Origin of the sequence: Flexibacter flexilis DSM 6793, assembly GCF_900112255.1 — a bacterium.
Classification (GTDB): Bacteria; Bacteroidota; Bacteroidia; order Cytophagales; family Flexibacteraceae; genus Flexibacter; species Flexibacter flexilis.
This window is the reverse complement of record NZ_FOLE01000006.1, coordinates 115344-173014: the sequence shown is the minus strand read 5'-3', so window position 1 is coordinate 173014 and position 57671 is coordinate 115344. Positions and strand designations below refer to the sequence as shown.

50 protein-coding genes, 4 tRNA genes and 1 other RNA gene (2 of these 55 cut by a window edge) are annotated in these 57671 nt (G+C 42.2%); 11 read left to right on the top strand and 44 right to left on the bottom strand.

Annotated elements, in window-relative coordinates; translation table 11 throughout:
• From pssA to BM090_RS11055, 16 genes are all read right to left on the bottom strand, one after another.
• A protein-coding gene (pssA, locus tag BM090_RS11130; RefSeq protein ID WP_091512545.1) for a CDP-diacylglycerol--serine O-phosphatidyltransferase crosses the window boundary here: on the bottom strand, positions 1-665 show its 5' portion. 31 nt of this gene lie to the left of the window's left edge; 665 of the gene's 696 nt are visible here — the first part of the coding sequence; the start codon lies at positions 663-665; its stop codon lies beyond the left edge, outside the window.
• 63 nt (positions 666-728) lie between these two features.
• Positions 729-1301, bottom strand: coding sequence for a lysophospholipid acyltransferase family protein (locus tag BM090_RS11125; protein ID WP_091512879.1), 573 nt, complete (start codon positions 1299-1301; stop codon positions 729-731).
• Between the two features lie 227 nt (positions 1302-1528).
• Positions 1529-1897, bottom strand: a transfer-messenger RNA (tmRNA) gene (gene ssrA / locus BM090_RS11120).
• Between the two features lie 99 nt (positions 1898-1996).
• Positions 1997-2371: a 50S ribosomal protein L7/L12 gene (gene rplL / locus BM090_RS11115; protein ID WP_091512542.1), complete on the bottom strand. Its 375-nt coding sequence runs from the start codon at positions 2369-2371 to the stop codon at positions 1997-1999.
• A 48-nt stretch (positions 2372-2419) separates the two neighbouring features.
• Positions 2420-2956: a 50S ribosomal protein L10 gene (gene rplJ / locus BM090_RS11110; RefSeq protein WP_091512538.1), complete on the bottom strand. Its 537-nt coding sequence runs from the start codon at positions 2954-2956 to the stop codon at positions 2420-2422.
• Between the two features lie 2 nt (positions 2957-2958).
• Entirely contained in the window at positions 2959-3657 is a 699-nt protein-coding gene (rplA, locus tag BM090_RS11105) for a 50S ribosomal protein L1 (protein WP_091512535.1), read from the bottom strand.
• Between the two features lie 63 nt (positions 3658-3720).
• A complete protein-coding gene (gene rplK, locus BM090_RS11100) occupies positions 3721-4164 on the bottom strand; it encodes a 50S ribosomal protein L11 (RefSeq protein ID WP_091512532.1) in 444 nt (147 codons plus the stop codon).
• A gap of 80 nt (positions 4165-4244) precedes the next feature.
• Complete coding sequence (nusG, locus tag BM090_RS11095) at positions 4245-4802, bottom strand: transcription termination/antitermination protein NusG (protein WP_091512528.1); 558 nt, start codon at positions 4800-4802, stop codon at positions 4245-4247.
• Positions 4803-4823: 21 nt separating this feature from the next.
• Positions 4824-5012 carry a preprotein translocase subunit SecE gene (gene secE / locus BM090_RS11090; RefSeq protein WP_091512525.1) on the bottom strand — a complete coding sequence of 63 codons (189 nt, stop codon included), beginning with the start codon at positions 5010-5012 and terminating at the stop codon, positions 4824-4826.
• 42 nt (positions 5013-5054) lie between these two features.
• Positions 5055-5125 (bottom strand) — tRNA-Trp (locus tag BM090_RS11085).
• Between the two features lie 103 nt (positions 5126-5228).
• Positions 5229-6416 (bottom strand): elongation factor Tu, encoded by a 1188-nt coding sequence (gene tuf, locus BM090_RS11080; RefSeq protein ID WP_091512522.1) that lies wholly within the window; start codon positions 6414-6416, stop codon positions 5229-5231.
• A 99-nt stretch (positions 6417-6515) separates the two neighbouring features.
• A tRNA-Thr gene (locus BM090_RS11075) sits at positions 6516-6587 on the bottom strand.
• A 31-nt stretch (positions 6588-6618) separates the two neighbouring features.
• A tRNA-Gly gene (locus BM090_RS11070) sits at positions 6619-6691 on the bottom strand.
• 15 nt (positions 6692-6706) lie between these two features.
• A tRNA-Tyr gene (locus tag BM090_RS11065) sits at positions 6707-6792 on the bottom strand.
• A 143-nt stretch (positions 6793-6935) separates the two neighbouring features.
• Positions 6936-7283, bottom strand: coding sequence for a heavy-metal-associated domain-containing protein (locus tag BM090_RS11060; RefSeq protein ID WP_221405385.1), 348 nt, complete (start codon positions 7281-7283; stop codon positions 6936-6938).
• A 70-nt stretch (positions 7284-7353) separates the two neighbouring features.
• Positions 7354-7743 carry a hypothetical protein gene (locus BM090_RS11055; RefSeq protein WP_091512516.1) on the bottom strand — a complete coding sequence of 130 codons (390 nt, stop codon included), beginning with the start codon at positions 7741-7743 and terminating at the stop codon, positions 7354-7356.
• A gap of 168 nt (positions 7744-7911) precedes the next feature.
• Between BM090_RS11055 and BM090_RS11050 the strand changes: the two genes are divergently transcribed.
• Positions 7912-10212: a peptidylprolyl isomerase gene (locus BM090_RS11050; protein WP_143083947.1), complete on the top strand. Its 2301-nt coding sequence runs from the start codon at positions 7912-7914 to the stop codon at positions 10210-10212.
• Between the two features lie 78 nt (positions 10213-10290).
• Here the strand turns inward: BM090_RS11050 and BM090_RS11045 are convergent, their stop codons facing one another.
• The 4 genes from BM090_RS11045 to BM090_RS18400 form a co-directional block, all read right to left on the bottom strand.
• Positions 10291-10899 (bottom strand): superoxide dismutase, encoded by a 609-nt coding sequence (locus BM090_RS11045; RefSeq protein WP_091512510.1) that lies wholly within the window; start codon positions 10897-10899, stop codon positions 10291-10293.
• A 133-nt stretch (positions 10900-11032) separates the two neighbouring features.
• Entirely contained in the window at positions 11033-12625 is a 1593-nt protein-coding gene (locus BM090_RS11040) for a tetratricopeptide repeat protein (protein ID WP_143083946.1), read from the bottom strand.
• A 189-nt stretch (positions 12626-12814) separates the two neighbouring features.
• Positions 12815-13756: a PstS family phosphate ABC transporter substrate-binding protein gene (locus BM090_RS11035; RefSeq protein WP_221405384.1), complete on the bottom strand. Its 942-nt coding sequence runs from the start codon at positions 13754-13756 to the stop codon at positions 12815-12817.
• A 328-nt stretch (positions 13757-14084) separates the two neighbouring features.
• Entirely contained in the window at positions 14085-14321 is a 237-nt protein-coding gene (locus tag BM090_RS18400; protein WP_177199912.1) for a hypothetical protein, read from the bottom strand.
• 1345 nt (positions 14322-15666) lie between these two features.
• Between BM090_RS18400 and BM090_RS11025 the strand changes: the two genes are divergently transcribed.
• Positions 15667-17046, top strand: coding sequence for an alpha-amylase family glycosyl hydrolase (locus tag BM090_RS11025; RefSeq protein WP_091512500.1), 1380 nt, complete (start codon positions 15667-15669; stop codon positions 17044-17046).
• Positions 17047-17222: 176 nt separating this feature from the next.
• Here the strand turns inward: BM090_RS11025 and thiL are convergent, their stop codons facing one another.
• A complete protein-coding gene (thiL, locus tag BM090_RS11020) occupies positions 17223-18260 on the bottom strand; it encodes a thiamine-phosphate kinase (protein WP_091512497.1) in 1038 nt (345 codons plus the stop codon).
• A 197-nt stretch (positions 18261-18457) separates the two neighbouring features.
• On the opposite strand from thiL, the gene hemH reads away from it, so the two are divergent.
• Together hemH and BM090_RS11010 are read left to right on the top strand one after the other, a co-directional pair.
• Complete coding sequence (hemH, locus tag BM090_RS11015) at positions 18458-19525, top strand: ferrochelatase (protein ID WP_091512493.1); 1068 nt, start codon at positions 18458-18460, stop codon at positions 19523-19525.
• A 75-nt stretch (positions 19526-19600) separates the two neighbouring features.
• Entirely contained in the window at positions 19601-21481 is a 1881-nt protein-coding gene (locus tag BM090_RS11010; protein WP_091512490.1) for a T9SS type A sorting domain-containing protein, read from the top strand.
• A 116-nt stretch (positions 21482-21597) separates the two neighbouring features.
• Here BM090_RS11010 and BM090_RS11005 read toward each other — a convergent pair whose 3' ends face one another.
• The 4 genes from BM090_RS11005 to BM090_RS10985 all read right to left on the bottom strand — a co-directional run bounded on the left by BM090_RS11005 (position 21598) and on the right by BM090_RS10985 (position 27804).
• Positions 21598-21786 (bottom strand): hypothetical protein, encoded by a 189-nt coding sequence (locus BM090_RS11005; RefSeq protein ID WP_091512487.1) that lies wholly within the window; start codon positions 21784-21786, stop codon positions 21598-21600.
• 50 nt (positions 21787-21836) lie between these two features.
• Positions 21837-25595, bottom strand: coding sequence for a sensor histidine kinase (locus BM090_RS11000; protein WP_177199911.1), 3759 nt, complete (start codon positions 25593-25595; stop codon positions 21837-21839).
• 346 nt (positions 25596-25941) lie between these two features.
• Positions 25942-26760: an orotidine-5'-phosphate decarboxylase gene (gene pyrF, locus BM090_RS10990; RefSeq protein WP_091512476.1), complete on the bottom strand. Its 819-nt coding sequence runs from the start codon at positions 26758-26760 to the stop codon at positions 25942-25944.
• A gap of 63 nt (positions 26761-26823) precedes the next feature.
• A complete protein-coding gene (locus BM090_RS10985) occupies positions 26824-27804 on the bottom strand; it encodes a hypothetical protein (protein ID WP_091512473.1) in 981 nt (326 codons plus the stop codon).
• 127 nt (positions 27805-27931) lie between these two features.
• Between BM090_RS10985 and rlmN the strand changes: the two genes are divergently transcribed.
• The 5 genes from rlmN (at position 27932) to BM090_RS10960 (ending at position 32832) form a co-directional block, all read left to right on the top strand.
• Complete coding sequence (gene rlmN / locus BM090_RS10980; protein WP_091512470.1) at positions 27932-29011, top strand: dual-specificity RNA methyltransferase RlmN; 1080 nt, start codon at positions 27932-27934, stop codon at positions 29009-29011.
• A 39-nt stretch (positions 29012-29050) separates the two neighbouring features.
• Positions 29051-30043: a tRNA (adenosine(37)-N6)-threonylcarbamoyltransferase complex transferase subunit TsaD gene (tsaD, locus tag BM090_RS10975; RefSeq protein WP_091512467.1), complete on the top strand. Its 993-nt coding sequence runs from the start codon at positions 29051-29053 to the stop codon at positions 30041-30043.
• Positions 30044-30245: 202 nt separating this feature from the next.
• Complete coding sequence (gene nth / locus BM090_RS10970; protein WP_091512464.1) at positions 30246-30902, top strand: endonuclease III; 657 nt, start codon at positions 30246-30248, stop codon at positions 30900-30902.
• Positions 30903-30906: 4 nt separating this feature from the next.
• Complete coding sequence (locus BM090_RS10965) at positions 30907-31674, top strand: YdcF family protein (RefSeq protein ID WP_091512462.1); 768 nt, start codon at positions 30907-30909, stop codon at positions 31672-31674.
• Between the two features lie 171 nt (positions 31675-31845).
• Complete coding sequence (locus tag BM090_RS10960; RefSeq protein WP_091512459.1) at positions 31846-32832, top strand: NAD-dependent epimerase/dehydratase family protein; 987 nt, start codon at positions 31846-31848, stop codon at positions 32830-32832.
• Between the two features lie 45 nt (positions 32833-32877).
• Here the strand turns inward: BM090_RS10960 and BM090_RS10955 are convergent, their stop codons facing one another.
• The 8 genes from BM090_RS10955 to BM090_RS10920 form a co-directional block, all read right to left on the bottom strand.
• Entirely contained in the window at positions 32878-33639 is a 762-nt protein-coding gene (locus tag BM090_RS10955) for an exodeoxyribonuclease III (RefSeq protein WP_091512456.1), read from the bottom strand.
• Positions 33620-33970 (bottom strand): hypothetical protein, encoded by a 351-nt coding sequence (locus BM090_RS10950; protein WP_091512453.1) that lies wholly within the window; start codon positions 33968-33970, stop codon positions 33620-33622. Before BM090_RS10950 ends, BM090_RS10955 begins: the two co-directional genes overlap by 20 nt.
• Before the next feature lie 142 nt (positions 33971-34112).
• Positions 34113-34358 carry a hypothetical protein gene (locus BM090_RS10945; RefSeq protein WP_091512449.1) on the bottom strand — a complete coding sequence of 82 codons (246 nt, stop codon included), beginning with the start codon at positions 34356-34358 and terminating at the stop codon, positions 34113-34115.
• A complete protein-coding gene (locus tag BM090_RS10940; RefSeq protein WP_091512446.1) occupies positions 34333-34935 on the bottom strand; it encodes an RNA polymerase sigma factor in 603 nt (200 codons plus the stop codon). The genes BM090_RS10945 and BM090_RS10940 overlap by 26 nt, the downstream gene beginning before the upstream one ends.
• 246 nt (positions 34936-35181) lie before the next feature.
• Complete coding sequence (locus tag BM090_RS10935) at positions 35182-36645, bottom strand: DUF349 domain-containing protein (RefSeq protein ID WP_091512442.1); 1464 nt, start codon at positions 36643-36645, stop codon at positions 35182-35184.
• A 215-nt stretch (positions 36646-36860) separates the two neighbouring features.
• Positions 36861-37907, bottom strand: a complete 1047-nt coding sequence (locus BM090_RS10930; RefSeq protein WP_091512439.1) for a C40 family peptidase — start codon at positions 37905-37907, stop codon at positions 36861-36863.
• Positions 37908-38013: 106 nt separating this feature from the next.
• Positions 38014-40119, bottom strand: coding sequence for a peptidylprolyl isomerase (locus BM090_RS10925; RefSeq protein ID WP_091512436.1), 2106 nt, complete (start codon positions 40117-40119; stop codon positions 38014-38016).
• A 204-nt stretch (positions 40120-40323) separates the two neighbouring features.
• Entirely contained in the window at positions 40324-40890 is a 567-nt protein-coding gene (locus BM090_RS10920) for an NUDIX domain-containing protein (RefSeq protein WP_245756717.1), read from the bottom strand.
• A gap of 285 nt (positions 40891-41175) precedes the next feature.
• On the opposite strand from BM090_RS10920, the gene BM090_RS10910 reads away from it, so the two are divergent.
• Positions 41176-44613 (top strand): hypothetical protein, encoded by a 3438-nt coding sequence (locus BM090_RS10910; RefSeq protein ID WP_091512430.1) that lies wholly within the window; start codon positions 41176-41178, stop codon positions 44611-44613.
• Positions 44614-44671: 58 nt separating this feature from the next.
• Here BM090_RS10910 and BM090_RS10905 read toward each other — a convergent pair whose 3' ends face one another.
• The 4 genes from BM090_RS10905 to BM090_RS10890 form a co-directional block, all read right to left on the bottom strand.
• Positions 44672-46732 (bottom strand): T9SS type B sorting domain-containing protein, encoded by a 2061-nt coding sequence (locus BM090_RS10905; RefSeq protein ID WP_091512426.1) that lies wholly within the window; start codon positions 46730-46732, stop codon positions 44672-44674.
• Between the two features lie 23 nt (positions 46733-46755).
• The gene (locus tag BM090_RS10900; protein ID WP_091512423.1) at positions 46756-47331 is read right to left on the bottom strand and encodes a hypothetical protein; all 576 of its coding nucleotides are present in this window, start codon (positions 47329-47331) and stop codon (positions 46756-46758) included.
• A gap of 324 nt (positions 47332-47655) precedes the next feature.
• A complete protein-coding gene (gene hslV / locus BM090_RS10895; protein WP_091512419.1) occupies positions 47656-48213 on the bottom strand; it encodes an ATP-dependent protease subunit HslV in 558 nt (185 codons plus the stop codon).
• Positions 48214-48215: 2 nt separating this feature from the next.
• Positions 48216-49232: an acyl-CoA reductase gene (locus tag BM090_RS10890; protein WP_091512416.1), complete on the bottom strand. Its 1017-nt coding sequence runs from the start codon at positions 49230-49232 to the stop codon at positions 48216-48218.
• 272 nt (positions 49233-49504) lie between these two features.
• On the opposite strand from BM090_RS10890, the gene BM090_RS10885 reads away from it, so the two are divergent.
• Positions 49505-50671 carry an acyl-CoA dehydrogenase gene (locus tag BM090_RS10885; RefSeq protein WP_317040741.1) on the top strand — a complete coding sequence of 389 codons (1167 nt, stop codon included), beginning with the start codon at positions 49505-49507 and terminating at the stop codon, positions 50669-50671.
• Between the two features lie 64 nt (positions 50672-50735).
• Here BM090_RS10885 and porN read toward each other — a convergent pair whose 3' ends face one another.
• From porN to BM090_RS10850, 7 genes are all read right to left on the bottom strand, one after another.
• Positions 50736-51665, bottom strand: coding sequence for a type IX secretion system ring subunit PorN/GldN (gene porN, locus BM090_RS10880; protein WP_091512413.1), 930 nt, complete (start codon positions 51663-51665; stop codon positions 50736-50738).
• A 71-nt stretch (positions 51666-51736) separates the two neighbouring features.
• Positions 51737-53401, bottom strand: a complete 1665-nt coding sequence (gene porM / locus BM090_RS10875) for a type IX secretion system motor protein PorM/GldM (RefSeq protein WP_091512409.1) — start codon at positions 53399-53401, stop codon at positions 51737-51739.
• Positions 53402-53439: 38 nt separating this feature from the next.
• Positions 53440-54246, bottom strand: a complete 807-nt coding sequence (porL, locus tag BM090_RS10870; protein WP_091512407.1) for a type IX secretion system motor protein PorL/GldL — start codon at positions 54244-54246, stop codon at positions 53440-53442.
• Positions 54247-54308: 62 nt separating this feature from the next.
• The gene (gene porK / locus BM090_RS10865) at positions 54309-55364 is read right to left on the bottom strand and encodes a T9SS ring complex lipoprotein PorK/GldK (protein WP_449404126.1); all 1056 of its coding nucleotides are present in this window, start codon (positions 55362-55364) and stop codon (positions 54309-54311) included.
• A 134-nt stretch (positions 55365-55498) separates the two neighbouring features.
• Complete coding sequence (locus BM090_RS10860; RefSeq protein ID WP_091512404.1) at positions 55499-56455, bottom strand: PorP/SprF family type IX secretion system membrane protein; 957 nt, start codon at positions 56453-56455, stop codon at positions 55499-55501.
• A gap of 114 nt (positions 56456-56569) precedes the next feature.
• Entirely contained in the window at positions 56570-57355 is a 786-nt protein-coding gene (locus BM090_RS10855; RefSeq protein WP_091512402.1) for a uroporphyrinogen-III synthase, read from the bottom strand.
• 40 nt (positions 57356-57395) lie between these two features.
• Positions 57396-57671 carry the 3' portion of a DUF4271 domain-containing protein gene (locus BM090_RS10850; RefSeq protein WP_091512399.1) on the bottom strand. The gene runs 900 nt beyond the window's last position, so the window shows 276 of its 1176 coding nt (coding positions 901-1176); its start codon lies beyond the right edge, outside the window; the stop codon is at positions 57396-57398.

Here is a 57671-nt window from a genome sequence, read left to right as displayed (position 1 = left end):
CAAACTATATACCAAACAATCACAGCTGGCACAGCCAAATAACCACCAACGGCCACCAAAGCCACCGCGCCCAGCAAAAATACATAGGCTACGCGGTTGGCTTGCCATGCCAAGCTCTTGAATTTGAGCGAAAATAATGGAATTTCAGAAACCAAAAGTCCCGAAAAAACGACCGTAATCGCAAGCAACACAGGCACTTGGCCAAGCCATTGTGCTATAAGCGAGTCGGGCATTTGGAGCAAAAATAAGGGCAAAAAATTGATAAACAAAGCGTTGGCAGGCGTAGGCAAACCCAGAAACGAACTAGTCTGGCGCGTGTCCACATTGAATTTGGCCAAACGCAAAGCCGAAAAAATACTAATGATAAAGCCCGCAAACGGCAACCACGTTACGTCTGTAGATTTGAGCAAAAGCGAATACAAAATCGTACCTGGCAACACGCCAAACGTAACACAATCGGCCAGCGAATCCAGTTCTTTGCCAATATCCGAATGGCTTTTGAGCAGACGAGCCGCCATGCCATCGGCAAAATCAAAAATGGCCGCCAAGAGCGTAAGCCACGCCCCAGCCTCTAAATTTCCGTTTAGCACCAACACAATGGCCACGCAACCGCAAAATAAGTTGCAACTGGTCAGGGCGTTGGGTAAATGTCTGAAAATAAACAATTTGAATAAAATTTTAAGTTCAACTAAACACAAGTATCTCAAAGCAGATACTTGCCCAACTTGTTATTTTTGTACGGCTTCGGTTGGTTCGTACAGCGACGAGAGTTCAGGATATTTTGGGGTAATTCCTCTGTAAAAATCCTGTATTTGTTTCAAATCTGCCTCGTAGTTGCCTGTTGTATAGAAAGGGTCGCTTACACCAGCCACTTTCTTTTTATAATCCAGATAGCCCATAATTACGGGAACTCCAGCCTGTTGAGCCACATGATAAAATCCTGATTTCCATTCTTTTACATAACCACGTGTACCTTCAGGCGGAATAATCATAATCATGCGTTCGGCCTCTTTGAAGGTTTGTACCATCGCTTCTACCATGTTAGTACGCTTGCTTCTGTCCACGCCAATGCCGCCAAGTGCTTTGATGAGCCAGCCCATAGGCGGTTTTAGCCATTCTTTTTTGATAAGGAAATTGACGCGCACGTCCATAATGTATAGCGCACTCAAAGCGATAGGCAAATCCCAGTTAGAAGTATGTGGCGCAGCAATTAGCACCATTTTCTTGAGGTCTTTCGGAACGCGTTGGCCAGTTTTCCAGCCCGTGAGCCAAAAATAAAAACGAGCAATTAGTTTCATCATGGTTCTTAGAATATTTGGGTTGTGTTTGGCTTGCAGTGTATTTGTAAAAAAAAGATATTGGCTTGCCTTAAATAAACACAAAAAGCTATTGCCAATATTTGTGGGACAATAATCGTAAAAAGGTAGTGGGTATGCAAACGCAGAGCTGTTTTTAATTTAGCCGCAAGCTATTTTAAGAACGAAAAAGTCCGCACAACTATTGAGTTCTGCGGACTTTTTGTTTTGGGTTGTGGAGTCGGAGGGATTCGAACCCTCGTCCAGTCAAGGAAGCAAGATTGCTTTCTACACGCTTAGTTACCTTTAGATTGTCGGGAAAGTGTACGCTGGCAACTGGCAAGCACCTTCCTTATCCGTTTGGGTTTCACCTATGCCTCACGGCTGACACAGATTAGCTCTACTTTGCGATGCCCCTTATCCGACGCGGTAAAGCGTGCGCTTCGGCGGGACACTTGCATTTGCCTATCTATCCAGATTAAGCAGCAAGGGCGTAAGATTCTTCGCCAGTTATTGTTTTGAAAGTTTTATTTAGGGGAAATACTCCAACTCCCCGCGTGCTTACATTCCCCTATCGCAAGCTGTCAAATCCAGTCGACCCCAAATAGGTATGTCCCAAATGTAACAAGACTTGGTTACAAAAAGTTGCAACCAAGTCTGTTAATGATATAGAATTGAGGTTATCTTCTATTGGTAGTTAATTACTTAACTTCAACTTCAGCACCAGCTTCTTCTAATTGTTTTTTCAACGCGTCTGCTTCGTCTTTAGCAGCACCTTCTTTCAAAGGTTTTGGAGCAGAGTCAACTAGTTCTTTAGCTTCTTTCAAGCCCAAGCCAGTCAAGTCTTTTACCAATTTAACTACTGCTAATTTGTTAGCACCTGCGCTTTTCAAGATAACATCGAAAGAAGTTTTCTCAGCAGGAGCAGCATCACCAGCACCACCACCAGCTACCATAACAGGAGCAGCAGCAGCAGGTTCGATACCGTATTCATCTTTAAGAATAGCTGCCAATTCATTTACTTCTTTAACAGTCAAGTTAACTAACTGTTCTGCGAATGCTTTCAAATCTGCCATTTTTGTATTGTAAGTTTAAAATTTACGAAATTGATTAAATTGAAATAATTAGGCTCTTTCCGATAATGTTTTAAGAATACCAGCCAATTTGCCACCACCGCTTTGAAGGGCAGAAACCACATTCTTAGCAGGCGATTGAAGAATAGTAACAATATCTCCAATAAGTTCTTGGCGAGACTTGATATTTTCTAAAACATCGAGTTGGTCGGCACCAAAGAAAAGCGTAGAATCTACGGAAGCACCTTTGAAAACAGGTTTAGAAACACCGCCTTTATAATATTCCTTCAAAAGCTTTGCAGGGGCGTTGCCAGCCTCATTTGTGAACAACACACCAGAGAAACCTTTTAAAGCTACTTTATTAAAATCTGTATAGTCCAAACCAGCTTGGTTAGTTGCCTCCAAAGCCTTTTTAATCAGACTGTTTTTTACAACTTTGTATTCTATGCCACGGTCAAAACAAAGTTTTCTGAACTTGTTCACTTGCTCTACGGTCATACCCGAAGCATCCGTGATATAGAAGTATTCAGTAGAAGCGAACTTTTCGCTTAGCTCACTGATAATGACTGCTTTTTCTTCTCTTGTCATTGTTATATGCCGTTTATAGTGCCTTTGTCAACGGTTACACCTGAGCTCATTGTGCTAGACAAGTGTATTGACTTGAAGTATGTTCCTTTAGCAGAAGCAGGCTTCAATTTAGCAATCACGTTGATAATTTCTTGTGCATTTTCTCTCAATTGGTCGGCAGAGAAAGAAACTTTACCGATGCTTGTGTGGATAATGCCTGTTTTATCAACTTTGAAATCTATTTTACCAGCTTTCACTTCTTTTACAGCCTTACCTACCTCAAGGGTAACAGTACCCGATTTAGGGTTTGGCATCAAACCGCGAGGTCCAAGCACTCTACCTAATTTACCTACTTTCGCCATTACAGTTGGCATAGTGATGATTACATCAATATCAGTCCAACCTTTTTCGATTTTAGTAATATAATCATCTAAGCCCACGTGGTCTGCACCAGCTTCGCGAGCTTCCTGTTCTTTGTCAGGAGTACACAACACCAACACACGAACTGTTTTACCAGTACCGTGCGGGAGAGCAGCTACGCCACGAACCATTTGGTCTGCTTTACGAGGGTCAACTCCTAAGCGAATATCAATATCTACAGACGAATCAAACTTAGTAAAAGAAATATCTTTCACAACGTTTGCAGCATCAGTAAGGCTATATTCTTTTTTAAGGTCGTGTTTAGCGGCTGCTTCTTTTTGCTTTTTTGTCAATTTAGCCATCTTTTTAACGCTTTGTTTTTTTGAACATTGAGATATTTTACCTCAGACTTCAAAATATTAAAACTATTTCTCCCAAGGAGGTGTACCTGTTACTGTGATACCCATGCTTCTTGCAGTACCTGCTACCATGCTCATTGCCGATTCAAGTTTGAAGGCGTTAAGGTCAGGCATTTTAGTTTCTGCAATTGTTTTTACTTGTTCCCAAGTAACAGAGCCTACTTTCTTACGATTTGGTTCTGCTGAACCTCCTTTGAGTTTAGCGGCTTCCATCAACAAAATTGGAGCAGGAGGAGTTTTGATGATAAAATCAAATGATTTATCAGTATATACCGTAATCAATACGGGTAAAACCATTCCTTGTTTATCTTGTGTTCTGGCATTGAATTGCTTACAGAACTCCATGATATTCACACCTTTAGAACCCAACGCAGGGCCGATTGGCGGAGATGGGTTTGCTGCACCACCTTTTACTTGCAGCTTTACATAGGTACTTATTTCTTTTGCCATTGTTGCTTCTTGTTATATATTCACAACTCCAGCCACAAATACTAATATGGAAGCTATTAGTTTGCAGTGAGTATTATGTGCTAGATAAGTTCTTTTTCTACTTGAACGTAGCTCAACTCCATTGGGGTATTGCGGCCAAAGATTTTTACCACAACACTCAATTTTTTGCGGTCGTCGAAAACTTGCTCGATTGTGCCAGAGAAACCAGCGAATGCGCCGTCTGTTACTTTGATTGTTTCTCCTACTACAAATGGAGATTCCATTTTTTCTTCTGCCTGATTGGCTTCATCTACTTGTCCTAACATACGCTGTACTTCGGACAGACGAAGCGGCACTGGCACTTTGTTAGCTCCCTCAGAGGTACTTAAGAAACCGATAACACCAGGTGTGCTTTTTATCGTATGAAAAACTTCGCCGTTTGTAATATCTGCCTGTACAATAATGTAACCTGCATACATCGTCTTTTCACGAACTTTTTTCTTTCCGTTGCGCACCTCATATACTTTTTCTGTTGGAATTAGTATTTGGGGCACAAGAGCATCTAACTTCTGACGCATTATCTCCGTTTCAAGATAAGACTTCGCTTTCTTTTCTTGGCCTGCTACTGCACGCACTACATACCACTTTAACTCACTCATTGCCGAAAAGTCTTAAATTGATTATAGATTATAAACAACGTTCATCACGTACTTAATCACAAAGTCGGCAGAACCTATCACCAAGGCGAAAATCAACGAGGCTACCAACACCAACACAGAACTTTTTTGAAGCTCCGCGAATGTAGGCCAAGTAACATTGGTCTTCATTTCTTCGATTGATTCGGTTATAAATGTGCTAACTTTGCTCATAACATTCGTGAATTAACTTTTCTATAAACTATAAGTCTTTTGCACGGGTGGAGAGATTCGAACTCCCATCAACGGTTTTGGAGACCGCTATTCTACCCTTGAACTACACCCGTTTGTGAAAGGGAGTGCAAAAATACAATTATTTTTTTACAAACAAATGCGTCTCCAAAATATTTTTTTTAGAGACGCATTGTCTATTTATTTTTCAGAGACTGATTAGTCAAGAACTTCAGTTACCTGACCAGCACCTACGGTACGACCACCTTCGCGGATAGCGAAACGAAGACCTTTTTCCATAGCTACTTTGTTGATCAACTTCACTGTGATAGTGATGTTATCACCAGGCATAACCATCTCAATACCTTCTGGCAATTGGATTTCGCCAGTTACGTCTGTTGTACGCATGTAGAATTGAGGGCGGTATTTGTTGAAGAATGGCGTATGACGACCACCTTCTTCTTTAGAAAGAACGTAAACTTCAGCCTTAAATTCAGCGTGAGGAGTTACTGAACCTGGTTTACAAATAACCATACCACGACGGATTTGGTCTTTGTCAATACCACGCAACAACAAACCTACGTTGTCACCTGCTTCACCTCTGTCAAGGATTTTGCGGAACATTTCCACACCCGTAACAGTTGATTTAAGGTTTTCAGCACCCATACCCAAGATCTCTACAGGATCACCTGAGTTGATGATACCACGTTCGATACGACCTGTTGCTACAGTACCACGACCAGTGATAGAGAACACGTCTTCAACAGGCATCAAGAATGGGAAATCTGTCAAACGTGGAGGAATTGGAATGTAGCTATCTACAGCTGCCATCAATTCTTCGATAGTTTCAACCCATTTTGGTTCGCCATTCAAGCCACCCAAAGCAGAGCCACGGATTACAGGAATGTCATCACCTGGATATTCGTAGAAGCTCAAAAGTTCGCGAACTTCCATCTCTACTAGGTCAAGCAATTCAGGATCGTCAACCATATCCACTTTGTTCATGAACACAACAAGTGCAGGTACACCTACTTGGCGAGCCAAAAGGATGTGCTCACGAGTTTGTGGCATAGGACCATCTGTTGCAGCTACTACGATGATAGCACCGTCCATTTGAGCAGCACCAGTAACCATGTTTTTCACATAGTCAGCGTGACCTGGACAGTCAACGTGCGCGTAGTGGCGGTTTGCAGTAGCGTATTCTACGTGAGAAGTATTGATTGTAATACCTCTTTCTTTTTCTTCAGGAGCGTTGTCAATTGACGAGAAATCTCTTTTCTCTGCTAAACCCTTCTCTGCCAAAACTTTAGTAATGGCAGCAGTCAAAGTTGTTTTGCCGTGGTCAACGTGACCGATTGTTCCAATATTAACGTGGGGCTTGGAGCGGTCAAATTGTTCTTTAGCCATATTTGAAAATCCTCTGTTTTAGTTGATTTGAATGAAATTTATTAGAATTTGATTGTGAGCTTAATCTTCAGGGACGGATAGACACTTGTTATAAGCGAGAGCCAACGATGGGAATTGAACCCACGACCTCTTCCTTACCAAGGAAGTGCTCTACCCCTGAGCTACGTCGGCTTTAATTAGTAATTTTCATATACTAAAAAAGAGCGGGCGACGAGGCTCGAACCCGCGACCTACAGCTTGGAAGGCTGTCGCTCTACCAACTGAGCTACGCCCGCTTATGACTTGTTTGGTGGTGGGAGCAGGTGGATTCGAACCACCGAAGACATACGTCAACAGATTTACAGTCTGTCCCATTTGGCCGCTCTGGAATGCTCCCAAACATTGTTTGTTTTTCGTGTACCTTGTAAAAGGAGTTGCAAAAGTAGGCGGTTATTTTTAAATGTCAAATATTTTCTGAAAAAAATTTTGAGAAAAAATAAAACCCTACTGATAATCAGCAGGGTTTGTGTGAAAAAATTTTTATTTTTTTCTTGTGTACTGGCAACAATCAGGCAATTTGCCGTAAGCGTCGTCACTTCCTTTCGCCTTTTCGGTGTCGTATCCTGAGGCTGCAATTAGCTCATGAAGCTTGCTTTCTTGTATCTTTTCGTTGTTAAACACTACGGTCAGCATCTTGGTGTCTTTGTTCCAACTGGCCGATTTCACGCCTTTCACGTCCAAAGATTTTTCTATGGTCTCCTGACACATTTCGCAATTCCCCCAAACTTTAAAGGTCAAAGACTGCGTTTTGGTTTGTGCCTCACAAGCCGAAAGGCCAAAATACGCGAACACTAATACTGCGGCTAAAGATTTTAATAACATATCCATTTTTATATAAAGTTTTAAAATTGATTGAATAAATATTTAAGTGTCTGTGCGAGCAATTTCCATCAACTTATCAAATAATTAAAACTCTATACAACAAATACTTAGGAATTTTTTCTATTCTGAAATACAGTTTGTCCCAGCGAGTCAAACCATGATTAGAAGCATAGACATAACGGCGCAGCGACCAATTTATCTTTGTAAAAGGCGACAAAACGCCCACCACATACTTAGCTGTAGAGCAATCGGGCAAAGAAGAAATAACGCCCGTGAGGTCTGTTTTATCCAGACTACATTGATTGGCGCACGTTTTTTTGGCAGGTTCACAAGCTGTTTTGGTACAACAACATTGCTTGTGCGGTTGCCACAAATTCGACTTTTGGCAAAGCAAGTACGCCCCCGCATTTGCCCAAACAGACAGCGAGTAACACACCAACAAGACTAAAGCCAAATATTTCTTCATTACAGCAAAAAATTATTTTTTGAATAATAAACCCCAATTTTGGCTACCATTCAGACTATTAACACACAAAATAGCAGAAAAATTGCCAGTCCGTACCATAATTTTGATTAGAATTGCAGCGTTTTTCTAAAACTTACTTTAAAAACAAAAGATACAGAACATTTGAATATGGATAAGAAACTTTCTTACGCGCTGTTGGCAACTGCTTTTGCAACCAGTATTGCCCTGCCGCTTTCTGCTCAAATCAAAGCAAAAAAAAACAATTCAACTTTACTGACAGTCGGCGCAAATAAAGTGCCAGTAAGCGAATTTGAATACGTTTATAAAAAAAATAACACTGGCGCAGAAGACGCTTTTACAGAAAAAAGTTTGAAAGAATACTTGGAGCTTTACACCAATTTCAAACTAAAAGTAACTGACGCTGAGAAAAATGGCTTGGATACGACCGAAGCATTCAAAGCCGAGCTAAACAGCTACCGCAAACAATTGGCGCAGCCGTATTTGACAGAAAAAGAAGTTACGGAAAAGCTCATTAAAGAGGCTTACGAACGCAGCAAAGAAGAGATTAACGCCTCGCACATCTTGATTATGGTGGCTCCAGATGCCGACCCAAAAGACACGTTGGCGGCTTTGAACAAAATTACGGATATTCGCAAAAAAGCGTTGGCGGGTGCTAAATTCGAGGATTTGGCCAAACAATATTCTGAAGACCCTTCGGGCAAAAGCAACGGCGGCAATTTAGGTTATTTCACTTCGCTACAAATGGTTTATCCGTTTGAAGACATGGCTTACAAAACGCCAAAAGGCCAAATTTCGCAACCTGTACGCACGCGTTTCGGCTATCACATTATCAAAGTGAACGACCGCCGCACCTCGCAAGGTCAAGTAAAAGTGGCGCATATCATGGTGAAAGCCAATCAGGGAATGCCTGCGGAAGATTCGGTCGCTGCCAAACAAAAAATTGACGAAATCTACAACCGTTTGCAAAAAGGTGAAGCATGGGACGGCCTTTGCTCACAGTTCTCGGACGACAACGGCTCTAAAAACAAAGGCGGCGTATTGCCGATGTTTGGCACAAGCCAAATGATTCCGAGCTTTGAAGAAGCAGCTTTTTCTTTGGCAAAAGTTGGCGATATTTCTAAGCCCGTACAAACGCCTTACGGCTGGCACGTTATCAAATTGATTGAGAAAAAAGGACTTGACAGTTTCGAGTCTTTGGAGCCAACCATCAAAACAAAAGTTTCTAAAGATTCGCGTTCGGAACTTAACAAAGCCGCTTTGATTACGCGTTTGAAAAAAGAAAACAAATTCAAAGAAGTACCAAATGCCTTGAAATTAGCCCTTACCAAAGCAGATACAACTTTGGCCAAAGGCAAATGGACTTACAACGAAAAAGACGCTATTACGAAAAAACCTTTGTTTAGCATCAATACACAAACTTTCACGATTGGCGATTTCTTTAAATACCAAAAAGCCAATCAAACGGTACGCCAAACCAATGCAACAGATTATTTGATGCGTTTGGCTTACAAAAATTATGTAGAAAAAACGCTTGTTCAGTACGAAGAAGAGCATTTGGAAGAAAAATCGGAAGATTACCGTATGCTGGTGCGCGAATACCGCGACGGTATTTTGTTGTTCCAACTCATGGACAATAAAGTGTGGGCAAAAGCCTTAGACGATACTTCGGGTTTGCGTGCATTCTACAACAAGAATAAAGAAAAATACACTTGGACGGAACGCGCCAAAGTAGTGATTTACAACGTACCAGACCGTAAGACTTTGGACGATGTGAAAGCCAAATTAAAATCAAAAGCATTTGTAGTAGCAGAGCCACGTTTGGAAGATGTACGTTTCGAGACCAACAGCACGAAGCTAACCACACAAGGCCAAACGGCTCTGAACCATGCGATTCAGACTTTGCGCCAAGACCACAGCCTTACGATTGATTTGTTTGGCCATGCAGATGCTGCCGAAAAATCGTCTTGGTCGCGCAAACGTGCCAAAATCGTATTTGATTCGTTGGTAGCGCACGGCGTAGATGCCAAACGCATCAAGGTAAAAGACGAAGGCAAAAAAGTGCCTTATTCGGGTGTAGCCGCAGAAAATCAACGCGCAGCATTCAATGTATATGGCAGCACGCCAAAAGCCTTGGAAAAAGCCATGAACGCGAAAGCTCCACTTACGCTGCAAGTAACAGAAGGTATGTTCCAACGCGGCGAAAATGCAGTGATGGACGGCATTAAGCAATGGAAAGTAGGCGACTACACTATCGAAAGCAATGGCCGCGTGATTTATGCGGAAGTGTCGGCGGTAGAAGCTCCACGCAACAAAACACTTGACGAGGCAAGAGGTGCAGTGATTTCGGACTACCAAAATTATTTGGAGAAAGAATGGCTCGAAACTTTGCACAAACAATATCCAGTACAAGTAAACAACGACGAGTTAAAAAAGCTCATCAAAAAATAAAAAGCCGATTGGCTCAAACACAGCGAGAGGCGGCGCACATAGTGCTCCGCCTCTCGCTTTTTGCAAACAAAAACAAAATTATAGAGCTGCTGCGTAACGCTTCGCTACTTCTGTCCAGTTTACTACATTCCAGAACGTAGAAATGTAATCAGGACGTTTGTTTTGGAATTTGAGGTAATAAGCGTGTTCCCATACGTCCAAGCCCAACACTGGCGTGCCTTTTACGTCAGCAACGTCCATCAATGGGTTATCTTGATTTGGCGTAGAAGAAACCACTAATTTGCCGCCTTCTTGTACCACAAGCCAAGCCCAGCCCGAACCGAAACGGCCAGCCGCAGCTTTAGAAAATTCTTCTTTGAATTTGTCAAAAGAACCGAAAGCCGCATCAATTGCTTTAGCCAAATCGCCAGTAGGCACGCCACCTGCATTTGGTGCAAGTACTTGCCAGAAAAGCGAGTGATTGAAGTGGCCACCGCCATTGTTACGAACCGCAACAGGATATTTGCTGATATTTTTTTGCAAATCTTCTAAAGATACTTTTTCAGCGTCTGTACCCGCAACCGCATTGTTAAGGTTGGTTACATACGCGTTGTGGTGTCTGCTATGGTGGATTTCCATAGTAAGTTTGTCAAAATGTGGCTCTAACGCATCATAAGCGTAAGGCAAAGCTGGAAGTTCGAATGCCATGATTGTTTTATTTTTTTAATTTGAATTACGTTACTATAACATTGAGAAAAGCCTAAAGGTTTCTTCTTTCCCCGATGCTTTGGGGCAAAAATAAAAAGAAAGCGCAATTAACATTACGCTTTCTTAGTTTGTATTATTTTTTTATGCTCTTATTTAGCAAGATGCCATCCGAAGCACGTTTGTTGCCTGGTTCAAGCGACAATACTTTGTTCCAGAACTCATCAGACTTAGCATAATGCTTTTTCACGTGTTCGTGATAACCGAAATACGAGTAAGCCTCTACCAAATCTTTTTTGTACTTCTCTTTGTCTTTTTCTGCTTCCGCAATGAACTTTTCGTAATGCGGAGCAGCTAATCCTTTCGTAGATTCTGGGTCAAGTTTGGCTTGCGCACGTCCGCGCCACAAATAACCGTTCGCATAAGTTGGTACAATTTGATTTACTGAGCCAAATGCTGTGTCAGCTTTCACATAATCTTTAGCGAAATAAGCCGCTTTGCCTAAGTTAAAAAACTCCGTAGGATTTGGCTTCGGATTCTTAGTCGCAATTGTGTCGTACTGTGCCGTAGCTTCTTTGTATTTTTTGGCACGGAATAAAAACTCCGCCAATTCGGCACGTGTCGTAGATTTAGAAGACGTATCCAACTTAATGGCCTTTTGCAAGTTCGCAATGCCTTTAGCTGTATCTTTTCCACCTTTAATCAAAGCGTTGCCGTAATAGCTGTAATCCGACGGACGAATAAGGTCTGGTTGTACTTTTGCAAACATAGTTTCCATGTTGGTAATACTCTCTGCATATTGGTTCATTTGGTAATAAGCATAACCAAAACCTCTATAAATCAAAGGATTATCCACGCGACCTTTCAATTTCGTCAATACGTCCAAGCCTTCTTTGTAGTTTTCGTTTGTCAACAAAAAGTTAGCATATTGATATTGCGTTTCGGGGTTGTCGTCCGAATGACTAATGTATTTGCGGTAATAATAAATCGCCTTGTCTCTATACTTTTCTCCATAAAGAAAATATAATTCACCCATTTGGCGATAGCCTGGCCAGTACGTTGAATCTTTATCCAAACCTTCTTTATATTTGTTTAGGGCTTCTTTATAACTTTTAGCTCTGATATAAAGCTTACCAATTCGGATATAAGGTTTAGCCAAATTTGGGTTAATCCAAACGGCTTTGTCGTAACATTCTGCGGCTTTAGAACCCTCATTTTGTATCAAATACGCATCGCCCATCATCATTTGGACATCTGCGTTTTTCTTGTCGATTTGTGCGGCAGCCATCAATGATTGTACGGCAAGTGCAGGGTCGTTGGTTTCGTAAATCGTGTAAGCCTCGCCAATTCTGTAAAGCACATCAGCACTTTTGCCTTTCGATAAAGTACGTGCCTGGTCGAATAACGGTTGCGCAGCCGCTTTTTCTTTGCGTGCAATCATTACCGTACCTTTACCCACGTAGTTAAGCGCGTATTTTGGGTCTTTGGCTACACCTTGTTCGAAATAAGTAAGAGCCGAATCTGGCTTTTGCGTTTTGAGATAATAATCTCCCAAATAATAAAGGTTCTCGGCTGTTGGGTTTTGAGCCGCCAAGGATTTGAACACGCGACCAGCATTAGAATACTGCTCAATTTCCAAAAATTTACGCCCGTCCTGAATCGTTTGGGCTTGCGTTGCGCCTGCTACCATGAAAGCTGCGCACATCGCTGTCAAACTTAGTCGTTTCATCTTGCTTGTTGTACGTTATGTTTTTTGTTTTTGAGACATAGCCTCTTCGACTTGTGTATCAAAATAACGGCCATTTTACGATTTTATCTTAAAACGGCCTTAACTTTTTTGTAAGGTTTATTTTTATTTTAAACAAAAATCAAAATTAAAGCATTATTTATCAGTTATTTAAAAGCAATAAACGTGTATTTATTCGCTTTTATTTTTATTGAAATTTACTACACGAATCGGGGCGGTAGCTGGCAAAATCCCTGCTTTCAATACAATTCGTTGGCCTGGGTCGCTGGCCGCAAATGCTACAAAACCATTGCCCAAACCCATACGCGCCTCGCGACTAATCGAATAAATATTGCGGCAATATGGATAGCTTCCGTTGGAAATGTAGGCCTGAAATGGTTGGTAATAATCGTACTGCGACGCGGGCGGCGTACTGTCGGCAACGGCTACCGTTTTTACCTCACGGCGGAAAGACATGTGTTTGGGGTCTTCGCTGTCGCTAATCCAGTTTACGCCGATTACGCCAATGGCGTTGGGGGTTTTGCTCACGTATTTAACCACCTCTTCATTGGAGTTGGCGGCGAAAATATTGGTTTGCAAATCCTCTGGTAGCTTGTAGTATTTGCGCATAAACGACAAGTTACTGGAATTGCTTTTATCAAAAACTACTACCACTTTTTCGTCTTTGCTCTTGGCGTTTACGTGTTTCCATGAGGTATAACGTCCGTGCATGATTTCGCCGATTTGTTGGACGGTAAGCAAAGAATCAGGATTGGCATTATTGACAATCAAGGCCACCGCATCAACCGCCAGTTTGGTTGTGGTCGGGGTGATGGTTTGTTGTTTGAATTGTGCCTTTTCGTTGTCGTTGAGTTGGCGGCTTACGATAATGACACGCGCCGAATCCGCTAACAAATGTTTGAAGGCCTCCCCTTCCGATTCGTACACGGACTTGAAGTGCGCTTCTGGGTAGGTGGCTTCAAAAACATCTATCTCGGCTTTGACGATGGGCATAAATGACTCGTCGGCGGCGATAGTGATTTGTCCAGAAGTAGGCGTATCTAATTTTTTCTCAGAAGCCCCGCTCCCACCATCGCAACTGCTCACGGCCACCGCCGCAGCCAATACCGCCATATTTTTTACCCAAAAAGAAGAAAATTTAATCGTATTCATTTTTGCAAAAGAGTTAGAAAACAGTGCAGCAATATATTAAGAAATTCAGAAATATACGCAGTTGTGTTCAAACACCACCCCCAGAGGTGAGGGGGAGAAAGTTGGTCTGTGAGACACAGACCATGGAAGAGAAATATTCAAACCCCTCCTAAATCCTCCCCAAGGGGAGGACTTTAACAGAAGTTGCGGAGAGGATAACAGAAGCCGCGGGGAGGATAACAGAAGTCCACAAAGCAATAACAGGAATCCACAAAGCAATAACAGGAATCCACAAAGCAATAACAGAAGTTCACAAAGCAATAACAGGAATCCACAAAGCAATAACAGAAGTCCACAAAGCAATAACAGAAGTCCACAAAGCAATAACAGAAGTCCACGAAGCAATAACAGAAGTCCACGAAGCAATAACAGGAATCCACAAAGCAATAACAGGAATCCACAAAGCAATAACAGAAGTCCACAAAGCAATAACAGAAGTCCACAAAGCAATAACAGAAGTCCACGAAGCAATAACAGGAATCCACAAAGCAATAACAGAAGTCCACGAAGCAATAACAGAAGTCGCGGGGAGGATATATTAAAACCCCATCTAAATATTCCCCAAGGGGAAGACTTTAACAGAAATTGCGGAGAGGATATATTAAAACCCCATCTAAATCGTCCCCAAGGGGAAGACTTTAATAGAAGTTGCGGGGAGGATATATTAAAACCCCATCTAAATATTCCCCAAGGGGAAGACTTTAATAGAAGTTGCGGAGAGGATATATTAAAACCCCATCTAAATATTCCCCAAGGGGAAGACTTTAATAGAAGTCGCGGAGAGGCTATATTAAAACCCCATCTAAATCGTCCCCAAGGGGAAGACTTTAATAGAAGTCGCGGAGAGGATATATTAAAACCCCATCTAAATCGTCCCCAAGGGGAGGACTTTAATAGAAGTTGCGGAGAGGATAACAGAAGTCGCGGGGAGGATATATTAAAACCCCATCTAAATATTCCCCAAGGGGAAGACTTTAACAGAAATTGCGGAGAGGATATATTAAAACCCCATCTAAATATTCCCCAAGGAGAAGACTTTAACAGAAGTTGCGGAGAGGATATATTAAAACCCCATCTAAATCTTCCCCAAGGAGAAGACTTTAACAGAAGTTGCGGAGAGGATATATTAAAACCCCATCTAAATCTTCCCCAAGGAGAAGACTTTAACAGAAGTTGCGGAGAGGATATATTAAAACCCCATCTAAATCTTCCCCAAGGAGAAGACTTTAACAGAAGTTGCGGAGAGGATATATTAAAACCCCATCTAAATCGTCCCCAAGGGGAAGACTTTAACAGAAGTTGCAGGGAGGATATATTAAAACCCCATCTAAATCTTCCCCAAGGAGAAGACTTTAACAGAAGTTGCAGGGAGGATATATTAAAACCCCATCTAAATCTTCCCCAAGGAGAAGACTTTAACAGAAGTTGCAGGGAGGATATATTAAAACCCCATCTAAATCTTCCCCAAGGAGAAGACTTTAACAGAAGTTGCAGGGAGGATATATTAAAACCCCATCTAAATCTTCCCCAAGGAGAAGACTTTAACAGAAGTTGCAGGGAGGATATATTAAAACCCCATCTAAATCTTCCCCAAGGGGAAGACTTTAATAGAAGTCGCGGGGGAAATAAGAGATACGCACGATTGTGCGTATCTATGTGGAATTAGAATAAATGATATGCATAGCCATGCGCATCTACCGACAAAGACAACCGCCCCGAAGGTAATGGGAATAAGGGCAAAGCCTGTGGGCAAGCAATGGTGGTGCAATTGTTTAGGTTAATAAATGGTGAGTGTGTATTTTTGAAAAAACTTTCACCACTATTGTTCACTTATGAAAACCAAAAAAATTTTAGCCAACGCCGCAGTGTGTTTGGCCTCGTTGGCTGTATTGGGTTGCAAGCCTGACGATAAAGATGCCACCCCCGCCCCTACAACTCCTGTAGTGGTAGCAGAAACCAAAATTAGCGCACAAAACGCGCTTTACTACGAGGTTTTTGTACGCAATTTTTCGCAAGAAGGAACGCTTGCCAAAGTAGAAGCACAACTCGATTCTATCCAAAATTTGGGAGCTAATGTATTGTGGCTCATGCCTATCCATCCCATAAGCCAAGAGAAAAAAAATGGAACGTATGGCTCACCATACGCCGTAAAAAATTATTATGCCATAGACCCGTTGCAAGGTGATACCGCTGCCTTTCGGAGCTTGGTAAAAGCCGCACACCAACGCAAAATGTATGTGGTATTGGATTGGGTGGCCAACCATACGGGCTGGGACAACCCTTGGATTACGGAGCACCCCGAATATTATACCAAAAATAGTGCGGGGCAAATCACGCACCCTCCAGGCACTAATTGGCTCGATGTTGCTGACCTGAATTATGCCAACACCGACCTACGCAATGCTATGATTAATGCCATGAAATATTGGGTAACAACGTTTAATATAGACGGTTATCGTTGCGACCACGCGGGCGGCGTTCCTGCTGATTTCTGGAAAGCAGCCAACGACAGTTTGCGTCGCATAAAGCCAATGCTCATGTTTGCAGAAGAAGAAGAGCTTGCTCAAAATATGTTTGCTTCGGGTTTTGATGTGTGTTTTAGTTGGAGTTTTTACGATAGACTTAAAGCAACATTTGCTGGAAGTAGTACACTCACTCTAAGCAACCTATACAGTTCTACTCGCAATAGTTTACCCGCCGACAAAGCATGGGTGTATTTCTCCTCTAACCACGACAAGGTTTCTTGGGACGAAATGCCGTCCGATGCCACCTCGTTTAAAAGCCAAGACGGGGCGCGTGCTGCTGCCGTTATCACACACCTACTGCCCAATGCTTCTATGGTTTACAACGGACAAGAAGTAGGCAGCACGCAACGCATCAATCTCTTTGAAAAACAGGTCGTTAATTGGAACACTAGTCCAGAGATGCGCGTGTTTTACAAAAAAATCTTGGGCATCAGGAATAAATACAGCGCGTTTACTACGGGTGCGCCAACTTTTCACAATCAATCGACGAATGTGTTAGTGTTTTCTTTGAAAGATGCAGAAGCCTCGTATTTGGTGGCGGTAAATGTACGCAATACGTCCCAAACAGTAAGTTTGCCTTCGGCTTTTCAGGGAACAGATGTACAAAACCTGTATGATAATACCACGTCGAATGCCAATAACCTAACATTAGCAGCCTATCAGTTTGTAGTGTTGCAGAAGAAATAGTTTGCGTTATAATTCAGTTTGCACAAAAAGCCTCAAGCGTCTATGTTTGAGGCTTTTTTGTTGGGGTAAATGAAAACCCACCCCAACAAAACCCCACCCCTGACCCCACCCCAGAGGGGAGGAGAAGAAAGAATGATAAAAAAGAGACGCAAATCATTGCGTCTCTTTTAGTGAGTTTATGCTTGAAAATGCTGCCAACCTTGCGCTTTGAGCGGATACGGATTGCCGCCTTTACTCATTAAATAAATGCCGTCTTGGGCTTTTTTGGTAATGCCAATGGCCGTAATGTCTGGATGATGACGTACTTTTTCGTAGTCTGCTTGCGTAAGCGTAAACAATAACTCGTAGTCTTCGCCGCCGTTGAGGGCGCAGGTAACAGGCAAAACGCCAAACTCAGAAGCCGTCAAGGCCGTAAGATTATCAATCGGAAGTTCGTCTTCCAGAATCAAAGCCCCAATGCCCGATTGCTTGCACAAGTGCATGATTTCGGACGCCAAACCATCGGAAACATCAATCATCGCCGTAGGCAATATGTCCAATTCGCGCAACTCATACATGATGTCCGTGCGGGCTTCGGGCTTAAGTTGTCGGCGCAAAATATAGTCCTTTTCGGAAAGTTGCGGTTGCATTTCGGGATTGGCCGTAAACTCCTGCTTTTCGCGGGCGAGCACCTGTAAGCCCATATAAGCCGCCCCCAAATCGCCCGACACACAAATCACTTCGCCTTCTTTGGCCGTGTTGCGGTAAACGATTTGTTCGGGTTTGGCCAAGCCTACCGCCGTAATAGAAATGACCAGTCCAGAACGCGAAGAAGCCGTATCGCCGCCAACCAAATCTACTTTGTAATTTTCGCACGCTAAGGCAATGCCTTCGTACAGCTCGTCGATGGCTTCCACCGAAAAGCGATTGCTTACGGCGATATTGACCAAAATTTGTGTTGGCGTGGCGTTCATGGCCGCAATGTCCGAGACATTGGCCGCCACGGCCTTATAACCCAAATGTTTGAGGGGCGTATAACTCAAATCGAAGTGAATGCCTTCGGCAAACAAGTCTGAAGAAATGACGGTTTGCAATCCGTCGGGGTTGATAACGGCGGCATCGTCGCCGATGCCTCGCACCGTAGATTTATTTTCAATTTTAACGTGCTGCTTTATGCGGTCTATTAGGCCAAACTCTCCCAATGCGGCGAGTTCTGTTCGTGTTGGTTGTTGCAAGGTGATGGATTTTTTATTGGAAATGTAAACCACAAACTGACTTACAGGTAATTTCTTTTAGCTGTAATATCGCTCGTTTGGTGGGGCAAAGTTACGAAATAAAATACCAACCCTGTTTCTCTAAGAAAATCAATGCCAACAATTTTCTGTTACTTTTGTTATCTGAAAATTGAAGCCTTATTCAGAGCGATTTTTTTATGACAAAAACAACCAATCAGCCCAAAACGGGCGTTTTGATAGTAAATTTGGGTACACCCGACAGCCCCAATACGCCCGACGTGCGCAAATATTTACGCGAATTTCTGATGGACGCACGTGTCATCGATATTCCATTTATGGCGCGTTTTGCGTTGGTGAATTTCATTATTGCGCCGTTTCGTGCCCCAAAATCCGCAAAAATTTACCAAAAAGTATGGGAAGAACGCGGCTCGCCACTTAAATTTTATAGCCAAGATTTAGAAGTGCTTTTGCAGGCGGCTTTGGGCGATGAATACATCGTGAGTATGGGCATGAGATACCAGAGTCCTAGCATTGAGCAGGCACTTAGCAAGCTGAAAGACAAAGGTTTGGAGCAAATAATCGTCGTGCCTCTATTTCCGCAATACGCGTCGGCTACGTCGGGTTCGGTGCACGAAAAAGTAATGCAGCTTATTGGCCAATGGCAAATAATTCCAGACCTGAAGTTGGTGAGTAGTTTTTTTGAAAATCCGTTGTTTGTAGAGGCTTTCGCCGAGTTGGGTCGCCGCTACAAAGCCGAATACAACTACGAACATTATCTTTTCACATATCACGGCTTGCCCGAAAGACAAATTCACAAAGGCGATATGTCGGGCGGAAAATGTCTTACAAATGGTTGCTGCGATACGTTGCACGCCAAAAATAAGCTTTGTTACAGAGCACAATGTTTTGCAACCTCAAGATTTTTAGCCGAAAAACTGGGCATTGCTCCCGAAAATTATACGGTTTCGTTTCAGTCGCGTTTGGGCAAAGATCCTTGGATTCAGCCTTATACGGAAGATGTGATTCATCAGCTCCGCGACAAAAACATAAAAAGCGTGTTGGCGTTTTCGCCGTCTTTCGTGGCCGACTGTTTGGAAACAACCATCGAGGTTGGGGAAGAATATCGCGAAGTTTTTGAACACAGAGGCGGCGAACATTGGCGTTTGGTGGAAAGCCTGAACGTACAGCCGCTTTGGGTGGAAACGCTCAAAAGCATTGTTTTTCAATACGAAAACAAGCCAGTTGCCGCACAACCGACAATTTAATTTGTAAAGAAACGTTCCGTAAACATAGAAGTTTGTTATTTTGCAGGTCTTTAATGCTTACGGAACGTTTCAACCATGAAAAAAATTATCACTTTTATATTGTCGTGTTGGGCTGTGGCGGCAGCGCAAGCACAAGTTACTTTTGAGCCTTTAGAAAGTTATAAACCCGTATATTCTACGCAAAGCAGCAAGGCCAACGCCCGCACAACCAACACCGTAACACTCCCTTTTTTCGATGATTTTTCGCAGGCAACAGGCCAGCCTAACACAGCGTACTGGTTGCCCAAAGGCGGCGTAATTTCCAGTAACGATTTTTGTCTGAACCCACCCAGCATCAACGCGGCCAGCTTTGACGGCATCAAAGCCGATGGCACGCCTTACGACCCAGCCACAACGGCCATTGGCCCAATAGATTCGCTTATTTCGCAGCCAATAGACCTTTCGGGCATCGACCCAAGCCTTGCCAATAGCGTGTATTTGAGCTTTTTCTGGGAAGCAGGCGGCGTTTCGCCAACCTTTGAACCAAGTTTGCCAGCCGACTCGATGGTTTTGCAATTTAAAACCGTAAACGGCAAATGGCGTACACGTTGGAAGAAAATTCCGCCAGTTAATACAGGCGTTTTTAAGCAAGAAATGCTACAAATTCCTGTGGATTCTTTTTTGTTTGATAATTTCCAATTCAGATTTTTGGCCAATGGCCGCCGCAATGGCAATTTTGATATGTGGCAAATAGATTATGTGTATCTGAATGCCGAACGCGCCGCCACCGATACCACTTACTCGGATTTGGCACTTTGTCGGGCACCAAGCACTTTGCTCAAAAATTATACGGCCATGCCGCACGAGCATTTCACGGCAGACGCTTTGAGCGATACGGTAACCACTGTTTTGAAAAACTTTAAATCCAGCATGACGGCTTTTGCGGTAGATTTTTTGGTGAAAGACCCCGTTCAAACGCTTGTAGCCGTGCCAACCAGCAGCATAGACGGCAGCACCGCGCCAGCCATGCCCAATTTAGAACCACGCAAACTCACCGTAAACAAAAGTAACATTACACTTACGTCTTTTGCGGATTCGACGATACTCACACATTTGTTTGCCATTGCTCCCAACACGGATTCTAATATTTTCCCTGACAATGACACGATGCGCGCCACCACCACACTCAAAAATTATTATAGCTTCTCCGACGAAACGCCCGAAATGCAGGCCACCATTACAGGCAACGCGGCAAGAGTGGCTTGGCGTTTTAACATTGCCCAACTCGATACCCTGACGGCCATTGCCGTGTATTTACCCAAAAGCACTACGGTAAGTTCCACGACCATCAAACCGCGCATCTGGACAGCACTCAGCGGCGTAAATGGCGCGACGGCAGACGTTGTAAAACTGAATTTTGGGGCAAAAGTGGTGGATTTTTCGTCAAGCTCATACAATGATTTTGTGGTATTCGACCTGCGCGACACAAGCTATACAAAACGTTTAGTAAACGGAGAAATTTATATTGGTTGGGAAAATGGAACGCTTGTGGGCAGCAGTGCCAAAGTGCTGATGGGCGTGGACATTAACCACCAAAACACAGGGCAGTTTTACACCAATACCAACGGTTCTTGGTTCACGTACAACTCCGCCCAAAATAACATTATGATTCGCGCGATTTTTGGCCACGAAAAGCCCGTAATTTCATCGACCAAATCCCGCATTAACAATCAGTTGCCTGTAAGTGTTTATCCCGTTCCGAGCCATACGAGCATACATATTAGTTCCGATGAAGACGGCACAGCTTTAGAAAGTGTAATTGTATTCAATCAATTAGGTCAAAAAGTAGCCGAGCAAACCGCCGAAAATGCCGCCACAAACCTGCAACTTTCGGTAGCCGACTTGCCGCAAGGCGTGTACGTGCTGCACATTAGCACGGCCAAAGGCACGGCCATTCGTAAATTTGTGAGAGATTAAATAGCTGATTTTTTATAGAAAGAAAAGGCCGCTATGTTTTAGCGGCCTTTATTGTTTGGAAGAAAACTATTCTTTTGCAGCTCGTAGTTGTTTTACTTGCTCCGTTTTCAAATCTGTCAGTTGGCAATTGTATCGTCAGAAAAACCCGCCAAAATCATTTTTGTAGCAATTTCAATGGCTTTTTTATGATTCTCATCTTTTCGCACTTTTTCTTCTGCCTCTACTTTTAGCGAAAGAGCTTCACTGGCTTTCAGATGCAAATAATCTAAGTAGCGATTATAGCCGTATTGCGATTCTTTGCTCATGCGTGTAAGACCTGATTATTTGGCAAAGATAAAACATTTGCAAGCCATTTTTACTCACTGATTTTCAGGTCAATAAAAAACGTAGTGCCTTCGTCTTCGGCGGTTTCAAACCAAATTTTTCCGCCTGCGTGCTCGATGCCGCGTTTGGCTACGGCCAAGCCGATTCCCGAACCTGCGTATTTGGTACTAAAATTTGGAATAAAAACTTTGTGCTGAATCTCGGACGGAATGCCGCTGCCATTGTCAGAAACACTGATTTTAACTTGGCCGTCTTCCGTGTGCAAACGCACGCCAATTTGCGGCGTTCGGCTTTGCGGTACGGCTTGTATCGCATTGATAATCAGATTTGTAAAAATTCGGCTCATCAGTTTTTCATCGGCCAACACATACACGGAAGCGGCGGGAATATCCATGTGTATTTCGGTGTTGTCGTTGGACTGGTACAAAGCCACCGTTTGCCGCAGCGTTTGCGCCACATCAAAACGCTCCATGCGCGGCGTTGGCATTTTGGCAAAAGCCGAAAACGAAGTAGCAATGTCGTTCAGGTTTTCCACTTGCACCAAAAGCGTATTGGTGGCTTTTTGGGTAATGGCTTCTACATTCGGATGGCCGTTTTGCATAGCGTTTTGTAAGTATTGCAACGTGAGTTTCATGGGCGTAAGCGGATTTTTGATTTCGTGCGCCACTTGCTGCGCCATTTCGCGCCACGCCGACTCTTTTTCGCTCCGCGACAGTGCAATTTTACTTTCTGCCAAATTGCGAAGCATTTTGTTATACTCACTGACCAACAGCCCAATTTCGTCGTGGCGCGGCCAATACAACGGCTCATTTTCGTCTAACAAACTCGTGCGATGCAAACGCTGCGTAATGATTTTGAGCGGAACAAGCAAACGATGCGAGGCGTAATAAGAAAGCAGCAAGAACAACATAAAGATAATCGTAAAAATATTGATTATCGTATCCAACACACTAGCTACCTGCTTGTTAAGTTCGTTGGAAGAATCAAAAAACGGAATACTGACAAAGCCCAACAACTCGCCCGTTTGGGTGGCGCGTACGCCCTCGTACACGGAACTGTAATTGAACAAACCAACGGATTCTTTTTGCAAAATGGCGTTGCGTTTGCGTTCGTCAATTTCGACTATCGCCCAAGGATTGATGCGTTCCGACAACAATTCTTTTTCGTAAATGGCGGGTTGGCTCGACAAAATGAGTCGCCCTTTTTCATCAAATAAATTGATATCCAGCCCCGTATAAGTGGCCATTTGGCGCAAAGTCTCGTCAAATTCTTCGTACGAAATTTGTTGCATGGCGTACTTTTCCAGATACGGCGCGAGGTTGTTGGCCACCGCGTCGGTGCGGTTCATAAGTACGCGTTCCAAATCGTGCCGATAACCGCTACTAATGATACTTAAGGTAAAGAAACTCACCGCTGCCATTGGGACAAAAAAGGCACCGTTAAGATACAATTGAATGGTGGCGGCCAACGTGAGCGGCTTGCCTCTTACGATTCTTTGATACGACAAATAAATGATAGTCAGAATGATAGTTCCGAAAATCAGAATCAAAAACAAAAATGAAAAGTTACTGAACAAGTTTTTGAACGGATAAGACGGCGCACTAACCACAACGGTCGTATTACCGTCGCCGTGCATGGCCAAATGTTGCCAATGCGCCACTTTGAGGCCGTCGGCGTACAGTGCCGAGTCCTGAAACAAAGCCGTATTCCATTCTTTTTGGTAATCAAATTCCCCAAAAGCCAATTGCATTTTCGGGCCATCGTACACGGCATAACTATAACCGCGCGGCTGAAATACAGGCGTAATTTTTTGGTCGAGAAGCAATTCTGGATACACATTGGACGCGTAGCCTTTGCGCTGCCGCAAATCCAAAACGATATGTCCCAGCACTGGCGCGTCGGGCAAAGTGCTATGAATCGGAATTAAGCAAGTGTATTCGGTGAGCGTATTCGCGTCGGGGTGGCGCAAGAAATACACGTTTTCGTGTTCGGTGCTAAAGTCTTGTTGTTCGTACTGTTGCTGCCATTGCGCAAGCGTCTGGAAGTTGTCGGAGCTGCTATAATTGCGACCGTCGGCGGCAAAAATGCTTACTTGCAAATCGTATTTATCAAAATAATTTTCGATATAAGCACGCTTTATTTTCCTGACAATCAAATTTTTATTGCCAAAAGAAGCCATGCGAGTTTGTATAAATTCGTCGGCTTGCACACGCAACATAATGTCTTGCAAAAGGTATTCGGCCAGTGCGTCGGTGCTGCCTACGAGTTGTTCGGCCATTTTGCGGCGATTTTGAAGGTTTTCTTGTTGTTTGAAATCAAAAAGCGAATAACCACCAATGGCGGCCACCACCACCGTAGCCGAAAAAATATACAAATAAGTTTGGTAAACAGGTCGGGTGAGGTATTTGGGAAAACGAATCCAGTACATCAGCACCCAGTACACGGCGTTGAGCGGCACGAGCAGCCACGCAAATTTTACCCCAAAAATGACCGTCGAAAACAAATAAAGTAGCATTCCCGCCGCCATCGTTGCCCACGCAGCGGCAGTTTTCAGGCGCGTAATGCGCAAAAAAGTATGCGCTAACAGGTGATTTAGAAAGAAAAACGCCACCGAAAGCAAAATAAATACGACCAGCGACATGATTTTGAGGAAAGGAAACGTAATGCCGCCAGAAGTGATGTCCAGTGACCATTGCGCATCAAAATACAGCGTTCGGAGCGTCTGGAAAGCCAAATACAACACCCAATAACTCGCACTTACCAACACAGCGGCCACCACCCAACGCGCCTGCCAACGCCACGCACACAAGGCTTTGTAGGCCTGCGAAACCAACGCGTAGCGCAACAAATAAATAACGATGATGCAGACAGACAACAAGTTCAGAAGCAAGTCGCCCAGCGAAGGCGTAAGCCGCGAAGAAGCATAATAACGCGGGTTGAACAAGTCCATGTCCGCAAAATCCATGGGGAAATTAAGCTCCAGCATCACCCAACGCAAAGCCACCAAATACGAAACCAACAACCCCAAGCCAATTTCGATGCGCACGCGACGCGCCCACTTTTTGGCCTCAATCCAACACGCTACCGTTGCCAAGAGTATCGCTCCAAACCACAAATACACATACAAAGCCTTTGCGCGGACATCAGAAGCAGGCGGAAAATCCGAAGGCAGTGGCACGGAAAACAAAAATTGGCCTTTGGCCGTAAAATAATTTTCGTGGCGGCGCGGCGAAGCTGTCGCGGAGATTTCCAAGCCATTGAAGGGCGTAAAATTCCAAGTGGGTTTTAGGTAATTATTTTCTACGGGAAATTTGGTGTAAAGCGGCAGCAACGTAAACAGTTCGATGGTGTCGTGGCGCACCCCCGACACAAAAAAATGTCGGGCTACAATACATTGCGCATCTTGGGCATTGAGCAATTTATACGCATAATGCCCCGCCAATACGCTATAATCGGGCTGAATGCGCGAAGCCGACCAAAACAAAAGTTGTCCGTTACGAAAAATAGAAACAGGATAATGGCCGTGTTCGAGCAGATTTTGAAAGTTAAAAACCGAGTCGTTTTGCAAATGCCCCAAAATAGAGGCGGCGTGTTCTTCCATTGTTTGCAATTCGCCATGCAGTCTGGCAGTGGAGCTTTCCCAAAAATGCGCTTGTCGCTGCTGCGCCGAAATGCGGTCGTGTTGCCACTGCACACCCCACGCCACCGCCGCCAACAACACTGCCAAACTCAACCAAACCCACGCATGAGCGCACGTATCTCTTATTTTACCCCAAAAAGCAAAAAACATAATGTATTGTTTATCAAATGTTTTATACAAAAACCATTTATTAACCCTTATCTGACAACTCATATCATACGGATACCCAACATAAGGAGCATATTATACTAACTATCTTGTCGATTTATCGAAACAAATAACAAATTGTTCATTACAAAAGGCTAATTGTTCGTTGCAAGTATCATACTATAATTTACTTTATTATTCATTCCTTTTTGATTGTACAAGAACATGAACGATCCTGAAGCCATTATCCCCCTACCCTTCTTATTTCCCACAAAAAAAGAGATGGCCTTTCGGCCTATCTCTTGCGTATTGATTGTTGTCTGAAAAATGATTGCGCCTTTGTGCCAAGCTACAAATATTTTTCCAAACAATCCTGCATTTGCTGCTGTAAACGTTTGGCTTCCGCACGCGCTTTTTCCGCAAAATCCTTGCCAGAAGACGCATACAAAATACTGCGCGAGGCATTAACCAACAAACCGACTGATTGGTTAAAACCCAAACGCGAAACTTCTTCCAAATCGCCACCTTGTGCGCCCACGCCTGGCACCAAAAAGAAATAATCAGGCGCGAGGCTACGAATATGCGCAATTTGGGCGGCTTGTGTCGCGCCAACCACAAACATCAGTTCGTCGGCACTTGCCCACAACATACATTTCTGAATCACGGTTTCGTAAAGACGCGTTTGTTCTTTTTCTAAATTTAGCGTTTGAAAATCCGCGCTTCCCGCATTAGAAGTCAGTGCCAGCACAATAGCCCATTTGTCCCGAAAACCCAAAAAAGGTTTTACAGAGTCCGCACCCATATACGGAGCAACCGTTACGGCATCTACATTCATTTGCTCAAAAAAAGCGCGTGCGTACATGGCCGACGTGTTGCCAATATCGCCGCGTTTGGCATCGGCAATGGTGAGGATGTCTTGTGGCACGGCGGCCAACGTCTGTTCCAGCGTCTGCCAACCTTCACTTCCCAGCGACTCATAAAAAGCCGTGTTGGGTTTGTAAGCCACACACAAATCTGCGGTAGCCTCCATAATGGCACGGTTGAAAGTGAGTACGGGATTGGGTTCGGAAAGCAAATGCGCAGGGATTTTGGTGATGTCCGTGTCCAAGCCCACACACAAATAAGACTGTTTCTTTCGGATTTGTTCGGCAAGTTGCTGGCGATTCATGGCAAATTTTTGTTTTGGGAAAAAATAAAAAAACGCGCTCCTTATCGGAGGCGTTTGTATAAGTTATTTGGAAATGGCAGGCTGATTTTTGAGGAAATAAGATTTAGAAACAAGCAGAGGTGTAGCCACTCGATACTGTAACGTAACAATCTCTTTTTTGTCGTCGAGCAAGCCCAAGAAAGCCGCACCTTCTTGAAATGGTAGCGAAAGTTCGACGGTATGCGATTTGGCTTTGTCAATATCTTCTACCGAAATAATGGCATACTTAGGCAAGTTATAAACAGAATCTCGTTTGTGTGGGGTAAAATCTGGCCAATAGGCTTCTACGTGCGCGGCTCTGTACAAAGACAAATAATTATAAAATTTGGCGGAGTCTAGTGGCTGACTCACCCCCATCAGCTCAAAATGATTGCCTTTGGATAAAATCGTAAAATTATCCTTTGGGCTTTGTGGATACTGCACCGAAATTTTTTGCAAACTACGGGGCGTGCTGGTAAACAAACCACTATAACGCCAATCTGGGAATTCTACTCTGTAATGAATACTAATAAAGCCGTTAAAACTCGGCACATAAGCTACATATGGCGTTTCAGAGCCTTCTAACAAAAAGTAAGAACCCACCAAATCGCCTGGCTCGCCCCCCACATAATACGTTTTTAGTAGTTTTTCGTTTGAATAAATTTCTACTTTTTTATGCCTTGAGGCCATCTCTTTTATCACTACAGGGCGTTCGGCCTTCGCCAAAGGGCGGCGCATTTTTACAGAACGAATCGTTTTGAGCAACAGAGATATATTGCCAGGTTGCGCCAAAATAGAATCGTTAATTGTCCATAAGGAGCTATTAGCTTGCCTTTTTATTGTAAAAGTTTTGCCTGATTTCTCCGAAATAAAGATTTTGGTAATAGAAGCCGTATCGCGCACGGCAAAATCAGCATTCCAATCCTCTACCGTGCTGGTCTTGTTGCTTTTGTTCCATGCCAAATACGCCAAGCCGCCGAGTATGATTACAGCCAAAAAGCCAATAATTATATTTTTATTTTTCATCGCAAGTAAGGAGTTAGTTATGAGTTAAATAAATGCTTTCGTTTTTATTTAAGTTGCAAATATAGCTAAACGCACACGGCAATAACAAAAATTTGGGGCAGGCATTGGCTTTCTGTATCTTTGCGGCATGATGGAGACTACAACCAAGAAAGATATACGCAAGGCCAGCCTTGAAGAGATAAAAACGTTTCTGACCACACACGGCGAGAAGGCTTTCCGTGCCAAACAGATTTATGAATGGCTTTGGCAAAAGTCGGTACAGGATTTTGAGGCCATGACTAATTTGTCGCTCAAAACACGCCAATTGCTTGCCGAACACTTCAGTATCAGGGGCGTAACCGTATCCAAAAGGCAAGTAAGCGCAGACAAAACCGTTAAGTCGGCGTTTCGTCTGCACGACGGGCATTTGGTGGAAGGCGTACTCATTCCCGCCGACGACCGCATGACGGCTTGCGTGTCTTCGCAGGTGGGTTGTTCGCTTACGTGCAAGTTCTGCGCGACGGGCTATATGGACAGAAAACGCAATCTTGACGGCGCAGAAATTTATGACCAAGTCGTACTGATCCGCAATCAGGCCGAAGAACTGTACCAAACGCCGCTGACCAACATCGTGTATATGGGCATGGGCGAACCTTTGCTCAATTATACCGCTGTGTTGGAATCGGTGCGCTACATCACTTCGCCCGAAGGCCTGAATATGGCTCCCAAACGCATTACGGTTTCCACCGCAGGCGTGGCAAAAATGATTAAAAAATTAGGTGATGATGAGGTGAAATTCAATTTGGCACTGTCGCTACACGCTGCCGACGACGTGAAGCGCAACCAAATTATGCCCATCAACGAATCCAATTCGCTGGAAGCACTCAAAGAAGCATTGCAATATTTTTACAAGAAGACGCATAGCCGCGTTACTTACGAATATATTCTTTTCTATAATTTTAATGATACGCTGGAAGATGCCCGCAAGCTCCACGAGTTCACGAAGCACACGCCTTGCAAGGTAAATATCATTGAATACAACCCGATTTCGGAAGCCAATTTTGTGAATACGGACGAAGATTCTTTGGAAAAATTCCGTCGGTATTTGGAAGACAGAGGCGTAATTGTGAACGTGCGCCGAAGCAGAGGCAAAGACATTGATGCTGCTTGCGGACAGTTGGCTGGAAAAGAAAAAAACACAGCAGATACGGCTACGACAGCTTCCTAAATTCTTGATTTTTAAGCAAAAACCCATTCACGTTAGTAAATGCCCATTATTTTAGCCATCGAATCGTCTTGCGACGAAACGTCCGCCGCTGTGATAGCCGACGGCCAACTTCTTTCCAACATCACGGCCACACAAGCCGTACACACCCAATACGGCGGCGTAGTACCTGAGCTTGCCTCACGAGCGCACCAACAAAATGTAGTGCCTGTGGTGGCCGAAGCCTTGCGCGTGGCGGGCATCAGCAAACAACAACTTTCGGCGGTGGCTTTTACACAAGGGCCGGGGCTGTTGGGTGCTTTATTGGTGGGGAGTTCGTTTGCCAAATCGTTGGCGTTGGGGCTGAATATTCCGCTGTTGGGTGTCAATCATATCCAAGCGCATATTTTGTCGCATTTTATCGAAGAGCCGCGCCCTAAGTTTCCATTTTTGTGCCTTACGGTTTCGGGCGGACATACGCAAATCGTGCAAGTAAACGCGCCTTCCGACATCAAAATTCTGGGCGAAACCCAAGACGATGCCGTCGGGGAAGCCTTCGACAAAACCGCCAAACTCATCGGCCTGCCTTACCCCGGTGGCCCGCTGATAGACCGCTATGCCAAAGACGGAAATCCGAAGGCCTTTGCTTTTCCTGTGGTAGAAATGCAGCACCTTGATTTTTCGTTTAGCGGCATCAAAACAGCGTTTATGTATTTTCTGAAAGATAAAAGTGCGGAATTTATCGCCGAAAATAGAAATGATATTTGCGCTTCGGTACAATATACGTTGGTGGAAATCTTGATGCGTAAGCTGCGCAAAGCCGTGCGCGAAACAGGTATTACGGAAGTGGCCATTGCGGGTGGCGTGTCGGCGAACAGCGGCCTGCGCAACGCCCTGACAGCCGAAGCCGAAAAACGACACTGGAATATTTATGTTCCACGTTTTGAGTATTGCACCGACAACGCCGCCATGATTGCCATGACTGCACATTTCTTGTATCAAGAAAATAAAACAGTTGGGCAAAATGCCAGCCCAATGCCTCGCATGACGCTATAAATCAATTAGTTTATCAATAAAATTTTTCTCTAACCGATAAATTGACGTTATGCCGTCAGCTTGTCGGTTTTTTTGTTGGAAATAAAATTCAGAGAAATGCCATTGGATTTGTTGGCTCAATTGCCTGACGCTATTTTTATTCTACCAATAAACCCGATACTTTAGCAAATCAATCAGTCACAAAAATTTGCCCAGACAGAAAATGAAACGCTCGGAACGATACGAAAAACTTATTGCTTACTTTTCGGTGCATCAGCCGCAAGCCGAAACAGAACTTCATTACGAAAATCCGTATCAGTTGCTTGTCGCCGTGATTTTGAGTGCGCAATGCACCGACAAACGCGTAAATCTCACCACTCCCGCCATTTTTGAGCGATTCCCGACGGCGCAAGACCTTGCCGCCAGCAACTACGATGAACTTTTTCCTTACATCAAAAGCATTTCTTACCCCAACAACAAAACCAAACACCTGTTGGGCATGGCCAAAATGTTGGTAGAAGACTTTGGCGGCCAAGTGCCCGACACGCTCGAAGCGTTGCAAAAACTGCCTGGTGTTGGTCGCAAAACTGCCAATGTGATTGTTTCGGTGGTGTTCGGACAGGCAGCAATGGCCGTTGATACGCACGTTTTTAGGGTTTCGCATCGGCTCGGCCTCGTAACCCAAACTGCCGACACGCCATTGGAAGTAGAAAAACAATTGGTCAAGCATTTGCCCGAACAATATGTAGCCGTTGGGCATCATTGGCTCATTTTGCATGGCCGATACATTTGCTTGGCACGCAAACCCAAATGCGAGGTTTGTCCGCTGACTTCGTTTTGTCATTTCTACGAACAACAACAGAAAAAAACACAAGCCTAAAACCATGTTTTTCATTTTATCCAAAATCTTGTATTACGCCATCATGCCAGCCGTTTGGTTGGTGGGCATTGGCCTTTGGGCGGTATTTACACCACGACAAACTACCCGTAAAAAACTATGTTACTGGTGGTTAGCTTTGTTGTTTATTTTTACAAATGAATTTTTGGTCAATGAAATGTTGCTTTGGTGGGAACGCCCAGCCACACCACTCACAGAACTACGCGGCAATTATGATGTGGCCGTAGTGCTTACGGGCATGGCTAACCCCATCGCCGAACCCAAAGACCGCGTACACCTCACGCAGGCCGCCGACCGCATCATGCACACGGTTTGGCTGTATCGTCAGGGGCGCGTGCGCCATATCCTGATTTCGGGCGGTTCGGGTAGCCTCGTAGCGCACGAAGCCGAAGCCCTGCGCTTACGCGAATTGCTCACGCAAACTTGCCTTGTGCCTGACAGCGTTATTACTTTAGACACGCTTTCCCGCAACACGCGCGAAAACGCGCTTTTTTCTGCTAAAATCCTACAAAACAAATTCCCCAATCAAAAATATTTGCTCGTAACGTCGGCATTTCACATGAGGCGTTCGGAAGGTTGTTTTCGGAAAGTTGGGGTCAATTTTACGCCATTTTCGGCAGATATTCGCGCCATTCCGCGCCGTTTTACACCTGATGCGTGGCTTGCGCCTTCGGAAAATGCCTTAGGCAAATGGCACACTATTATCCACGAAATAACGGGCTATCTCACTTACAAAATCGTGGGCTATTGCTAACGCAAAAATATTCTGCTCAAAATACACGGAATAAATTACAGGGCTATTCCTCCGAATGTATATTCTTGTTATTTTTGCTGTATATTTATTCTGAATTAAGAGTAATTAAAAACTACCAACAGAATATTATTTCACCAAAATACCAATATACCAAATCAAAGCACTGTTCTTATGCAAAAGGAAAAAGTTTTAGTAATCGGAGCTTGCGGACAGTTAGGCTCTGAACTAACGCTTGCATTACGCCAAGTTTATAGCGATGCCCAAGTGTTAGCCACCGATGTAGTGCCACCCAGTGCCGAACTTCTCGTAAGTGGCCCATTTGCACAGTTAGATATTCTTGACCGCGAAGCATTTTTCGCACTCGTGGACAAACACCAATTCACCCAAATTTATCATTTGGCCGCGATTCTTTCGGCCAATGCCGAGCGCAATCCTGCCTTTGCTTGGAAGCTCAATATTGATGGGCTAATGAACGTGCTTGACGTAGCCAAAAGCCGTGATTTTGTAAAGAAAATTTATTGCCCAAGTTCAATCGCTGTGTTTGGCCCACACACACCAACCAACGACACACCGCAGTTTACGGTGATGGACCCCAACACGATTTACGGCATTACCAAACTCGTGGACGAGAGACTTTCTGAATATTATTTCCAAAAATTCAATGTGGACATCAGAAGCCTGCGTTATCCTGGCCTGATTAGCTACAAAACGCCTCCAGGCGGCGGCACTACCGACTACGCCGTAGATATTTATTACAAAGCCATTCAGGCTGGTCATTACGACTGTTTCTTGCGCGAAGACACGTCTTTGCCGATGATGTATATGCCCGACGCCATCAAAGCAACGTTGGATTTGATGCACGCCGACAGCGACAAAGTAAAAATCCGTTCGAGCTACAATCTTACGGCCATGAGCTTTACGCCTACGCAAGTGGCCGAGAGTATCCGTCAACATATTCCGTCGTTTACGATTAGCTACGCGCCTGATTTCCGCCAACAAATCGCTGATTCGTGGCCAAATAGCATCGACGACACGGCAGCACGCCAAGATTGGGGCTGGAAACCAAGCTACGATTTGGAAGCCATGACCGCCGATATGCTCAAAAATTTACGTGAAAAATTACGAGTAGATACTATCGCCTCTGTCTCGGTAAAATAAAAATAAAAAGGCGTTGAGACACTAAATTTCTCAACGCCTTTTCTTTTATTCAAATTCTAATAGTACGGGACAATGGTCGGAATGTTTGGCTTCTGGCAAAATAACACTGCGTTTTAGGCGGTCGGTCATGGCTACCGTCGCAATGTTATAATCAATTCGCCAACCCAAATTTTTGGCGCGTGCGCCTGCCCGGTAGCTCCACCAAGTGTAATGATGCGGTTCTTGATTAAAAACCCGAAACGTATCCACAAAGCCTTTCTCCAAAAAAGCATCAAACCAAGCGCGTTCTTCTGGCAAAAAACCCGACGAATTAGCGTTGGATTTGGGGTTATGAATGTCTATGGCTTTATGGCAAATATTATAATCGCCGCTAATAATCAAGTTCGGATATTGTTGGGCAAGTTGCTGGGCATAAGGCAAAAAATCGTTGAGCCATTCAAACTTAAATTGCTGACGCTCTTCCCCACTCGACCCCGAAGGCATATACACACTCATTACCGAAAAATCCTCAAAATCAACGCGTAATACACGGCCTTCAGCATCATAACGCGCCATTCCACAACCATATTCTACATTTTTGGCAGGAATTTTTGTAAAAATAGCCACGCCGCTGTAACCTTTCTTTTCGGCAGGGAAAAAATAAGCCTCATAGCCCATTTCCGCCAAAACATTAGTGTCGAACTGTTCGGGCGTTGCTTTTATTTCTTGCAAACAAATAATATCAGGACTGACGGCGGCGAGCCAATCCCAAAAACCTTTGGTAATGGCGGCGCGTATGCCATTTACGTTATAAGTTACCAATTTCATGGCGGAAGTAATCTATTATATGGATTTTCAAAAATTTCTCTTGTTCGGCCAGCGTGAGTAATGGCGTTTTTTTGAGTGCGACCCAATGCGGCCAACCGTCCTTGTCGTGGCCTTCAAATTGGTAATAGCCCGAACGTTCCAACACAACACAAGTGCCAATATGCATGAGGTCTTGTTTTTGTTCTTTGGAAAAATGCAAAGCACCTTTACCAAGCTCCTGCACGCCAATCAGGAACAAAGCGGCATTCAAATCGGGCTTTTTGCCTGTGAGTTGTCGGATATAATGCTCGACACGTCCCCAGTCTTGGTCTATATCGTCGGTATGTAACATCTGGATTTTGAGTTAAATTGAAACAAGCAAAGAACCCGCAAACCTACGCGTTGGTTCTTGAAAAACAAAAAAGCACATTTCATTGCCTGTTTGGGATAGACAATGAAATGTGCGAAACAACCTTTTAGACAAAAATAACTTGTTATAAAGTTGTAGCTACTTGGCTATTATTGTAATTGCGGGAGTAGCTAAAAATCTTGTCAAGAACCGACGGTCGTGGTTCATAACTAATTTGTTTACACTCATTTTGGAGCTGCACAGCCTCTTCATAGAATTGGCGAAGCTCGTCATTTTCGGCCATGGCGGCCTTTAATAGAGTAGTTTCTTCGGCTGAAGTTTCGTTATAAACGAGCCTTAGAATATCATCCTGAGTAAATGTTTTGGTCATACCTAATACTATTTTGTTGCATATACTTGCGCAGATTAATCAGCGCGTATCGCATACGGCCAAGGGCAGTATTGATACTAACGCCTGTCTCCTCAGCAATTTCTTGAAAGCTCATGCCTACGAAATGACGTAGTATAAGCACTTCGCGTTGTGCTTCGGGCAAACGATTGATCAGTTGTCTCAGATGATTTTTGGTATCTCTCTTAATGTGCAGATCTTCGGCAGAGTCCTCATCGAACCCAATACCGTCCCAAAGATTACTACCATCTTCAAGCACGATGCTTGGGTAACGTTTTTCTTTGCGGAAATAATCAATTGCCATATTGTGTGCAATGCGTAGCACCCAAGGCAAAAATTTCCCCTCCTCGTTATAGCGATTCTGCTTTACGACATCTACTACTTTGATAAATGTTTCCTGCAACAAATCTTCTGCAATGTATCTATCTTTCACAATCAAGTAGATAGTTGTGTATATCCTTGATTTATGACGAGTTACCAATTGGACAAAAGCCTCCTCATTACCATTTTTATAAAGGTTCAGGAGCGTTGCGTCATCACGAAGCTCAACTTTTTTCATTGTACGTTTACATTTGATTAACGTAGAGCTTTATACCATAGTATGCAGGGGGGATAGTTTATTTTTATGATTCATTACAAAGGTAAGAAACGGTTTCGAGAAAAACAATACCGCCTACTACATTTGCTTTAAAAATATTTGCCATTTATCAATAAAAAACAATGTTTATTAGGCTAAATTACCGTTCGCCCAATAAACATTGTTTTTATGTAAAGAAATCCAAAAGCAATTTTTGTGCTTGCTCAATTATGGATTATTAGACAATTGCTTTTCCATGTCTGCCAACATTTCGTATTTGATACGAAGTTTGCGACGTAAGTTGCTGATTTTCGCGTACAAAGCCTTGTTTGGCGGCAACGCTTTTTCTTCCAAAGACAAAGCTTCAAACACACGAATGTTCGCGTTATATTCAGCTTCATCTTTCTTAATCAAATCTTGTACTACCGATATTTTGATAGACAACTGCTCTCTAAGCGGCTTGCTTTTAATGAAATGACTACGCTCAAAGGCTGCTTTTTGTACGTTGTTCAGTTCCTGAACGCGGTCTGTAGCTGTCAAGAAACGTTCGTTTGTTTCATTTTTGAACGGAGCAGGCAAAATACCCGTATTGCGCCATCTGAACTGCAACGCTTTTGCTTTCTCCACAGCCGTACGCAAATCTATCCCCAAAAGAGCTTCTGCCTCGTTGATAAGCTCCATTTTTTGGTCAAAAATAGCTTGATATTCGGCTGGCAATACTGGACGTGGTGGCTGTATAGGTTGGCGCGGTGCCGAAGAGCGTTGTTGATAACCGCCGCTACTTCGTTGTTGGCCTCCGTCTGGGTTATACGGACGCGGTGGTCTGCTGCCTCCGCTATTACCATCAGAGCGATAGCTTCCTCCACCCAAAATACCTGTTGCTTCTTCGCGTTTGCGTTTAGCAATTTTCAGGTTACGGAAAATATCTTTTTTGAAACGGCCAAATTTTGCCCAAAGTGGCTCAAATTGCTCTTTAGGCACAGGCCCAACCGTTTTCCATTCTTCCTGCAAAGCTCTTACAGCTCTTACAGCTTTGCCGATATGCGCGTCCATACGTGCGTGTGGCTCGATACCCGCAATAAGTTCTTCATATTTTTTAACACGCTCTTCGATAAGCCTTGCTCTTTCATCAAAATAAACTTTACGTTTATCAAAGAAAGCGTTTAGTACATCGGTAAAGCGTTGTTCTATTTCTTCTTCTTGCTCTTTGGCTACTGCGCCAGTTTTGAGCCATTTCGATTTGATTTCTTTTAATTTTTCAGAAACACCCTTCCAGTCGCCATCGTTGCCGAGTGCCTCTGTTTCTGCAATCAAAGCCTGCTTAATCTCCAAATTCTTTTGGCGATTCTGAACAATAAGATTCTGAAGTGTAGTTTCCGCCTCGTCCAAACGAACAAAGAGCGTAGGGAAATCTCCCAACGCATCAAATTTCTCCATTTGTTGGCGCAAGTGGATTAGCTTCATCAAGTAAGAACCCTTGTTTTGAGCAGTTTCAATATTCTCAATCAAAGCGTTTACTTTGTTTTCGATGATGCTAAATCTGTTTACGAAATACGCTAAGGCAGCCTCTTCGGTCTCTTTCACCTCGCCTATTTGTCTTTCAGGTAAGTGTAGGAAGGCGTTCAAATACACTTTACCATCTCGTACAAATCCAAAATCATTGGATTTGCCCGCTTGTGATGTAGTTCCCATTGTTTTTTAATGATAATCAAAAATAACACAAATTTACTATTCTACCCTTCTTGGGTTCGAATTGATAACCTTAGCATACAGCATGGTTTGGCCAAAGTTAAAAAAAATTCTAAATAAACATGAGGAAAATTCAGTAAAAAGCAAATGAAAAGTAAGATTTTGTTATCGTTCTGAGCATTTTTTTTATAACACTGTATTTTAGTTCTTCTTCACAGCTAACTCAGAATTCTACGTGCCCCAATAAACGTATTTAATCTAAAAGCATCAAAATCAGGGGCTTGCTCGTCAAGGCTATTTACTTTTACACGACCTGCCGCATGGATATATTTCCAGTCTCCCATGTAAATCGCTACGTGTGTGGCACGCTTATCGGGGCGATCGCTAAAAAACAACAAATCGGCAGGCTGCAAATCATTTACTTTCACTTCAGTGCCTTGCATTATTTGCTGCGAGGCATCGCGCATCAGCTTTACCCCATTCATTCCAAAAACAATTTTGGTAAAGCCGCTGCAATCTATGGCCTTCGGCGAAGTACCACCCCACAAATACGGCAAACCTTTGTATCGAAACGCCTCTGCAATGATATTTGCGGCAATTGGCTTTGTTACAGAATTTTGCCATTGCTGGAACAATTGAGCTTCCTGCGGCAATATATAAGCCTGATAACCAGATGGATAAGCTATACGCCAATAGTTCGCATTTTGTTCGATTAGCTCAAAAACATTGCCTCGTACTATGTCCCCTACCCGATTGCTACCCCACTGCGGCAACTCCAACGCCCACGAATATTCAGGCAAAACAATTACTTTGGGCACTTCGAGCCAACGCTCCAAGTCCGTATCTTTCAGCAAAGTAATAGAATCTTCTTCCACCCACGCGATGTAGTCGTCTGGGGTTTGCACACGCCACCAACCCTTTTCGTGTTGCCAAACCTTGACAAAAGTTCCTTGCAAGGCTTGCGAAGCCAATTCGGCACTATGCTTCGGCTGCGTACGCAAATTAGCCACCGAAACATTTATTAAAGCTCCCGCATATTGCTGCGCGGGCAAGTCGGGCAACAATTCCACTTCATTGAAATATAAAGCGGGATAGCCCGTATGTATTCTATAAAAAAACTCGCGATAGGCTTCGGGCAGATTCGTGCAGCCACGTAGCACCAACACCGAATTTTCTAAATAAACATTAATGTCAAAAAGAGCCGTACGCGAATCTGGCGCGTAGGTATTTTTAATATCCGAGATAATATCTGTAAACAAACTCATAGGATTGCCACAATATGATATAAACTTTTAAGAACTATTTGGCTACAAAAAAAGCCTTTCTTTTTGAAGGAAAGGCTTTTTTTAGTATAAAAAGCGTTAATTTCTCTTAGAAAAACTTGATGCGTTCGTCTTTAATTTTTGCGAGGTCTTTCACAGCCTCAAACAACGAATAAGAAACGCGACCATTTACTCTTTGCTCAATTTGCGACTTGTACATATTGTAGTCCGCAATTTCTGGAGCTGCTGTAACTTTCACGCGAGTCAAAATAACTACACCGCTTTCGCCAGCAAATGGTTTAGTACGGTCACCGTCTTTTTTCAAACCAAAAGCACGACCAACCGCCGCAGGGTCGTAACCAACTTCAGCGATAGAAGCACCAGACATCGTAACGTCAGGAGCAGTGTTTACAATAGCACCAGGGTATTGTTTTGCCAAATCTTCCAAGCTACCATTACCACTAAGTTTGGCAATGATTTGTTCTGCTTTTTTCTGCTTACGAACTTCAGCCGTAATCACATCACGAACTTCGTCAAGAGAAGCAGTACCTTCTTCTTGAGATTTGGTAAGAACAGCTACTACATAACGGTCTGTAAACTCTTGCAAGTCGGCAGCATCACCCACTTTTGCATCATTGAAAGCCCAACGAACAAGGCCGCGAGCATCTTGAATGTCATTCACGTTGTAAGAAGTTGGTTGTACAGTAGCAACCATTTTCGACAAAGTTGGTGTCTTTTTGACAGCTTCGGCCAATGCTTCAGCACTTGTAATTTCTACACGGAACTGGCTTGCACGTGCATAGATTTCGTCTTTGGTTTCGTCGCCAGCCGTGATGTTGCGTTGAATAGTTACAACTTTGAATTTCTGATTTGTTTTTGGCTCAGTGATTTTTACGATGTGATAACCAAATTCAGTTTCTACCAAGTTTGGCGTAAGGCCTTTTTTAGTAGCCGAGAAAATCGCTTTTTCAAATGCTGGCACCATGCGGCCTTCTGGGAACCAACCCAAATCGCCACCTTGTGGAGCTGTACCGTCGCTGCCGTGTGTACGAGCTTTTTCTGCGAAATCAGCACCGCCTTTAATTTCTTTCAAAACACCTTCTGCTTTTGCTTTCACTGCTTTTTTCTCTTCATCAGATTTGCCGCGAGTATCGAACAAAATGTGACTTGCACGAGCAGAAAAAGCACCTTCGTTGCTTACACTCAACACTTTGTAAAGTGCATAGCTACCGCCATTTGCATAAGGACCATATACTTGACCTGTTACGATTGCGCCAGCTTGTGCCGAAAGTTCAGCAGGCAATTCGTTAATAGCATAGCTACGCAACACGCTCGGAACGTCTGATTTTGCTTTTGCGAAAGCTGTATCGTTTGTAGCGGCTGCAAATTGCGCTTTAGTTTCTTCCAATTCTTTCAAGAAGAATGCGCTATCTTTTGCGTTTGGTTCTATACGGAACTGCACGTATTCAAGCGTGCGAGTAGATTGTGTTTTGTATTTTTCTTTGTTTTTATCCAAATACGCTTTCAACTCTTCGTCAGAAACTTTGATAGTGCTATCCACCACCATTGAGAAAGGCACATACAAGAATTTAACTTCTGCTTTTGTGGCTTGGCCTTGATACTCGCGTTGCGCTTCGGCTTTAGTCACGTAGTTTGAGCTTTTGAAAAGAGCTTCGTATTTGGTACGCATACGGTCTTGAGGCAAACGAGCGTCAAAGTTATCCCAACGTAAACGGTCAAGCGGTTGTAATTTATCGTAATTTTTGAGGTATTGTTTTACCAGCGTTACGTCAAACTGATTCGTTTGCGGATTTACGAAAGCCTGACGAACCGCAGGGTGAATATTATTACCTTGCACCATATCCACTACTTCTTCTTCTGTGACCATAATCCCCGCATCTTCGTAGTGTTTTTCCACAGCGTTTGCTTGGATAAGCTGATTCCAAGCCTGTTCGCGCAACTGAGAGCGTTCTGCTTCCGTAGGCGTTTTATTTTGTTGAAGGGTATAATCTCTTTCTGCAACCTCAATTTCTGCTTGATAGTCTTTGAGCTTGACGGTAGAACCACCTATTTCTCCAACGTTTTGTTTGTCTGCAAAAAAGATGGAGTTGTTCCCAAAGAACATATCACCTCCCACAATGAAAAGTATGAGGCCGACTGCGACAACGCCAACAGCCAATCCTGATTTTTCTCTAATTTTGTTTACTAATGCCATTATACCGAATAACTTATTTGCGTAATTTTTTAAAGAGGCGCAAAATAATAGGTTTTAAGCCGAAAATCCAAAACAAACAAGCTATGCGTTGCAAAGTTCTTAGCGGATTATGCGGTTTTGAAATAATTTAATCCAACACAAAAAGTCAAAACCTAAATAAAACACTCTATTTCAGAGTGTTAAATGAAAATATAAAAAACAATGTTATTTTTTAATCACACGATATTTTTTCAAAAATCGTAGCTCATTGAATGTATTTATTTCCCAAAAAATGTTGTGATAATTCGTTTCTGGCAACGATTTCAGCTCCGCCAACGACATAAATTTCACTTGCGAAATAATATTTTTCGGTGTTTCGGGGTCAGAACCTACCCGAATCTGGCCGCCAATTATTTTTACTTCAAAGAAAAGCTCCACCGCGTGCAGGCCGTCGGCAAGGTGTTCATTTACAAAAAGTAAATCCAAGACTTCTATTTGCAAACCAACTTCTTCCACAAATTCACGCGTCAAGGCCTCGTGTGCCGACTCGCCAAACTCCAAACCGCCACCCGCAGGCGACCACCAAAGTCCGTCCGTCGCAATGCCTTCATGCCCGATCAACAGCAATTCGGTTTCGTCTGCCGAAAAACACAGCCCACAAACCCGTACACGCGTGCGGCCACCATACACCACTTTTAGAGCTGCCTCCATTATTATCGGATAGAATCTTTTGCCAAAACAAATTTGCTCTTTGGCTTTGATACTGTTACCACTGGCGCAGCCTTTAGACATTTCTCCGTAGTAACTTTTTGTGTATTAGTGCTTTGCACCACTTCTTTTTGGTGCGAAAGCCAGCTCAAAGAGCAAACCAGCGAGAATATATAAAAGACTTTCATAACGATTAAGATTGTTTTTGATGATTTAATGATGCAAAGCTAATACAAAACCATGTACTATGCAATACAAAGTACATGGTTTTGGAAAATATTTTTTGTTGGCCAGTAGCTTGCCGTCTGTTTTTACAAAAAATATCCCTTATAAAATCGCGTTTTGTATCTTTGGAAAATTTGTACAAAAATGAAAAAGGTTGGGCTTTGGGTCTGTTTAATGCTTTGGTCTGCAATAACTTGGGGACAAGTTACGGCCTTGCGTTGCCAGAAAATACGCCTAAGTAGTACCCCTTTTTGCGTGGACTCAACCGCCACCATCGTTCCCAACTCCGTACAAATCAGCCACGCGGACAGCAGTCTGAAAGCGCATTACAACCTCAATTCCAATACGTTATATTTTTCTGGAAATTTTAAAGAAGGCGATTCTGCACAAATTTGTTACCGAATTTTTCCGCTACTGCTCACCAAAGAATATTTCAACAGAGATATGAAGCAGTACAGCCAACACATTAGTTACACGGATTACGGCAAAGGAAAAACGCAGCTGCCACCCGCCGAACGCAAGCAGGAACTTATTAACACACCGAATTTGCAGAAAACGGGCAGCATTACACGCGGTTTGTCGTTGGGCAACACGCAAAACGCTTTTGTTAATTCGGCTCTCAATTTGCAAATTGACGGACAACTTTCTGACAATCTGAAACTTACTGCTGTCATTTCAGACCAAAGTATTCCATACCAACCGCAAGGCAACACGCAGCAACTCCGCGAGTTTGACCGCGTGTATGTGCAATTGGCCACGCCCAAAACCAAATTGTTGGCGGGAGATATTGTGTTGCAGCAATTGCCCGAATCTTATTTTTTGAGATACTATAAAAATGTACAAGGCGGTTCGCTGAGCACCCAATGGAGTGACAGCAACAGCCACGCGGAAACCAGCATTGCGGCGGCTGTGTCGAAGGGCAAATTTTATTCGGATAGCGTGTCCGTTTCGGAAGGCGTGCAAGGGCCATACCGCCTTAAAGCTCCTTCTAATGAGATATTTATCGTTATTTTGGCTAATTCTGAAAAGGTATATCTGGACGGGCAATTGCTCAAACGCGGCTTTAATTTTGATTATGTGATTGATTACAATCAAGGCGAAATCACGTTCACGAACAATATTTTGATTACGCGTTACTCGCGCGTGCGCGTGGATTTTGAGTACGCCGAGCGCAATTACAATCGCAGTATTATGATGGCTTCACACAAGCAAACGATTGGCGATTTGTCGTTTTTTATGAACCTTTACCAAGAAGCCGACAACCCAAACCGCCCTTTAAGTTTTGAGCTAAATTCCGAAACCACGCAACTACTTTCGAGCATCGGCGACCACCTCGACCAAGCCATTATCAGCGGGGCTACGCGCCAAACCACTTACACGGAAGGCCAGATTTATTATACCAAAATCCTTGCGCCAAGCGGCACAGATTCCATTTTTCAGTACACGAGTCAACCCGCCGAAGGTCAGATTTTTTATCAGGTTATTTTCAGCGATGCAGGCGAAGGAAAAGGCAGTTATCAACTTCAAAACAGCCTCGTGAATGGCAAAATTTATGAGTGGGTGGGTGAAGGTTTAGGCCGTTATATTCCTGCAAGACAGATAATTACACCTAAGAAAAAAACAATGTCGTCGTTTGGAGGGCAGTATAATTTGGATAAAAATTGGCAAGTATTCGGGGAAATGGATTTTTCGCAAAACGACCTCAATCGCTATTCGCAAGAAAATGCCGAAGACGACAAAGGCCGTGCTTACAAAATTGGAGTTAGTCTCAAAGACAAGAAGTTAAGCAGAAAAATGCGTCTTCATTCTAAAATTTACTGGGAAAATTTAAGCCAAAATTTTAGCCCAATAGACCGTTTCAGAACCGTAGAATTTGACCGCAATTGGACAAGCAACACTACCACACAGGCCACCGACAGGCTGTTGGCTCTGCAAACACAATTACTTGATTCGAACCAAAATTCATTTCAGTACGAAGGACTTTACCGACAAAAAGGCGCAATCGTGAACGGTTGGCAGCAAAACATTTCCATCAATACTAATCCTAAAAAACACTTTGGCGCAACGGCAACAGGATTTTATTTGCTCAATAACACTACTGACGGGCAAACGCATTGGTATAAATTGGGACTTAATCCGAGCTACAAAAACAAATGGTTTACAGGTATTTATAGTTATAACACTGAAAAAAATAGGCTATTGGACAAAGCCAATGATGCGGTTCTTTCGTCGGTAATTTATTTTGATGAACATCGTTTTAGCCTTCAAAATCCAGAAAACAGCAAAGATTTGCTGTTCAATCTGTCGTATTCGTGGCGCGCCGACCAAACACCACAAAACGGCAGTTTTCGGAAATCCACGCAAGCCAACACCCTCAACGCAAGTTTTACGAAGCAAACCAAAAAGCAAAATAAAGTTGTTTTAACACTGACTTACAGAACTTTAGATAATTATTTAACCGAAAATATTGCCCAAGAACAAACACTGATGAGCCGCGTAGATTGGACAGGCGATTATCTGAGAAGGCACATTCGCAGCGAGTTGGTGGTGAGCACTTCTACGGGGCAAGAGCTAAAGCGAGAATATCAGTTTGTGAAAGTGGCCACACTCGGCGAAGGCACGCACCAATGGATTGACAGCAATGGCGACGGCGTTGCGCAAATAGATGAGTTTGTGGAGGCGCAACTCACACAAGACCGCCAATATATCAAGGTTTTTGTGCCTACGAACGAATATGTGCCTGCCTATCAAGGGAAATGGGTTTATAAAGTCAATGCCCAGATGCCGCAAAAATGGCGCAATTCGGCCAATAAATTCAAATCGGTTGCCAGCCTGTTTTCGTTGAATACGGCACTTTCGGCAGACCGAAAAATCACAGCGGGTTCGGCTTTAGAACGCTTTACACCTTTGGGCAATCTGCCCGAAGCGCAATTACTTTCTGTGCAACAAAGTTGGCGAAACGTGCTATTTTTCAATAGGTCATCACCGAGTTTTGGAGGCGATTTGACGTGGCTACAATCCGCCCAAAAACAACTTCTTACCAGCGGCTTTGACAATCGACAGAACATGGAGTGGCGGCTGCTGATGCGCGGAAACCTAAACCGTTATTTTAATTTACAAGCAACACTACAAGACAATCTCCGCAAAGTCTCTTCAGATTTTCAGACACTCCGAAACTACACCATCAAGCACCGCGAAATAAGCCCAGAACTTGCCTTTCAGCCCAGCCCAACCTTGCGCATAAGCATTTCGGGAGCTTATGCACAAAAGGATAATCAGCGGGGCAATGAACAAGCAACGCTGCAAAAAATCGGTACAGATTTGAAATGGAGTCAATTTTCCGAAAGAAATTTTCAGTTTGGAATTAAATATACGCAGATTCGATACAACGCCCTCAACAATACGCCATTGGCTTACGAAATGCTCGAAGGGCTTACACGCGGCCAAAACTTCACTTGGCAAGGTAACTGGCAGCAACGTTTGAGCAATGGCCTACAACTGCAAATCAGCTACGAGGGGAGGCGTTCGGAAAGTCAAAGTACCGTACACATCGGGCGTGTGCAACTAACAGCATTATTCTAAAAACAAAAAAGAAGCACCCTTTTTCGGAGTGCTTCTTTTTTGTTGCAATGAAATATAATTAGTTCTTGAGAACGTCCACCCAACCTTTAGCGGTGCGGTTCAATTGTTTGTCTTCAAGGTAATAGAAGTAAGTACCTTGTGGCAATTGCGAAGCGTCCCAATCATTTCTGTAGCTGCTGCTTTCATAGACCAAGTTACCCCAACGATTGTAAACTTTCAAAGTAAGTTCTGTTGACCAACCACTGAAACGGAAGCCATCATTTTTGTAATCGCCGTTTGGTGTGATAATGTTCGGGATAATGAACGGAACAACTTTAATTACTTGAGTATAAGTCTTCACACAGCCATTCAACGAAAGTTTTTTGGCAATAGCTGTCGTTGTATCCATTACCGACAACGTTGTAAAATAATACGTTGTATCAGCCAACGAAGGAGTGCTGTAAATATGTACAGAATCTTTAGTAATAGTAAACTCTGTTGGAGGCGTTGTTGGGTCTCCGAAGTTCCAAGAATATTTCACTCTTTGGCCTTCCGAAGTATTTGTATAATGCACAGTAAGAGGAGCAGCACCATACAAAGTATCCACAGTAAACTTAGGAGCGATTGAATCACCAACAAAAATAGTAGTAGAAGCTTTTACCTGGCAATCACGAGAGTTGGTAATTGTTAAGGTATAAATATCTGTAGTGTCAAGTGATGCTTCAAAAGTTGGCGCAGTGCTCAATGTTTTTGTACGATTATTTCTTGAAGTCCATTTATATTTTAATGTCTCTCCAGGAGTTGCAGTAATAACAGGTTCTAATAGCTTTTTTACATTCTTACCACCATAACAAACTGTATCATTTGCAGGCATTGTGAGCAAAGGTAAATCTGCCAAGCGAACAGGTACTGAAGATGAATCCTTACAACCACCTAACAAAGAAGCAATCACTTTATATTGCGAGTAAGTAGTCGAAGTTGGTATAAAAGAGTAGCTAGAAGTAGTAGCTCCTGGTATTACTACATCGTCTTTTTTCCAAATATAAGTGTAAGTACCAGACAAAGTTGTATCAGCTCTTAGTGTCACTACTGTATTAGGACAAACCGCAGAATCGCCTGATAAATAAACCGTAGTACCCAAGAACGGCTTAATAGTAAATGGCAAGCTATCCAATCTTACGTTATTTTCACAAATATCTTTGATTGTTTTTCTGATAAAAAGCTGATAAGTAGAGTCAACAAAAGCTGGCGTAAATGTAAGTTTATATGTTTGCGATTGACCGTCATCACTACAATCAGCTGCACTAAAAGGCGTTACACTTAAAATAGTATATGGAGGGTTCGCTCCTTTAATTTCAAACTTAGATGCCTTCACAGAGTCACATCTTACAGGAGAATCAAAGCTAAATACTACACTGTTATTAACACAAGTAGGTGTCTGCGTAATTGCAGAAATAGAAATTGTATCTTCACCTGGCACGATATCCGCCGCATCAGCATGTAACGGATCTGATGGATCTGCAAAAGTGATGGTATAGCCCATAAGATTTGCTAGCTCAGTTCCTCCTGTAAAGTTATCCACTGCTAAAACATAGTACTCCCCTACATTTACTGTTTTGGTTCTGTTAAAACGCGAACCACCAGCCCCTTGCACATCAACTTGCTGAGTAGTAGAAGTTTCATACATACCTGTCTCACCATCCTGCGAAGAATAGTTACAGCTAAATTGCCAAGAAAGATTATTTTTAATTTGCGCACAAATCGATGCTGTATTTTGCTGACCTGCGGGCAATTTAAATACAGCCCAATCATAATCAGTATCACCGTTACTTGTAGCAGTAACGTCCAATGGCTTAATTTTGAATTTTAATTTACCAGATTGGGATACTTTAAACACATACCAAGTAGTATTTCGTTCATTGGAACTCAAGCAAGATCCTGTTGATATTTCGCCAGGGATAGCACCAGGACCACAAATAGAGCCAGTTGGGTATGTAGTCGATAATTGACAAAGAGCAATGGCTCCTTTACAGTCTTGAGAAGGCTTCGGAACATAAGTAGCAGAAGCACACGTTGTCTGGCTATATACCTTCGCCCAGCCTAATAAAAATAAGAAAAGAAAAGTAATATTGTATTTCATGATAGTTGACAGTGAAAAGGTTTTTATTTACGGTAAGTTACTGTTTGGATAGCGTTTGCCATTGAGATATTTATAACTCCTGTTGTTTTTTCTAAAACATCAGATGGTAGCTCAACTCCTAAGTTTTTCAAATCAATGGTAGCATGGAGGCTATAAGAATAATTTTTCTTTGCATCTGCGCTTACAGTCATAGGTATTTGCACAGAAGTATTAGCTCCAGCCACCGACAATGTACCATTCATCATGACTTTTTTAGATTGGCTAGCCGCAGGCATCGTAAAATTAGCGGGCAAAGGAGATTTGAACTCTATTACAGCAGATTTTTCACTGTTCATGCGCAACGCATTAATAAGTAATACTTTTTGCTCACTATCAGGCATATCCATTACAAATGTATAAGACTTCGCATAAAAATTCACTGATTTATTCTCCATATTAAGGTAGAAGGTAACAGCCTTACTCTCATAGTTATAAGTCTCTGTTTTACCTTGTAAGGAAAGCTGAGCTTTGTTTCTTCTCGTATCAGTTTGTGCGTGCGCTTGCACTACCACACAGCACATTAGTATAATAGCTGCGAAAAAAGATTTTAAATTTTTCATCAAAAGGAGTTTTGTTAGTTTAGAAAAAACATAATATTGGCTGTAAATATAGTAAATTTAGTAGTTCGTTCGGTAGTATCCCCTCAAAGAATCACACACACACACTGCGGTAAAAAGTAGAATATTTTACAATAATTGGTTTTCTGGGTAATAAAAATAATTATATCCTGTATCGTAAAATATTGTTTTAAATAATTGAATTATTCAGAATAATATTTTTTTGCCATAATTTCAAAAAAGAATCATGTTTCAATATTTTATCGCTCAAAAATACAATTACACAAACTATGATTTTGACAATACCCTTCTATAAAAAATAAACAACTAGTTGGCTTTTACCGTTTCTATAATCAAATTATGATTTGTATAAATGCAAATATCCGCAGCAATATGAAGACTTTCGCGCACTATTTCTTCTGCGGACATATGTGGCGCGTGTTTTTTTAGGGCTAAAGCGGCGGCTTGCGCATACATACTTCCCGAACCAATTGTAGCAACACCATTGTCTGGTTCTAGTACATCCCCCGTTCCCGAAATAATCAAAACTTCTTGTGCGTCCGCGCAAATCAACATCGCTTCCAACTTACGTAGATAACGATCTGTGCGCCAGTCTTTAGCCAACTCAATTGCGGCGCGTTTCATATTCCCGCGATATGCGTTTAGCTTTTCATCGAAGCGATCTAAAAGTGTAAAAGCATCCGCCGTAGAACCCGCAAAACCAGTTACAATTTTTCCGTCATGCAGTTTTCGGATTTTCTTAACATTACTTTTAGCTACAGTATTATTCATTGTAGCCTGACCATCAGCACCAATAGCCACTTGACCATTATGCACAATGGCCACTACCGTAGTAGATTTTATGATAGGTTTTAATTCGTTCATTATCAATTCTGGGTAAGAAATAACATTGTATCAACACCATCAGCGTAATCAGCAAGCAAAGGAGATTGAGCTTTTCCGTACTTAACAATTCGCTGAAAATCAATTATTTTATTCGTAACTACACACTGAATTTTGGATTCAAGAGCCGTAATTTTATCTAATAAATCTTGTTCGTTGGCATAACGTTCGTAATATAACACTGATACAGGCGAAACTAGTTCTTGTGATTCAGCTACCACTAAAAAACCCGTATCTAAATGTGGCGTTCTATTTACCAAATAAATAGATTTATTGTAATCATAATTATTATGGTATTTGTGGTGATTTTGAACGTATGAATATACCTCTTGCGCGGCCAAAAAGGGGACTAAATCATAGCTTTCTGGAATAAAAATCTTAGAAACATTCCTACAACCCAAGCCATAGTAAGTAAAAATATCCGAACCTAATTGCTGAAGTTCCTCTTCCGTTTCAGTGCCTGTAAGAATCGCGACGGAAGTTCTATTTTGTCGAATAATATTTGGTTTTTTACCAAAATAATGAGAAAAATACCGCGCAGAATTATCACTGCCTGTCGCAATAATTACATCAACATCATTAAGGCGTTCGGCAATATGTGTACGCGCGGCCATTTCTGGGACTAACTCCGCCAATTTTGTTACCAACCAATGCATCAATACAGCGTCTAATGCACTTAATTTAAGATACGCCTGATGGCCAGCCAATACCACACACAGCCAATCATGAAAACCCACAGCAGGAATATTTCCAGCCATTACTACACCAACTTTCCTATCTGTGAGCTTCTCGCTTATAGGATACTTGCTCGCCCAATGCTCCAAATCTGAAGTATTTAGCATTTGCCCTATATTGACTAACGCCGTCGTTACACTTTCTATCGTAAACCAATTATTGGCATTTTGAGCACGCCAAGCCAGTGAATGTAATTCGTCTTCAGCAATGTTTTGCAAATATGTTCCCAACTGCGCAAATGCCTCAATTCTCTTTTGTACCGTCATTTTGTGATAGCTACTTAAATTATGCAGCAAAAGTAATATTTCTGCTTTAGTCAATAATTAAAAATATAAAATAAGGCCACTAAAAATAGCATGACTTTATTAAAACAATTTCAAGAAATCAGCGTCTTCTATCGAAAATCAGAATTAAACAAAATAAAAATTTGAAAATCACCATACAACACTAGATATACTAAAAAGATATTTTGCCTATCGCAAATTATTTTTCTTATTTTCGTAAAAAATTATCCCTAAATACACCCAAATAACTAATTATGGAAATGGAATTATTAGAGCGAGGTCTCAACTTTGGTTTGACCGAAAATCAACAAATGATAGCTCAAATGGTGCGCGATTTTGGAGCAAAAGAGATTAAACCAAAAATGCGCGAATGGGATGAAACACAAGAGTTTCCTGTAGAAGTATTTCATAAAATGGGAAAACTTGGTCTAATGGGCGTACTCGTACCCGAAGAGTATGGCGGAGCAGGGTTTGGTTATTTAGAATATGTAACAGCCATTGCTGAATTATCTGCTATCGATCCTTCTATTGGTTTATCAATGGCTGCTCATAACTCGCTTTGCACTGGCCATATTTTACAATTTGCCAACGCAGAACAAAAAAGAAAATGGTTGCCAAAACTGGCCACAGGTGAGTGGATTGGTGCCTGGGGACTTACAGAGCCCAACACAGGTTCGGACTCAGGCAATATGCGTACTGTTGCTGTTCAAGATGGTGACTATTGGGTAATCAATGGTGCAAAAAATTTCATTACGCATGGCAAAACTGGCAATGTGGCTACAGTAATCGTACGCACAGGCGAAGTAGGTGACTCGCACGGCATGACAGCTTTTGTTATTGAAAAAGGAACGAAAGGGTTTTCTGCTGGCCGCAAAGAAGATAAATTAGGAATGCGAGCTTCCGAAACAACAGAGCTTATCTTTGATAACTGCCGTGTGCATAAAGATAATATTCTTGGAAACGTAGGCGAAGGCTTTATTCAAGCAATGAAAGTGCTTGATGGGGGCAGAATCTCTATTGCCGCATTAAGCCTTGGTATTGCTCAAGGTGCTTTTGATGCTTCGGTACAATACTCAAAAGAGCGTCATCAATTCAACAAACCCATTGCCGCATTTCAAGGTATATCATTTAAATTAGCGGATATGGCTACAGAAATCGAAGCAGCCAAACTACTAACCTACCAAGCAGCAGACATGAAAAATAAAGGCTTAAACGTAAACAAAGAATCCGCTATGGCCAAATATTTTGCGTCTGAAGTTTGTGTTAAAGTATCCAACGAAGCAGTTCAGATTTTTGGAGGATATGGATTTACTAAAGACTACCCAGTAGAAAGATATTACAGAGATTCTAAGCTCTGTACGATAGGAGAAGGCACAAGTGAAATTCAAAAACTTGTTATATCTCGCGCAATATTAAAATAAGTAGCAGTATAAAAACAAAAAAGCAGCTATCTCTAGCTGCTTTTTTGTTTTTATATTTTCAATCTTAATAATCCCAAAGCTCGTCTTCGTTAGCAACGATTTCATGCTCTAGACGTTGCGATGCAATTAAGATAGCTTTATCATTACCAATCAAAGAAGGTTCTTCTTCCACACGTCTATCAAGTGGGTTAGCCATTTTGATAATGCGAGAACAGAATAAACGTAAATCAAAAGCATCTGACATGCGTTTATCTTCTGCTTTGTTAGAAATATTATACCACTTTGCAGAAGGTATTTTATCCAACAAATGAACTAAATCTTTATATTTAAAAGTAGCGATAGGCAACTCTGCACCTTTTTCACCACTAAATTTAGCAGGAAGAATCAATGAAAGAGTTTGCATATCATAATAAGAACGAGAACGTTGCTTATCAAATAACAAGTCTTCCTTAATCTCAATTAAATATAGTTTACGTGGATTCAAGTAAATTTTTGCGCTACTGATTCCACCAGCATCAGCCATAGCAGAACGGTCAAGCAATCTTTCGTTGAAAGCCTCTGCAGACATTTGTTTTACCAAAGAATCATCTTTATATGGTTTCAGCTCTCCCCTAGCAACTGCCTCAATTATGAATTTAGTTAACTGGTTACTTTCTGAAAACCAAGGAGTATTACACTTTTCTGATAAATCAATTTTACGCCAAACAGACATTTTATACATTAAGTCTGATTTGTGAACAGGTCTCACTGACAATGTGTTATAGCCAGCGGAGTCCGTTTGTGGAGGCTCTACCGTCGTAAATTCTGGTGGCGGAGGAGCTACCATCGGGGCAGAGTTCGTTGTGCTTGTCGTAGCAGACGAACTACCTGTTGTCTTCTTAGTAGATTTCTTGCTTTTAGATTTCTTGTTTCTTGTCTGTGCATCAGCAGCAGGACTCGCAAGTAAAACTAACAGAGACAAAGATAAAACCAATATACTTTTAAATTTATTCATAACCTGTACTGATTTTAAAGATTAACAATAGAAAGTGAGGGAATAAATTCCCTCACTTTTAATATACATTTCTATTGGAAAGCTAAAGTAGATGCCATTGGGCGGAAACCAGTTACTTTAGAAGTATTATCTCTATAGTTGGTTCTTTTAAGCTCCAATACTTCAACTACTACATTGTCGTTTGGTTTAAGTTCACCTAATCCTCCAAACATTGCATTGTATGTCAAGTTATTAGGATCTTGAGATGAAAACTTAACCGAGTTTACAATACGAGAACCTCTTCTTACAGAAAGCTCACCAGATACTGTATAACGGCAATCTTTTTTCATTGTTTCTGCAACAGATGCATCAGGAACAACTTTCACTTGAATACCTGGTAAACCCGTAGAATAAGCTTTCTTAGGATTAACAGGAGCACCACCTACTAAAATCTCAACTCTTGGAAGAGGAAGCTCTTTCACATCAAACACTATATTACCAATAGCAGAGCCATCGCTAGCAACTGCAATCGTAACTTTATCTTTTGATGAAGGAACTACCATTACCTTTTGAGGTTCTGATGTTCTTGAAATAGCTGCGTTAGGTGAAGTAAAAGCTGGCTTATAATTTGCACCTAAAGCAGGAACTTTAATGTTCAATTCATTACCACAATCAAAGTACAAACCTTGTACAGCAGCCGAAGTAACTTCAATTACAGGTTTAGCCACAATATACTCAGCATCCAACTTGAACGTTGTATCTCCTCTACCTGGCAAAGGAAGTGTAATAGTACCTTTCCAATTTTGCTTAGAGTTACCTTCTGCGTCATAAGAAGATGCCGCTGCTTTAAACTTAATAGTACCAACACCATCTTTTACTTCAATAGGCTTACCATTGTAAGTCATCGTTGGTTTTATCGCAGTAGCTTGGGCAGCAATAAACATCTCAGCTTCATAATTAGTACCAGCAGCAACTACTTTAGAGCTAGCACGGAACATTGCGTTGATTTTATCGAATCTAACTTCATCAGCACCAAGCTCACTAGCAATAGCTTTCAATACTTCTGCTTCCATAGCAGCAACGCGATTTTGCTTATCTGTAAGTACAGCGAGAGCAGCAATCATCGGGGTTTGCTCAAAATTCAAAGATGCAAAATCTTTAATATTTTGGTCTCTATCCTTTTTGGTAATAGGGTCTTCTTTACCATCAAGAGCTAGATTTGGATAAGGAGAAGCAACCAATGGTTTACCATCATGACTCAAGCCATTAATGTAAGCAGTAAATGCATTAAGTTTTTCCTTAAGTACATAAGCTTTGCCATTATGCTTAGGTTTAGTAGGATCACCTACAACCATCAATTGAGACACCTTGTCTTCTTCTTTAGCTCCCTTATAGTTGCCGTTCTCATCTTTACCGTCTTTAGACGTAGGGTCATCAGCAGTAACCATAATCAACTCATGCTTTAAATCAGCCAAATACTTGATTATTTCGTCACTTTTAGATTTAACTTCCTTCGCTTTTTCTAAAACAGCCTTATCTTTAGCTTGGTTTTTACGCTCTGCAACAGCAGCTTCGATACCAGCAACTACCGATTTATTTTTAGATTCAGCTATATCAAGTGCGCCTTCAAGGCTTGAATTCAAAAATTGAAATTTCTGAATAATCGCAGAACTAACTTGAAGTGCAAGCATGGCCAATAGTACCAAATACATTAGCCCAATAAGTTTCTGTCTTGGGGTCTCTTTTCCTCCAGCCATATTATTTTTAAATTATGGGTTTAGTCTTTTTTAGAAAATTAACCTTTCATTGCGCTCAACATACCACCATAAACGTTATTTAACGCTGTTAGGTTTCCTGTTAATTTGCCCAACTCAGCTTTAAACTGTGCTGTATCTTTGCTTGCTTCAGACATATTTTCCATAGCTGATGATAAGTTGCCATAGAATTTATTCATTGCTTTCAAATGATTATTAGCATCTTGCAATTCCATTTCATAAACTGCGTTCAAAGCACTAAGATTTTTAGTGATTGTTTGAACTTGTGAATGGTACTGCTTTGCATCAGTAGCAGCGTTAGACATTTCTGACATAGCTTGAACAGTAACGCCATACGATTTGTTCATGTCAGTCAACGACTTAGCAGCTTCTTTCACATTTTTAGCATACTCAGCAGTAGCAACAGAAGCGTTACCTACTTCACCAATTTTGTTAACGCTATCGCTCAAACTCTTAAAGCTAGTTCCCAATTTATTAACCAAATCTTGGTCAATTTTAGCTGAATCGAACATTGAGTCCAATTTCTTAGAGATACCGCTACCTGCAGGAGCTTCAGTGCTTACAACTGCGCCATCATCTTCATAATCATCTGCCAATTGAGGATAGACTCTTTCCCAAGGCAAATCATGAGGCTGTGGAGCAAATGCAAATAATAAGAACAATAATGCTTCTGTACCAAGACCAGCAGTAAGCATTATACCCCCACCTGGCCAGTGCTGAATTTTGAATAGCGCACCAACGATAACGACAGCAGCCCCAACACCTGTAAGAACAGGAGCAATATTAGTGTAAAATTTTTCCTTGAATCCAGCTTGTTTCTTGCTCATTTTTGTAATCTGTTTAAGTCCAAGATTTGTTGATTATTAAAAGTTGTGTAATTGTTTGCTTATTAAAATTCGCTACCAGACGAACGACCTAAGTATGTTACCACGCAACGGAAACCTACATAAGACTTAGAAGTATCTTCATACTCGTAAGTACGTGTACCAGTTTGCAAATAGTAACCAATGTCCTTCCAAGAGCCACCACGAATTACCTTACGAGGCTCTCTATCGTCATTATAAGTAGGGTTCAAGTCCCATGTTACAGGAACAGATGCCTCATAAAATGCATCTTCACACCACTCAGACACATTACCAGACATATCATACAAACCATAATCGTTTGCAAAATATGCACCAACAGGAGATGTATAAGAGAACCCATCATCGTAGTAATTACCACGACCTGGCTTAAAGTTCGCCAACATACAACCTTTCATGTTACGGATATATGGGCCACCCCAAGGATATGGAGCCAAATCACGACCACCACGCGCAGCGTATTCCCATTCAGCTTCAGATGGCAAACGGAAGTTAGGCATCGAGAACAATCCACGATTTAAACGTGCAGCATTCAAATAGCCTGTACGCCATTTACAGAAAAGTTTCGCAGATTTCCAATTTACGCCAACAACAGGATAGTTATCAAACGCAGGGTGCGCATAATAATATTCCAACATAGGATCACCCAAGTGATGCGTAAAATCTTTCACCCAAACAGTAGTATCTGGATAATATTTTTTGCTTGTAGCGAGGGCTGCCAAATCAGCGGGTAATGTACCCATACCAGCAGTATCATCGGCTAACATTGCTTGCACAAATTGGCGATATTCATTATTGGTAATTTCTGTATCGTCCATGTAGAAACCACCAATTGTGATTTGCTTATTGAAGTTGATTTGAGATGCAGCAACATCTTCATCAGACTGACCCATGTGGAATGTACCAGACGGAATGGTAGTCATACCATAAGGAACTTGCTGATACCAACCTTCACGGCCTTCAACACCCACAAGTTCACCCTCTGTATCTGGTTTACCTAGCCCGCAACTTTGCATACCAGCTAAAGAAGCGGCAACTAATCCCAGATAAAGGAACTTCGAACCGAAACGAAACATATTCATAGCACCTAAACGTTTAAATATAAACCTGTTTTAATTGTTATTAGACGGCAATAATACACAAAATTATAATTACTAATGCAATATTTTACAATCTTAAATAAAAAATTCTAAAATATTGCATTAGTAAACTATGATTAATTTGATTTTCTATAACGTGGTACACGCATAACTGGCTTAGGACCAACTAATAATACAGGAATACTATAAGAAACCATCACTTCATGAGATGTAGGTTTTTTTGCATCACTGCTTGGTACTGTTAAGTCAAATGCATAACCAAAACGAAGATTGTTGTCTTTTAGCATAGCCATACCAATCACCGCAGTAATCGCATCTGCATTTCTGTAAGACAAACCACCCCAATACTTATTATTATAAGTAGCCATTGCATTCACATCAAATGAATAGCTGTTAAAGTCTGTTTTTACTAAAACAGATGGAGTCAGAATCAAGCTATAATTAGCTTCATAGTTGTAGCCACCCGTTACATACATGTGGCGACTCAACGGATTGCGCAAAGATTTTGTACCAAAATCAAACTCACTTTTAATGAGGTGATTCACACTAATACCGCCAAAATATTTCTCAGCTTTATACCAAACACCAAAAGCAGCATCTGGCTTAAACTGAGATTCTGTACCCGATTTCATCAAATTTTCATCATCTTGGTCGGTTGGCTTGTATTTATCAAAATCAAGCGTCTTACTAAACGCACCAATTCTTGCACCAATACTCAACTTGCCTTGAGGACCCAATGGCAAATGATAAGCATACGAGAATTGAGCTTCGATATTAGACTGCGCGCCCAAAACATCGCGAACAATTGTTGCACCAGCACCACTTTTCATTTGCATAATTGGAGATGAAAAATTAAGCACTGTCGTTTGAGGGCCACCATCGCCATAACCAGCCCATTGAGAGCGGTGAATAAGCGAAAATTTAGCGTTACCATCAAGCCCAGCAGCAGCAGGGTTGATATATAAGCTATTAAACATGTACTGAGAAAAATGTGCATCTTGCTGAGCTACGGCTTCTTTGCCACATGCCAAGATAGAAAGCAACACTAATAGTCGGTAAAAACGTTTGTTCATAAGATAGGTAACTAATATAGTTGTATAAGATAAAGGCTTGTAAATATAGATAATATATACCGAAAGTACCAAATATTTTTTGAACAGACTCCAAGAATCGGGCTAAAACAGCAATTATTTCACGCCATTTGCTTCTTTGATATACAATTCTATAGCCCCCGTCATAGAAGGCGCATTTGGCATAGGTGCTTCAATATCAAGAATTAGACCTGCATCACGAACCGCCTGAGCCGTAGTAGGGCCAAACGCAGCAATACGAGTATTATTTTGTTTAAAATCAGGAAAATTACTAAACAACGAATCAATTCCTGAAGGACTAAAAAATGCAATAATATCATAATTTACATCGGCCAAGTCAGATAAATTACTGGCCACCGTACGATACATCACCGCTTCAGCAAAGACATAGTTATTTTTGCGTAAAAAATCAGGAATATCCCCTGTGCGAATATCCGAACAAGGGTACAAGAATTTTTCCGTTTTGTGTTTTTTCATAATCTCCGTCAGGTCGGCAGCCGTTTTAGCACCCACAAAAACTTTACGCTTTCTTATCACGATATATTTTTGCAGATAATTGGCAGTTTGCTCTGATACACAGAAGTATTTCATCTCTGGCGAGATTTCAATTCTGCTTTCATTACAAATACGGAAAAAATTATCAACCGCGTTGCGGCTGGTCAAGATTACGGCTGTATAGTCAGTAATATTTATTTTCTGCTTTCTAAAATCCTTTGAAGGAACAGACTCTATTTCAATGAATGGCCTAAAATCAACTTTAATCTTGTACTTCTTAGCCAATTGCAAATACGGAGAATTCTCATCGGTTGGTTTAGGTTGGGTAACAAGAACACTTGACACCTTATTTTTCATTCTTGCATCTTTGGCAACGGTATTACTCATCGGTATTTTATTTGGTTTTAATTATTGAAACAGATGTTTCTTACTGAAAACTAAACAACTGACTTACCAAAATGATAGGTATAATTTCGGTGGCACAAAGATACGAAAATAAGTATAGATTCTGAAACCCCGCCGCTTTATTTAATACAAATGTCATTTTAAAAACTCGTAACAATGCAAAAAATATCACCAGCAATTGCAACCAAATAAGCACAATGCCCGAAGGTAGTACATCTCCGATGTAGGTAAGTATCGTCCCCAGCACAATGACTAAACTTGCCCATGTAGAAGTTCGCAAAAATTCATAAAAATGAAT

What these genes read in the sequence shown, in the direction of transcription:
- BM090_RS10855 (WP_091512402.1), bottom strand. Translation starts at nt 57,355, where the DNA reads ATGAGTAATACCGTTGCCAAAGATGCAAGAATGAAAAATAAGGTGTCA.
- porM (WP_091512409.1), bottom strand. Translation starts at nt 53,401, where the DNA reads ATGGCTGGAGGAAAAGAGACCCCAAGACAGAAACTTATTGGGCTAATG.
- tsaD (WP_091512467.1), top strand. Translation starts at nt 29,051, where the DNA reads ATGCCCATTATTTTAGCCATCGAATCGTCTTGCGACGAAACGTCCGCC.
- BM090_RS10920 (WP_245756717.1), bottom strand. Translation starts at nt 40,890, where the DNA reads ATGTCTAAAGGCTGCGCCAGTGGTAACAGTATCAAAGCCAAAGAGCAA.
- BM090_RS10985 (WP_091512473.1), bottom strand. Translation starts at nt 27,804, where the DNA reads ATGAAAAATAAAAATATAATTATTGGCTTTTTGGCTGTAATCATACTC.
- hslV (WP_091512419.1), bottom strand. Translation starts at nt 48,213, where the DNA reads ATGAACGAATTAAAACCTATCATAAAATCTACTACGGTAGTGGCCATT.
- BM090_RS10900 (WP_091512423.1), bottom strand. Translation starts at nt 47,331, where the DNA reads ATGAAAAATTTAAAATCTTTTTTCGCAGCTATTATACTAATGTGCTGT.
- BM090_RS10940 (WP_091512446.1), bottom strand. Translation starts at nt 34,935, where the DNA reads ATGAAAAAAGTTGAGCTTCGTGATGACGCAACGCTCCTGAACCTTTAT.
- BM090_RS10890 (WP_091512416.1), bottom strand. Translation starts at nt 49,232, where the DNA reads ATGACGGTACAAAAGAGAATTGAGGCATTTGCGCAGTTGGGAACATAT.
- BM090_RS10935 (WP_091512442.1), bottom strand. Translation starts at nt 36,645, where the DNA reads ATGGGAACTACATCACAAGCGGGCAAATCCAATGATTTTGGATTTGTA.
- hemH (WP_091512493.1), top strand. Translation starts at nt 18,458, where the DNA reads ATGACAAAAACAACCAATCAGCCCAAAACGGGCGTTTTGATAGTAAAT.
- BM090_RS11035 (WP_221405384.1), bottom strand. Translation starts at nt 13,756, where the DNA reads ATGGCGGTATTGGCTGCGGCGGTGGCCGTGAGCAGTTGCGATGGTGGG.
- BM090_RS11045 (WP_091512510.1), bottom strand. Translation starts at nt 10,899, where the DNA reads ATGGCATTCGAACTTCCAGCTTTGCCTTACGCTTATGATGCGTTAGAG.
- rplL (WP_091512542.1), bottom strand. Translation starts at nt 2,371, where the DNA reads ATGGCAGATTTGAAAGCATTCGCAGAACAGTTAGTTAACTTGACTGTT.
- BM090_RS10950 (WP_091512453.1), bottom strand. Translation starts at nt 33,970, where the DNA reads ATGTTACATACCGACGATATAGACCAAGACTGGGGACGTGTCGAGCAT.
- rlmN (WP_091512470.1), top strand. Translation starts at nt 27,932, where the DNA reads ATGATGGAGACTACAACCAAGAAAGATATACGCAAGGCCAGCCTTGAA.
- secE (WP_091512525.1), bottom strand. Translation starts at nt 5,012, where the DNA reads ATGAGCAAAGTTAGCACATTTATAACCGAATCAATCGAAGAAATGAAG.
- BM090_RS10965 (WP_091512462.1), top strand. Translation starts at nt 30,907, where the DNA reads ATGTTTTTCATTTTATCCAAAATCTTGTATTACGCCATCATGCCAGCC.
- BM090_RS10945 (WP_091512449.1), bottom strand. Translation starts at nt 34,358, where the DNA reads ATGACCAAAACATTTACTCAGGATGATATTCTAAGGCTCGTTTATAAC.
- BM090_RS11000 (WP_177199911.1), bottom strand. Translation starts at nt 25,595, where the DNA reads ATGTTTTTTGCTTTTTGGGGTAAAATAAGAGATACGTGCGCTCATGCG.
- porK (WP_449404126.1), bottom strand. Translation starts at nt 55,364, where the DNA reads ATGAATATGTTTCGTTTCGGTTCGAAGTTCCTTTATCTGGGATTAGTT.
- BM090_RS10860 (WP_091512404.1), bottom strand. Translation starts at nt 56,455, where the DNA reads ATGAACAAACGTTTTTACCGACTATTAGTGTTGCTTTCTATCTTGGCA.
- rplJ (WP_091512538.1), bottom strand. Translation starts at nt 2,956, where the DNA reads ATGACAAGAGAAGAAAAAGCAGTCATTATCAGTGAGCTAAGCGAAAAG.
- BM090_RS10925 (WP_091512436.1), bottom strand. Translation starts at nt 40,119, where the DNA reads ATGGCATTAGTAAACAAAATTAGAGAAAAATCAGGATTGGCTGTTGGC.
- BM090_RS11050 (WP_143083947.1), top strand. Translation starts at nt 7,912, where the DNA reads ATGGATAAGAAACTTTCTTACGCGCTGTTGGCAACTGCTTTTGCAACC.
- BM090_RS11125 (WP_091512879.1), bottom strand. Translation starts at nt 1,301, where the DNA reads ATGATGAAACTAATTGCTCGTTTTTATTTTTGGCTCACGGGCTGGAAA.
- rplA (WP_091512535.1), bottom strand. Translation starts at nt 3,657, where the DNA reads ATGGCTAAATTGACAAAAAAGCAAAAAGAAGCAGCCGCTAAACACGAC.
- rplK (WP_091512532.1), bottom strand. Translation starts at nt 4,164, where the DNA reads ATGGCAAAAGAAATAAGTACCTATGTAAAGCTGCAAGTAAAAGGTGGT.
- BM090_RS11010 (WP_091512490.1), top strand. Translation starts at nt 19,601, where the DNA reads ATGAAAAAAATTATCACTTTTATATTGTCGTGTTGGGCTGTGGCGGCA.
- BM090_RS11040 (WP_143083946.1), bottom strand. Translation starts at nt 12,625, where the DNA reads ATGAAACGACTAAGTTTGACAGCGATGTGCGCAGCTTTCATGGTAGCA.
- nusG (WP_091512528.1), bottom strand. Translation starts at nt 4,802, where the DNA reads ATGAGTGAGTTAAAGTGGTATGTAGTGCGTGCAGTAGCAGGCCAAGAA.
- BM090_RS10910 (WP_091512430.1), top strand. Translation starts at nt 41,176, where the DNA reads ATGAAAAAGGTTGGGCTTTGGGTCTGTTTAATGCTTTGGTCTGCAATA.
- BM090_RS10930 (WP_091512439.1), bottom strand. Translation starts at nt 37,907, where the DNA reads ATGAGTTTGTTTACAGATATTATCTCGGATATTAAAAATACCTACGCG.
- tuf (WP_091512522.1), bottom strand. Translation starts at nt 6,416, where the DNA reads ATGGCTAAAGAACAATTTGACCGCTCCAAGCCCCACGTTAATATTGGA.
- BM090_RS10955 (WP_091512456.1), bottom strand. Translation starts at nt 33,639, where the DNA reads ATGAAATTGGTAACTTATAACGTAAATGGCATACGCGCCGCCATTACC.
- porN (WP_091512413.1), bottom strand. Translation starts at nt 51,665, where the DNA reads ATGAATAAATTTAAAAGTATATTGGTTTTATCTTTGTCTCTGTTAGTT.
- nth (WP_091512464.1), top strand. Translation starts at nt 30,246, where the DNA reads ATGAAACGCTCGGAACGATACGAAAAACTTATTGCTTACTTTTCGGTG.
- BM090_RS10905 (WP_091512426.1), bottom strand. Translation starts at nt 46,732, where the DNA reads ATGAAATACAATATTACTTTTCTTTTCTTATTTTTATTAGGCTGGGCG.
- BM090_RS11025 (WP_091512500.1), top strand. Translation starts at nt 15,667, where the DNA reads ATGAAAACCAAAAAAATTTTAGCCAACGCCGCAGTGTGTTTGGCCTCG.
- porL (WP_091512407.1), bottom strand. Translation starts at nt 54,246, where the DNA reads ATGAGCAAGAAACAAGCTGGATTCAAGGAAAAATTTTACACTAATATT.
- BM090_RS11060 (WP_221405385.1), bottom strand. Translation starts at nt 7,283, where the DNA reads ATGGATATGTTATTAAAATCTTTAGCCGCAGTATTAGTGTTCGCGTAT.
- BM090_RS11055 (WP_091512516.1), bottom strand. Translation starts at nt 7,743, where the DNA reads ATGAAGAAATATTTGGCTTTAGTCTTGTTGGTGTGTTACTCGCTGTCT.
- BM090_RS10885 (WP_317040741.1), top strand. Translation starts at nt 49,505, where the DNA reads ATGGAAATGGAATTATTAGAGCGAGGTCTCAACTTTGGTTTGACCGAA.
- pyrF (WP_091512476.1), bottom strand. Translation starts at nt 26,760, where the DNA reads ATGAATCGCCAGCAACTTGCCGAACAAATCCGAAAGAAACAGTCTTAT.
- BM090_RS11005 (WP_091512487.1), bottom strand. Translation starts at nt 21,786, where the DNA reads ATGAGCAAAGAATCGCAATACGGCTATAATCGCTACTTAGATTATTTG.
- BM090_RS10960 (WP_091512459.1), top strand. Translation starts at nt 31,846, where the DNA reads ATGCAAAAGGAAAAAGTTTTAGTAATCGGAGCTTGCGGACAGTTAGGC.